Source organism: Hoskinsella mucinilytica (assembly GCF_045223415.1).
Lineage (GTDB): Bacteria > Bacillota_I > Bacilli_A > Erysipelotrichales > Erysipelotrichaceae > Hoskinsella > Hoskinsella mucinilytica.
Genome location: NZ_JBEQZJ010000029.1, coordinates 1 through 52,126 on the forward strand (window position 1 = coordinate 1; position 52,126 = coordinate 52,126).

Annotated in this window: 53 protein-coding genes, 1 tRNA gene and 1 other annotated feature; of the genes, 47 read left to right on the plus strand and 7 right to left on the minus strand. The window is 37.2% G+C overall.

The window, feature by feature from the left end:
* On the minus strand, positions 1-243 hold a 243-nt coding region (locus UGRO018_RS11395), incomplete at its 3' end, for a multidrug transporter (RefSeq protein ID WP_416326611.1).
* Positions 244-512: 269 nt separating this feature from the next.
* On the opposite strand from UGRO018_RS11395, the gene UGRO018_RS11400 reads away from it, so the two are divergent.
* The 4 genes from UGRO018_RS11400 to UGRO018_RS11415 are packed head-to-tail and all read left to right on the plus strand — an operon-like array spanning position 513 to position 3,339.
* A complete protein-coding gene (locus tag UGRO018_RS11400; RefSeq protein ID WP_416326612.1) occupies positions 513-725 on the plus strand; it encodes a FeoA family protein in 213 nt (70 codons plus the stop codon).
* Positions 726-740: 15 nt separating this feature from the next.
* Complete coding sequence (locus UGRO018_RS11405) at positions 741-962, plus strand: FeoA family protein (RefSeq protein ID WP_463667561.1); 222 nt, start codon at positions 741-743, stop codon at positions 960-962.
* A gap of 43 nt (positions 963-1,005) precedes the next feature.
* On the plus strand, positions 1,006-3,153 hold the full coding sequence (gene feoB, locus UGRO018_RS11410) for a ferrous iron transport protein B (RefSeq protein WP_416326613.1): 2,148 nt from the start codon (positions 1,006-1,008) through the stop codon (positions 3,151-3,153).
* An 18-nt stretch (positions 3,154-3,171) separates the two neighbouring features.
* A complete protein-coding gene (locus UGRO018_RS11415) occupies positions 3,172-3,339 on the plus strand; it encodes a FeoB-associated Cys-rich membrane protein (protein ID WP_416326614.1) in 168 nt (55 codons plus the stop codon).
* A 39-nt stretch (positions 3,340-3,378) separates the two neighbouring features.
* Here the strand turns inward: UGRO018_RS11415 and UGRO018_RS11420 are convergent, their stop codons facing one another.
* Positions 3,379-4,056, minus strand: coding sequence for a TIGR00266 family protein (locus UGRO018_RS11420; protein ID WP_416326615.1), 678 nt, complete (start codon positions 4,054-4,056; stop codon positions 3,379-3,381).
* 153 nt (positions 4,057-4,209) lie between these two features.
* Between UGRO018_RS11420 and UGRO018_RS11425 the strand changes: the two genes are divergently transcribed.
* From UGRO018_RS11425 to UGRO018_RS11475, 11 genes are all read left to right on the plus strand, one after another.
* On the plus strand, positions 4,210-5,172 hold the full coding sequence (locus UGRO018_RS11425) for a Gfo/Idh/MocA family protein (protein WP_416326616.1): 963 nt from the start codon (positions 4,210-4,212) through the stop codon (positions 5,170-5,172).
* A 61-nt stretch (positions 5,173-5,233) separates the two neighbouring features.
* Positions 5,234-6,499: an O-acetylhomoserine aminocarboxypropyltransferase/cysteine synthase family protein gene (locus tag UGRO018_RS11430; RefSeq protein WP_416326617.1), complete on the plus strand. Its 1,266-nt coding sequence runs from the start codon at positions 5,234-5,236 to the stop codon at positions 6,497-6,499.
* A gap of 12 nt (positions 6,500-6,511) precedes the next feature.
* On the plus strand, positions 6,512-7,444 hold the full coding sequence (gene metA, locus UGRO018_RS11435) for a homoserine O-acetyltransferase MetA (protein ID WP_416326618.1): 933 nt from the start codon (positions 6,512-6,514) through the stop codon (positions 7,442-7,444).
* 54 nt (positions 7,445-7,498) lie between these two features.
* The gene (locus UGRO018_RS11440) at positions 7,499-8,623 is read left to right on the plus strand and encodes an aldo/keto reductase (RefSeq protein ID WP_463667562.1); all 1,125 of its coding nucleotides are present in this window, start codon (positions 7,499-7,501) and stop codon (positions 8,621-8,623) included.
* 106 nt (positions 8,624-8,729) lie between these two features.
* A complete protein-coding gene (locus tag UGRO018_RS11445; RefSeq protein WP_416326620.1) occupies positions 8,730-9,758 on the plus strand; it encodes a GGDEF domain-containing protein in 1,029 nt (342 codons plus the stop codon).
* 96 nt (positions 9,759-9,854) lie between these two features.
* Positions 9,855-10,079: a FeoA family protein gene (locus UGRO018_RS11450; RefSeq protein WP_416326621.1), complete on the plus strand. Its 225-nt coding sequence runs from the start codon at positions 9,855-9,857 to the stop codon at positions 10,077-10,079.
* Between the two features lies 1 nt (position 10,080).
* Positions 10,081-12,186 (plus strand): ferrous iron transport protein B, encoded by a 2,106-nt coding sequence (gene feoB, locus UGRO018_RS11455; protein WP_416326622.1) that lies wholly within the window; start codon positions 10,081-10,083, stop codon positions 12,184-12,186.
* A gap of 252 nt (positions 12,187-12,438) precedes the next feature.
* A complete protein-coding gene (locus tag UGRO018_RS11460; RefSeq protein ID WP_416326623.1) occupies positions 12,439-13,125 on the plus strand; it encodes a DUF969 domain-containing protein in 687 nt (228 codons plus the stop codon).
* The gene (locus UGRO018_RS11465; protein ID WP_416326624.1) at positions 13,125-14,078 is read left to right on the plus strand and encodes a DUF979 domain-containing protein; all 954 of its coding nucleotides are present in this window, start codon (positions 13,125-13,127) and stop codon (positions 14,076-14,078) included. Before UGRO018_RS11460 ends, UGRO018_RS11465 begins: the two co-directional genes overlap by 1 nt.
* 20 nt (positions 14,079-14,098) lie before the next feature.
* Positions 14,099-14,743: a pyroglutamyl-peptidase I gene (pcp, locus tag UGRO018_RS11470; protein WP_416326625.1), complete on the plus strand. Its 645-nt coding sequence runs from the start codon at positions 14,099-14,101 to the stop codon at positions 14,741-14,743.
* Complete coding sequence (locus tag UGRO018_RS11475) at positions 14,743-15,276, plus strand: hypothetical protein (RefSeq protein ID WP_416326626.1); 534 nt, start codon at positions 14,743-14,745, stop codon at positions 15,274-15,276. The genes pcp and UGRO018_RS11475 overlap by 1 nt, the downstream gene beginning before the upstream one ends.
* A gap of 59 nt (positions 15,277-15,335) precedes the next feature.
* Here UGRO018_RS11475 and UGRO018_RS11480 read toward each other — a convergent pair whose 3' ends face one another.
* Together UGRO018_RS11480 and UGRO018_RS11485 are read right to left on the minus strand one after the other, a co-directional pair.
* Positions 15,336-16,541 (minus strand): acetyl-CoA C-acetyltransferase, encoded by a 1,206-nt coding sequence (locus UGRO018_RS11480; protein ID WP_416326627.1) that lies wholly within the window; start codon positions 16,539-16,541, stop codon positions 15,336-15,338.
* Positions 16,542-16,731: 190 nt separating this feature from the next.
* A complete protein-coding gene (locus UGRO018_RS11485; protein WP_416326628.1) occupies positions 16,732-17,940 on the minus strand; it encodes an acetyl-CoA C-acetyltransferase in 1,209 nt (402 codons plus the stop codon).
* Positions 17,941-18,236: 296 nt separating this feature from the next.
* Between UGRO018_RS11485 and UGRO018_RS11490 the strand changes: the two genes are divergently transcribed.
* The 11 genes from UGRO018_RS11490 to UGRO018_RS11540 all read left to right on the plus strand — a co-directional run bounded on the left by UGRO018_RS11490 (position 18,237) and on the right by UGRO018_RS11540 (position 29,867).
* A complete protein-coding gene (locus tag UGRO018_RS11490; protein ID WP_416326629.1) occupies positions 18,237-19,376 on the plus strand; it encodes an acyl-CoA dehydrogenase in 1,140 nt (379 codons plus the stop codon).
* A 20-nt stretch (positions 19,377-19,396) separates the two neighbouring features.
* Positions 19,397-20,188, plus strand: a complete 792-nt coding sequence (locus tag UGRO018_RS11495) for an electron transfer flavoprotein subunit beta (RefSeq protein WP_416326630.1) — start codon at positions 19,397-19,399, stop codon at positions 20,186-20,188.
* 12 nt (positions 20,189-20,200) lie between these two features.
* Positions 20,201-21,223 (plus strand): electron transfer flavoprotein subunit alpha/FixB family protein, encoded by a 1,023-nt coding sequence (locus UGRO018_RS11500; protein ID WP_416326631.1) that lies wholly within the window; start codon positions 20,201-20,203, stop codon positions 21,221-21,223.
* Between the two features lie 73 nt (positions 21,224-21,296).
* Complete coding sequence (locus tag UGRO018_RS11505; protein WP_416326632.1) at positions 21,297-22,136, plus strand: 3-hydroxyacyl-CoA dehydrogenase family protein; 840 nt, start codon at positions 21,297-21,299, stop codon at positions 22,134-22,136.
* A gap of 103 nt (positions 22,137-22,239) precedes the next feature.
* The gene (locus UGRO018_RS11510; protein ID WP_416326633.1) at positions 22,240-23,019 is read left to right on the plus strand and encodes a short-chain-enoyl-CoA hydratase; all 780 of its coding nucleotides are present in this window, start codon (positions 22,240-22,242) and stop codon (positions 23,017-23,019) included.
* A gap of 91 nt (positions 23,020-23,110) precedes the next feature.
* Positions 23,111-24,661: an acyl CoA:acetate/3-ketoacid CoA transferase gene (locus UGRO018_RS11515; RefSeq protein WP_416326634.1), complete on the plus strand. Its 1,551-nt coding sequence runs from the start codon at positions 23,111-23,113 to the stop codon at positions 24,659-24,661.
* A gap of 408 nt (positions 24,662-25,069) precedes the next feature.
* On the plus strand, positions 25,070-26,104 hold the full coding sequence (locus UGRO018_RS11520) for a threonine aldolase family protein (RefSeq protein ID WP_416326635.1): 1,035 nt from the start codon (positions 25,070-25,072) through the stop codon (positions 26,102-26,104).
* Between the two features lies 1 nt (position 26,105).
* On the plus strand, positions 26,106-26,885 hold the full coding sequence (locus UGRO018_RS11525; protein WP_416326636.1) for an HAD family hydrolase: 780 nt from the start codon (positions 26,106-26,108) through the stop codon (positions 26,883-26,885).
* 1 nt (position 26,886) lies between these two features.
* A complete protein-coding gene (locus UGRO018_RS11530; RefSeq protein ID WP_416326637.1) occupies positions 26,887-28,101 on the plus strand; it encodes a helix-turn-helix domain-containing protein in 1,215 nt (404 codons plus the stop codon).
* 101 nt (positions 28,102-28,202) lie between these two features.
* Positions 28,203-29,429, plus strand: coding sequence for an MFS transporter (locus UGRO018_RS11535; protein WP_416326638.1), 1,227 nt, complete (start codon positions 28,203-28,205; stop codon positions 29,427-29,429).
* A gap of 24 nt (positions 29,430-29,453) precedes the next feature.
* A complete protein-coding gene (locus UGRO018_RS11540) occupies positions 29,454-29,867 on the plus strand; it encodes an NUDIX hydrolase (protein ID WP_416326639.1) in 414 nt (137 codons plus the stop codon).
* A 41-nt stretch (positions 29,868-29,908) separates the two neighbouring features.
* Here the strand turns inward: UGRO018_RS11540 and UGRO018_RS11545 are convergent, their stop codons facing one another.
* A complete protein-coding gene (locus tag UGRO018_RS11545; protein WP_416326640.1) occupies positions 29,909-30,664 on the minus strand; it encodes an alpha/beta hydrolase in 756 nt (251 codons plus the stop codon).
* Positions 30,665-30,748: 84 nt separating this feature from the next.
* On the opposite strand from UGRO018_RS11545, the gene UGRO018_RS11550 reads away from it, so the two are divergent.
* Positions 30,749-31,423, plus strand: a complete 675-nt coding sequence (locus tag UGRO018_RS11550) for a lysoplasmalogenase (RefSeq protein ID WP_416326641.1) — start codon at positions 30,749-30,751, stop codon at positions 31,421-31,423.
* A gap of 52 nt (positions 31,424-31,475) precedes the next feature.
* The gene (locus UGRO018_RS11555; protein WP_416326642.1) at positions 31,476-31,736 is read left to right on the plus strand and encodes a thioredoxin family protein; all 261 of its coding nucleotides are present in this window, start codon (positions 31,476-31,478) and stop codon (positions 31,734-31,736) included.
* Positions 31,737-31,766: 30 nt separating this feature from the next.
* Here the strand turns inward: UGRO018_RS11555 and UGRO018_RS11560 are convergent, their stop codons facing one another.
* Complete coding sequence (locus tag UGRO018_RS11560; RefSeq protein ID WP_416326643.1) at positions 31,767-32,948, minus strand: ATP-grasp domain-containing protein; 1,182 nt, start codon at positions 32,946-32,948, stop codon at positions 31,767-31,769.
* Between the two features lie 159 nt (positions 32,949-33,107).
* Positions 33,108-33,330, plus strand: a binding site (T-box leader).
* A 79-nt stretch (positions 33,331-33,409) separates the two neighbouring features.
* Between UGRO018_RS11560 and UGRO018_RS11565 the strand changes: the two genes are divergently transcribed.
* The 9 genes from UGRO018_RS11565 (at position 33,410) to UGRO018_RS11605 (ending at position 42,504) form a co-directional block, all read left to right on the plus strand.
* Positions 33,410-34,630, plus strand: coding sequence for an argininosuccinate synthase (locus tag UGRO018_RS11565; RefSeq protein ID WP_416326644.1), 1,221 nt, complete (start codon positions 33,410-33,412; stop codon positions 34,628-34,630).
* Positions 34,631-34,640: 10 nt separating this feature from the next.
* The gene (locus tag UGRO018_RS11570; protein WP_416326645.1) at positions 34,641-35,081 is read left to right on the plus strand and encodes a GNAT family N-acetyltransferase; all 441 of its coding nucleotides are present in this window, start codon (positions 34,641-34,643) and stop codon (positions 35,079-35,081) included.
* Positions 35,082-35,096: 15 nt separating this feature from the next.
* Positions 35,097-36,470, plus strand: coding sequence for an argininosuccinate lyase (argH, locus tag UGRO018_RS11575; RefSeq protein ID WP_416326646.1), 1,374 nt, complete (start codon positions 35,097-35,099; stop codon positions 36,468-36,470).
* A 4-nt stretch (positions 36,471-36,474) separates the two neighbouring features.
* Positions 36,475-37,515 carry an N-acetyl-gamma-glutamyl-phosphate reductase gene (argC, locus tag UGRO018_RS11580; protein ID WP_416326647.1) on the plus strand — a complete coding sequence of 347 codons (1,041 nt, stop codon included), beginning with the start codon at positions 36,475-36,477 and terminating at the stop codon, positions 37,513-37,515.
* A 15-nt stretch (positions 37,516-37,530) separates the two neighbouring features.
* Entirely contained in the window at positions 37,531-38,748 is a 1,218-nt protein-coding gene (gene argJ, locus UGRO018_RS11585; RefSeq protein WP_416326648.1) for a bifunctional ornithine acetyltransferase/N-acetylglutamate synthase, read from the plus strand.
* An 18-nt stretch (positions 38,749-38,766) separates the two neighbouring features.
* Entirely contained in the window at positions 38,767-39,633 is an 867-nt protein-coding gene (gene argB, locus UGRO018_RS11590) for an acetylglutamate kinase (RefSeq protein WP_416326649.1), read from the plus strand.
* A gap of 3 nt (positions 39,634-39,636) precedes the next feature.
* The gene (locus UGRO018_RS11595; protein ID WP_416326650.1) at positions 39,637-40,806 is read left to right on the plus strand and encodes an aspartate aminotransferase family protein; all 1,170 of its coding nucleotides are present in this window, start codon (positions 39,637-39,639) and stop codon (positions 40,804-40,806) included.
* 52 nt (positions 40,807-40,858) lie between these two features.
* A complete protein-coding gene (gene argF, locus UGRO018_RS11600; RefSeq protein ID WP_416326651.1) occupies positions 40,859-41,767 on the plus strand; it encodes an ornithine carbamoyltransferase in 909 nt (302 codons plus the stop codon).
* Positions 41,768-41,886: 119 nt separating this feature from the next.
* Positions 41,887-42,504: a transporter accessory protein gene (locus UGRO018_RS11605; RefSeq protein ID WP_416326652.1), complete on the plus strand. Its 618-nt coding sequence runs from the start codon at positions 41,887-41,889 to the stop codon at positions 42,502-42,504.
* Between the two features lie 20 nt (positions 42,505-42,524).
* On the opposite strand, the gene UGRO018_RS11610 is transcribed toward UGRO018_RS11605, so the two are convergent.
* Positions 42,525-43,100 (minus strand): xanthine phosphoribosyltransferase, encoded by a 576-nt coding sequence (locus tag UGRO018_RS11610; RefSeq protein ID WP_416326653.1) that lies wholly within the window; start codon positions 43,098-43,100, stop codon positions 42,525-42,527.
* A gap of 178 nt (positions 43,101-43,278) precedes the next feature.
* Here UGRO018_RS11610 and UGRO018_RS11615 point away from each other — a divergent pair, with 178 nt between their 5' ends.
* The 10 genes from UGRO018_RS11615 (at position 43,279) to UGRO018_RS11660 (ending at position 51,958) form a co-directional block, all read left to right on the plus strand.
* Positions 43,279-44,160 carry a DMT family transporter gene (locus tag UGRO018_RS11615; RefSeq protein WP_416326654.1) on the plus strand — a complete coding sequence of 294 codons (882 nt, stop codon included), beginning with the start codon at positions 43,279-43,281 and terminating at the stop codon, positions 44,158-44,160.
* An 88-nt stretch (positions 44,161-44,248) separates the two neighbouring features.
* On the plus strand, positions 44,249-45,700 hold the full coding sequence (locus UGRO018_RS11620) for a 4Fe-4S dicluster domain-containing protein (protein ID WP_416326655.1): 1,452 nt from the start codon (positions 44,249-44,251) through the stop codon (positions 45,698-45,700).
* Between the two features lie 79 nt (positions 45,701-45,779).
* Positions 45,780-46,109 (plus strand): hypothetical protein, encoded by a 330-nt coding sequence (locus UGRO018_RS11625; RefSeq protein WP_416326656.1) that lies wholly within the window; start codon positions 45,780-45,782, stop codon positions 46,107-46,109.
* 91 nt (positions 46,110-46,200) lie between these two features.
* The gene (locus UGRO018_RS11630) at positions 46,201-46,395 is read left to right on the plus strand and encodes a YneF family protein (protein WP_416326663.1); all 195 of its coding nucleotides are present in this window, start codon (positions 46,201-46,203) and stop codon (positions 46,393-46,395) included.
* A 138-nt stretch (positions 46,396-46,533) separates the two neighbouring features.
* Positions 46,534-47,226 (plus strand): transglycosylase domain-containing protein, encoded by a 693-nt coding sequence (locus tag UGRO018_RS11635; protein WP_416326657.1) that lies wholly within the window; start codon positions 46,534-46,536, stop codon positions 47,224-47,226.
* Positions 47,227-47,291: 65 nt separating this feature from the next.
* On the plus strand, positions 47,292-48,668 hold the full coding sequence (locus UGRO018_RS11640) for a sodium-dependent transporter (protein WP_416326658.1): 1,377 nt from the start codon (positions 47,292-47,294) through the stop codon (positions 48,666-48,668).
* Between the two features lie 79 nt (positions 48,669-48,747).
* Positions 48,748-48,834: transfer RNA gene (locus UGRO018_RS11645), tRNA-Leu, on the plus strand.
* 101 nt (positions 48,835-48,935) lie between these two features.
* Entirely contained in the window at positions 48,936-49,916 is a 981-nt protein-coding gene (locus UGRO018_RS11650; protein WP_416326659.1) for a D-isomer specific 2-hydroxyacid dehydrogenase family protein, read from the plus strand.
* A 205-nt stretch (positions 49,917-50,121) separates the two neighbouring features.
* Positions 50,122-50,583: a MarR family winged helix-turn-helix transcriptional regulator gene (locus tag UGRO018_RS11655; protein ID WP_416326660.1), complete on the plus strand. Its 462-nt coding sequence runs from the start codon at positions 50,122-50,124 to the stop codon at positions 50,581-50,583.
* The gene (locus UGRO018_RS11660; protein WP_416326661.1) at positions 50,567-51,958 is read left to right on the plus strand and encodes an MATE family efflux transporter; all 1,392 of its coding nucleotides are present in this window, start codon (positions 50,567-50,569) and stop codon (positions 51,956-51,958) included. The genes UGRO018_RS11655 and UGRO018_RS11660 overlap by 17 nt, the downstream gene beginning before the upstream one ends.
* Positions 51,959-52,126: the final 168 nt, after the last annotated feature.

Sequence of the window (52,126 nt, forward strand, 5' to 3'; positions counted from 1 at the left end):
TTTATCATACAAAAATTCTAAAATGTTTTCTATCATTCTAGATCTTCGCATATCAATAATTACCCCAATACTTTTTTTATCTTTATAGATCCTTTTTTCTAAATCCCAAAAATTTTGTGAAGCAGGGTGTTCTCTTTGTAGTATTTCGATATATTCCTTATTTAATTTCTCCATGTAATTTTCCTGCCATACGGGCACTTTTTTTCTTAGTATTTTCCAATCTTTTTCATTCACATCATACATATTTTTTCTCCTAACCCACATAGTTATCAGCTAAGTGTATGCTCTTTTTCTATCAACTCTTAAGATATACTTTCCTTGGGATTATGATATCATATAAACAATTTTTTTTCATTTAGTTTATGAGGAATGATATCTCAATATCTTAAGATTGAGTTTTCATCTCATTGATAAACGAAGAACGGCGTTGGAAAATTATGGTTGACACAAAAGTTAGCTTATGCTAATATATTGTCGTAAGTTAGATTAATCTAACAACAGGAGGCGTTCAAATGACATTAACGATGGCACCGAAAGGTGAGCAGGTCTTGATTCATAAAGTGACAGGAAGAGATGATGTACGGAATCATTTAGCTGATTTAGGATTTGTAGAGGGTACGAGTGTTTGCATGATCAACGAATTACAAGGAAATGTGATCGTCAATGTAAAGAATACAAGAATTGCATTAGATAAAGCCTTATCGAATCGTATTATTGTGAAATAAAGAAAGAAGGATAGAATGATGACGTTAAATGAAATCAAACCAGGTAAAAGTGTAGTAATTAAGAAAATGATGGCAACGGGTGCTATGAAAAAGAAACTTATGGATATGGGACTTACAAAGCATACAGAATTATTTGTTAAAAAGGTGGCACCTTTGGGCGATCCTATCGAATTAACGGTTCGTGGATATGAGCTATCTATACGAAAAGCAGATGCAGCAACCATTGAAGTTGAGTAAAAAATGAAACAAAGCTTCAATTAATATAACGAGGAGGATGAGTATGAAAAGAATTGCATTGGCAGGTAATCCAAACTGCGGTAAAACAACCATGTTTAATACGTTTACAGGTAGTAATCAATATGTGGGGAATTGGCCAGGGGTAACGGTTGAGAAAAAAGAAGGAAAATTGAAAGAGCAAAAGGATATCATTATTGTAGATTTACCTGGGATTTACTCTTTATCACCATATTCTTTGGATGAGGTGGTCGCAAGAAATTATTTAATTGAAGAAAAGCCGGATGCTATGATCAATATCATTGATGCGACCAATTTGGAGCGTAATTTATATTTAACAACACAACTTTTAGAATTAGGAATACCTGTGGTTGTGGCATTGAATATGATGGATTTGGTTAAGGATCGAGGTGACCATATCGATATCGCAAAATTGAGCAAAGAACTAGGTTGTGTGATTGTCGAAGTATCTGCTTTGAAAAATCAAGGGTTAACTCAGTTGATTGAAGAAGCTATGAAGGCGACAAAGCAAAAACAGCAGAAAGATCCGGCTATATTTGAAGAACCTTTGGCTGGGGCAATAAAGGCAATAGAAAAAATTATTGTGAAAGATCATGATGCGTCAAATCTGCATTGGTATGCGATCAAATATTTAGAACAAGATGAGAAACTTATGAAGCAAACAACGTTAAACAAAGCAAAGCTACAAGAAATTGATCAGATTCGCAAACAATTGGAAGATCGATTGGATGATGATGCGGAAAGTATTGTGACCAATGCACGTTACGAATATATTACTGGTATTTTAAAACGTAATTATAAAAAAGCTCATATCGGGCTAAGCGTTTCTGATAAAATCGATCAGATCGTGACAAATCGCTGGTTAGCATTGCCTATATTTGCGTTGATCATGATCTTTGTATATTATATCTCGGTCTCTACCATTGGAACCATTATAACGGATTGGGTAAATGATTCTTTAGTCGCAGAAATGATTCAACCGGCTGTAGGGAATTTCCTTGTAGGAATCGGTGTTGACGAATGGGTCAATTCTCTGGTTGTAGATGGCATTATCGGTGGCTTAGGTGCACCTCTTGGGTTTATTCCTCAAATGGCCATTTTATTCTTGTTTTTATCAATATTAGAAGATTGTGGATATATGGCACGTGTGGCATTTATCATGGATCGTGCATTTCGTCGTTTTGGATTATCAGGAAAAAGCTTTATTCCTTTGATGATTTCTTCAGGTTGCGGAGTACCGGGAATCATGGCGACGAAAACAATAGAAAACGATTTAGACCGTCGTATGACGATCATGACTACCACCTTTATTCCATGTGGTGCTAAGCTTCCTGTCATTGCGTTGATTGCAGGTGCTTTGATGGGAGGAAGTTGGTGGATGACTCCGATGATGTATTTCATTGGTATTGCAGCTGTAGTATTATCAGCAATCATTTTGAAAAAAACAGCAATGTTTGCTGGTGATCCATCTCCGTTTGTGATGGAACTTCCTGCATATCATTTTCCAAGTGTTAAGGGTGTTTTGCTTCATGTATGGGAACGTATTTTAAGTTTTATCAAAAAAGCGGGAACGATTTTGTTCTTGTGTTGTGCCGTAATGTGGTTTTTAGGCAGTTTCGGTTTTGAAAACGGAAGTTTTGGATTGGTAGGAGAAGAATCCAGTCTGTTGGCAACCATTGGTGGTTTCATTGCTCCGATCTTTGCGCCACTTGGATTCGGTAACTGGCAAGCGGTTGCAGCATCATTATCAGGATTTGTTGCGAAAGAAGGTATTGTCTCAACCATTGGTGTTGTGCTGGGTCTTGGAGAAGCAGGAGAAACAGATCCGGGATTATGGTCAGCGGTCATGACGATGTTTCCGACAGGTATGGCAGCTTTCTCATTCTTATTATTTAATTTGTTAGACTCTCCATGTCTTGCGGCAATAAGTACGGTTGCGAAAGAGATGAATTCAAAGAAATGGACATGGTTCACAATTGGCTTTCAAACGGTCTTTGCTTATACCATTACGTTGATGGTATATCAAATAGGTAGTTGGATTGCTTATGGAAGTTTTGGGGTAGGTACTGTGATTGCTTTATTTATCTTGGTAATATATTTATATTTGTTATTTCGTCCTACGTCTGAAAAAAGAGCGTTCAAAAATTCTATGCGAGCTATGAATCAAGCATAAAAGAAAGGTGGAAATGTGATGGCAACCATTGTGATTTTAATGATTTTGATCTTATGTGCGGCTTTGGCTATTTCATCTATCAGAAAAAAGCATAAGCAAGGATGTGGATGCGGCTGTGAAGGCTGTGGAGGTAATTGTTCCCATACAAATCTATATCAGAGTTATAAAACCGATCATATAGGATAAGAAAAGCATGGAGGATGAGTGATCATCTATTCCATGCTTTTATTTGTGTGGAACAACATCAATGATGCGATCAGCCAAAACAGAGAATGGCATTGTTTGTAACCAAACTTTACCAGGGCCTTTTAAAGTTGCTAAGAAAAATCCTTCTCCACTTAAAAATTTGTTTTTTAGACCTTTTACAGTAGTGATATCGAAAGTTACGCTTTCTTCAAATGCTGCAATATATCCTTGATCGACTTTGATCATTTCTCCTGGCGCAAGTTCTTTTTCAACAACATCACCATCGATTTCCAAAAAGGCAGTTCCTGGACCGGTCATTTTCTGTAAGATAAATCCTTCTCCACCAAAAAATCCTGTGCCTAGTTTTTTACGAAAATGTAATTCTAGTTTCACACTGTCTTCTGCAGCAAGAAAGGCTGTTTTTTGAATGATCTTGGTTTCTCCATCACGTAAGGTTAGAGGAACGATCTTACCTGGAAAACTAGAGCCGAATGCAATTTCTGCATCATCATGATCGCTCATATAGGTTGTCATAAAAATGGATTCACCACTCATAGCACGACCTAACCCTTTTAATAAACCGCCTCGGGTATTGCTGTCCATATCAAACCCATCATCCATCCAGCACATTCCTCCGGATTCAGTATAAATCTTTTCTCCCTTATCTACTTTACAAACTACAACGGGTAATTGCCCGCCAACGATTTCATATCTCATATGATCGCCTCCTTACCTTCATTATACAAAATAATAGGAAGAAAACAATTGTATTTCAAGAAAAAAAGAAATACACTTAACATATGGAACCAATAGGATCAGATAAATCTATCGTATCTGTAAGTTTCTTGTATGGTTCATAGGAGGTTAAGCATGGTGATGAAAACTTTGAGAGTTGCTGTAATCGGATTAGGAAAGATATCTAAAAGAGTCATAGAAGGGATACAATATGCAGAACATGCGACATTGTATGCAGTAGCATCAAGAGATTTCAATAAAGCGAAAGAGGTCAAAGAGCGATATCAATGTGATGTATGTTATGGAAGTTATGAAGCATTATGTCAGGATCCTTTGGTTGATCTTATTTATATATGTACACCCAATCCTTTACATAAACAACATATCTTATTATGCTTAAGTTATCATAAGCATGTGATTTGTGAAAAACCGATGGTAGCGAATCGAAAAGATTTAAAGGAATGTTTTTCCTATGCGAAAGAACAAGGGTGTTTCCTCATGGAAGCACATAAAACCTTATTTACTCCTCTGAATCAAAAAATCAAACAGATGGTGATGGATGGGGTCATAGGTAAATTACAATATATAGAAGCAGGATATTGTAGTCGCTTAGATATTGAACATTCTGGAATAGCTTCTTGGTGTTTTCGTGAAGAGGATGGTGGATGTTTTTATGATATCGGTGTTTATGCGATATGTTACGCTAATTTTTTCGCAGGTCAAAATCTTTCTGAAATCAAGCTTATGTTAGAACATGCCAAAGAAGGGTATTGTGTACAGGCACAAGGGATGCTTAGATATGAGAATAATGTCATGGCACTTGTAAGAAGTAGTTGGAAGACAGCGATAGAAAATAAAGGATATTTGTATGGTGAAAAGGGAAGGATCGTGTGCGAAAATTTTTGGAAAAGTAAGGAAGCAGTGTTGATACAAGGTGATGTAAACAAGAAAATAACGGTATCCATGCAAAGTGATTTTACAGGAGAAATAGAACATGCGATTTCTTGTATTCAAAAGGGTCTCATACAAAGCCCGATTTTGGGATATGAACAGAGTGATCAGATTTTGATGGTATTGGAAGAAAGTCACCTGGTCTGATTGAATTATGAAGGAAAAAAGTGTAAAATAAAATCACTATGAAAACGGAGGATGAAATTTTATGAAAACAGAGACAAAGTGTTTACATGCAGGATATGAACCAAAGAATGGAGAACCAAGAGTCTTACCAATCTATCAAAGTACGACCTATAAATATGATTCAACAGAATTCGTCGGGCAGTTATTTGATTTAACAGCAGAGGGACATATGTATTCACGTATATCTAATCCTACAGTGGATGCCGTAGAAAAGAAGATTGCCGCTTTAGAAGGCGGTGTTGGTGCGTTATGTACAACAAGTGGACAAAGTGCAAGTTTTATTGCGTTAATGAATCTTTTGGAAAGCGGAGATCATGTCGTATCTTCTTCTACTATTTATGGTGGAACTGTGAATCTATTCGCAATCACGTTTGAAAAATTTGGGATAGAGGTTACTTTTGTCGATCCTGATGCTTCTAAGGAAGAAATCGAAGCGGCAATTCGACCAAATACGAAAGCTGTTTTTGGAGAAATCATGGCAAATCCGGCAATGAATGTATTAGATATTGAAAAGTTTGCGCAAATCGCACATGCACATGATATTCCATTGTTGATCGATAATACGTTTGCGACACCGATCCTATGTCGTCCATTTGAGTGGGGTGCGGATATCGTCATTCATTCTACGACAAAATATATGGATGGACATGCGTTACAGGTTGGTGGTGTCATCGTTGATAGTGGTAACTTTAATTGGGCAAATGGTAAATTCCTGGGCTTAAGTACACCGGATGCTTCTTATCATGGCATCGTTTATACGGATACTTTCGGTAATGCTGCTTATATCACAAAAGCAAGAGTACAGCTTATGAGAGATTTGGGGTGTTATCCTGCTGCTCATTCTGCATTCTTGTTGAATATTGGTTTGGAAACCTTAGCAGTACGTATGAAACAGCATTGTGCCAATGCATTAAGCATCGCAGAGTTCTTAAAAGATCAACCGGATGTAGAGTTTATCAATTATCCGGGCTTAAAGGATGATAAATATCATGCATTGGCTGAAAAATATCTTCCTGATGGATGTTGTGGTGTCATCAGTTTTTCCATCAAAGGAGGAAGAGAGCGTGCCGCAAGCTTCATCGATCATTTAAAGCTAGTTTCTTTAGAGGTACATGTTGCGGATATTCGTACTTGTGTATTGCATCCAGCTAGCTCTACTCATCGCCAATTAACAGATGAACAGTTGGTAAATTGCGGTATTACTCCAGGTCTGATTCGCTTATCCTGTGGAATTGAAAATGTAGAAGATATCCTGGATGATTTGAAACAGGCATTTGCGGCAATTTAGAAAGGCAATATCATGCCGATTAATATACCGAATGGACTTCCTGCAAAAACGATTCTAGAGAGTGAGAAAATATTTGCACTGGAAGAGGAAATTGCACAAAAACAGGATATTCGTCCCCTAAGAGTTGTGATTTTAAATTTAATGCCAAAAAAAATCGAAACAGAAACACAGATCCTTCGTTTGATCAGTAAATCACCCCTTCAGGTTGATATTGATTTTATGATGGTGAAGGGACATGTGTCAAAAAATACGAGTGTAGATCATTTAGTGAAATTTTATGATACATTTGATGAAATCAAGCAACATAATTATGATGGTTTGATCATCACCGGTGCGCCGGTAGAACATTTACCATTCGAGGATGTAGATTATTGGAATGAACTTTGTGAAATCATGGAGTGGAGCAAGACACACGTATTCTCTACCATTCATATTTGTTGGGGAGCGCAAGCGGGTTTGTATTATCATTATGGTATTGCAAAAAAATTGTTAGATCATAAGGTGTTTGGTATCTTTCCACAAAGACTATGTGATGAATATAACTTTTTGACCAATGGATTTGATGAAATTCATTTGACACCGCATTCTCGTCATACTGCAATTGATGAAGAGGCGCTTTCTAAAATAGAAACGTTGGAGATCTTAAGTAGATCCAAAGCAACAGGAAGTAACATCATAGCGACGAAAGATTTTCATCAAATCTTTATATTGGGACATTTGGAATATGGAAAAGAAACATTATCACAGGAATATTTTCGTGATTTAGAACAGGGAAAACCAATTCAAATCCCTTATAATTATTTTCCTGAGGATGATCCAGCCAATGGACCGGTGTTTTCATGGAGAAGCCATGCAAACCTCTTGTATCGAAATTGGTTGAATTATGTATATCAAATGACACCATTTGATTTAAATGAGATAGAGGACATATTTCAAGAAAAATAAGCAGGAATGCAGGACAACTCCTGCATTTTCTTGCTATAATAGAATTCAGAGGTGATGAGAGTGGAATATAGAGAGATGAAACATGGAGAACGAGTATCCTTGTTAGGTTTTGGATGTATGCGGTTTCCTATGAAGCAGGATGGTAGTATCGATGAGGAAGAAGCGGAAAAAATGATTGCTTTGGCAATGAAACAAGGTGTGAATTATATCGATACCGCCTTTCCTTATCATAATGGAGAAAGTGAACCGTTTTTAGGAAGAGTCTTGAAACAATATGAACGAAGTTCTTTTTATTTAGCAACCAAGCTTCCTATGTTTAAGATCAAGACCTTACAGGAAGCAAAGGAAATGTTTGAAAATCAATTACAACGTCTGGATACGGAATATTTTGATTTTTATTTATTACATGCAATGAGTAAGGAACGCTTTGATATCGTGAAAGAGCAACATATCATAGATTATTTGGAAGAACAGCAAAAAGCTGGTAGAATCAAAAATCTTGGTTTTTCCTTCCATGATGAATATGAAGTGTTTGAAAGTATGATTCGTTATCGTGATTGGGATTTCTGTCAGATTCAATATAATTATATTGATCGTAATATTCAAGCTGGAGATCGAGGTTATGCTTTATGTAAAGAAAAAGGCGTGCCAATGGTTGTGATGGAACCGATTAAGGGAGGCAATCTTGCATTTTTGCCTAAGGATATCGCTTTAGATTTTAAACAGGTAGACCCAAATGCCAGCGTTTCGTCTTGGGCACTTCGTTGGGTAGGAAGTCATGATAACGTTAAGGTTATTTTAAGTGGAATGTCTACCATGGAGCAGGTGGAAGATAATCTTCATACGTTTGCTTCTTTTAAACCATTGACTGAAAAAGAAGAAATGATAGTGGAAACTGTCGCAGAGAAGATTTTATCTAGAACAAGAAATGGTTGTACCGCTTGTCAATATTGTATGCCTTGTCCTTTTGGAGTCAATATTCCGGGAAACTTCAAGCTATGGAATGAATACGCAAGATATGGTAATCCAGTATCTATCAAACAAAAAAAGGCATCGATGAAGGAAGAGGAAATGGCACAAAATTGTAAAGAATGTGGGCGTTGTGAAACACTTTGTCCTCAACATATCGCAATTAGAGAAGATTTGAAAAAGGTACATGAAGAATTAGGGAATCTATGAAAGAGCAGAAATGCTCTTTTCTTTTCAAAATTGAAGAAGGAACTTATTTTTCGTATTTCAAGAAAAGAAATATGATGGTATAATAAAACAAAGGGGGATATGCATCATGGAACTTAAGAAAAGTCATCACACCTATCTATATGATGTTTATCGAAAAATCATATTATTAGCGATACTAGCACATAGTGGCTATGCCATGTTGTGCTTTATGATTTCGCAACCTTTTTTAGGCGTATATAATATAGGAAGTATGATATTTTACATCATTATGTTGCAATTCGCAAAAAAGCAATTTTTTAAATTGATTGTATCAACCATCCATTTAGAGGTCACCATTTTTGTTGTGGTATCTGTGTTGATTCTAGGATGGGATTCGGGATTTTCAATGCTTTTGATTGCAATGGCATCGCTTGTATATTTTTGTCCTTTTGATCACCCTTGGATCACTTACTTTATAAGTTTATGTGAAGTGTTGGTGTTTATTGTCTTTAAACAAATCACGGATCTGATGCCTTTACCAGAGCCACAATTAGAAGAAACGATGTTGCGTTGGTTTTACTTGTTGAATGCTTTGGCAAGTTTTGCAATCATATTATACGGAGCTTTTATTACGAATATCAATTCTCATATGAGAGAAGAACAATTATGCAAGGAAAATGAAGATTTACAGGCAATTGCTTATTATGATCAATTGACTGGATGTTGGACAAGACATCGCATGTATCATAGCTTAGAGGATGGGTCCATACATCCTAAGTTTATAGCATTAGGAGATGTGGATGATTTTAAAAATATCAATGATCGTTTTGGTCATATGTGTGGAGATGCGATCTTGCTTCAGATTGCCACGATCATAAAGGAACAACTTTTTCAAAAAACAGCCATCATTCGCTGGGGAGGAGAAGAATTTGTTTTCTTATTTGAAGAGGAAGATGAGGTAGATGTATCTTATCAGATCGAATCCATTAGAAAAAGTATCGAAACATATCACTTTCATTATGAAGAGGAAGAGATTCATGTGACAATGACCTTTGGTATTAGCAAAATCGAAAATGATTTAGAATCAGCAATCTATTGCGCTGATCAGAAAATGTATAAAGGAAAAAGGAGCGGAAAGAATCAGCTCCAGTTGTAAAAAGGACAGATGTCCTTTTCTTTTTGTGCGTTTTTAGGTATTTGCCTTACCCGTTTTTTACCCTGTGGATAGACTGATACTAGGGAGTGAATATCTATGACATTACAGGAATGCAAACTGAAAGAAACCGTTGTTGTGTCCTATATAGAAGATTGTGAAATGAAACGAAGATTGCTTGATTTAGGCTTTGTCAAAGGGGCTAGTGTAACGCCGGTATTAAACAGTCCCAGCAAAGGGATGCGAGCTTATTTGATCAAGGGTTGCAAGATAGGTATCAGAAATTCAGAAAGTAGGTATATTCAAGTCATAAAGGAGGAGTGACATGCTGTTCGAAAAAATGATGGAAGTAAATGATGAAATCAATGCATCTTATCAAAAAGAAAAGGAAGGCTATACGATTGCTTTGGTAGGTAATCCTAATGTTGGTAAAAGTACCGTATTCAATGCATTGACAGGAATGCATCAGCATACAGGAAATTGGCCGGGAAAAACGGTAGAGCTTGCGAAAGGAAGCTATGTGCATCATGATATGACACATCATCTGATAGATTTACCAGGGACTTATTCCTTATTGGCTCATTCCAGTGAAGAGGAAGTCACAAGAGATTATATCTGTTTTGAAAAGTGCGATATATGTATGGTGATTTGTGATGCGACATGCTTGCAGCGAAATCTAAATTTAGTATTACAAACGATGGAGATTACGCCTCATGTGATCATGGTTGTCAACTTAATGGATGAAGCAAGAAAAAAACACATTGAAATCGACATCAAAACATTGAAAAAACGATTGGGTATTGAAGTTGTAGCCATGAGTGCGAGAAGTGAGGAAGGCTTCGAGGACTTGAAAAAAGCAGTAGAAATCACTGCTCGTCAGCAAACCCAACAACGTATCGTCTTTCGATATGATCAAGAAATCGAAGACAGTCTGACTGCAATTAGTGATGTGATGATTACAAAAGCAGAAAATAAACGCTTTTTGGCATTAAAGCTTTTAGAACCAAACAAAGAGAAAACACGATTTTATGGACAGATAGAAAATAAGGAAAGCTGTAAAGCTATGGTAATTGAACAAATAAAACGATTAACAGAAAAAGGAATCTATACATCCTTTGAAGATCACATCGTAGAAGCGTTGCATCAAAAGGCAAAGGAAATCAGTGAAGAAAGTATGATCTTCCATAATGCTGCTTATTTACAAAAAGATGAAAAGCTAGATCGTATGTTTACAGATAAACGATGGGGCTTTTTATGGATGATCGTATTGCTATCAGTGATATTCTGGATTACGATATCTGGCGCAAATGTACCAAGTGAGTTTTTAAGTGCCCAGTTTACCTCATTTGAAGCTTGGCTACATCAGCTGTTTCAATCGTGGGGAGTTCATGTTGTCTTAGAAAACTTTGTGATAGATGGCATGGTCAAAACTGCAGGTTGGGTCATTAGTGTAATGTTACCACCTATGGCAATTTTCTTTCCATTGTTCACGATATTAGAAGATTATGGATATCTACCAAGAATTGCGTTTAATTTAGATGGCTTTTTTCAAAAAGCATGTACGTGTGGAAAACAAGCTTTGACCATCTGTATGGGCTTTGGATGTAATGCGGTAGGAGTCAGCGGAGCAAGGATCATAGACTCGCAAAGAGAGCGTTTAATTGCTATCATCACAAATGTTTTCATCCCTTGTAATGGAAGATTTCCCACGCTGATCGCACTCATCACTATGTTTTTTGCCGGTGCATGGCTTGCTCCTTGGGATGGGGTATTATCTACACTTCTGCTTACCGGTGTTATCTTGTTTGGTATCATGCTTACGTTTTTGGTATCCAAGATGTTAAGCAAGACACTATTAAAAGGAATACCAAGCAGTTTTACCTTAGAACTGCCACCGTATCGTAGGCCACAGTTTGGAAAAGTGATTGTCCGTTCTATTTTTGATCGAACCTTATTTGTACTCGGACGTGCGATTTCAGTTGCAATTCCTGCAGGGGCGATCATATGGTTATTGGCAAATGTTACGATACAGGATGTAACGTTGCTTGCAATGATTTCAAATTTTCTAGATCCATTCGCAAGACTGATGGGATTGGATGGTGTCATTTTATTGGCTTTCTTACTTGGCTTTCCGGCAAATGAGATCGTTGTTCCGATCATGATCATGGCTTATATGGCCAGTGGCTCCATGAATGATATCAGTGATTTAAGTGTTTTGAAAACACTCTTTATAGACAACGGTTGGACTTGGGTAACGGCGATATGTACTATGCTATTTTGTCTTGTACACTTTCCATGTGCTACTACGTTATTGACGATCAAAAAAGAAACAAAAAGTTTCAAATGGACAATGCTATCCTTCTTGATTCCGACAGTCTTGGGTGTCATACTTTGTATGAGTGTTCATTTCATAGCACAATTCTTTCTGTGATTAGGTTATCGTGAAAACGATAGCCTTTTTTCTGAGTGCAAATGATATAAATTGAAACGCTGATCAAATTCTAGTATAATGATACATATTTTAGCATTCATTTCTGATTTTTATCATGCAAAATAGAAATGTGATTCATAGAAAAGAATGGTATGATTTATCAATTATGGTGCATGCTTTAAGATAAAGAATACGTAAGGGATGCATTTCAGATGGATGCTGAGATGATAAATAAAAGGAAGGATGGATGTTATGGAGTATATCAAATTATTGGGAATCCTGATCGTTATCATTGGCTTTGCCATGAAATTGGATTCCATTTTGATTATTATGGTTGCGGCAATCGTGACTGCATTGGTTGGTGGTATGGATATCACAATGTTTCTTGAAACGTTAGGAAATAGCTTTGTATCAAATCGAAGTATGTGTATTTTCATTATCGTAATGGTCGTAACTGGAACGTTGGAACGTAATGGATTAAAGCAGGCAGCTGCGGCCTTAATGGGAAAATTCAAAAATGCATCTGCAGGGTTGGTATTGGGCATCTATGGTGTTTTCCGTGTTATCTTTGCGGCATTTAATGTCGGTTTTGGTGGCGTTGCTGGATTTGTGAGGCCAATTGTAATGCCAATGGCAAGTGCTGCTGTAGAAAAAGAAGGGATCAAAATCAGTGAGGATCATTTGGAACAGGTCAAAGGTATGGCAGCTGGTATGGAAAATGTAACTTGGTTTTTCGGTCAAGTGTTGTTTGTCGGAGGAAGCGGAATGCTTTTGGTACAAGGAACGTTGAAGGATCTTGGCTATGCAGTAGAGTTGATCGATTTGGCAAAAGTACAAATTCCTGTCGCCATAGTCGCAACACTGGTGGCGATGATTTATTATTATGTAACCAATAAAAAACTAATGAAACAATATGATAAAAAACAGGAGGAACTATAATGAATGTTTTAGAGTTCTTCCAAAGCGCAGATGTAACGCTAAGCAATAAGTTATTAGAAATGTTATATATCATCATCGGTTTGGTTGCGTTTTATACAGGAATAAAAAATCTAATGGATAAAGAGAATGAAAAAAATATAGGAAGTGCCATCTTTTGGTGTACTTTAGGACTATTGTTTATTCTGGGGAAATGGATTGCGCCATTATGGACAGGTATTCTTGTAATCGTGATGGTACTTCCAGCGATATTAAAACAGGTAGGTACAGGAATCATGGATGTACCGAAACTAGAAGAGATGGAACAAAACTTCCAAAAAATAGGTATGAAAATATTCATCCCAGCTTTATGTATTGGGGTATTTGCTTTGATATTTGCCTTATGGACAGATATCAATTCTTTGGTTGGAATTGGTGTCGGTGTTTTATTGGCTGTTCTTATTTTGATGGGATACTCCCGTAAAAATAAACCGAAGGTTTTTATGAATGATGCGAGAAGAATGTTGGATATCGTAGGTCCATTGTCAATGCTTCCGATACTTTTAGCTGCATTAGGTGCGATATTTACAGCAGCAGGTGTTGGAGAAGTTATCAGTAGCATGGTATCTAATGTCATTCCTGAAGGGAATGTGACCGTTGGAATCATTGTGTATGCCGTTGGCATGGCATTGTTTACCATGATCATGGGCAATGCTTTTGCGGCAATTACGGTAATGACCGTTGGAATCGGTGCTCCGTTTGTTTTGGCTTTGGGAGCTGATCCTGTATTGATAGGAAGTCTTGCGTTAACATGTGGATTCTGTGGAACCTTATGTACGCCGATGGCAGCAAACTTCAATATCGTGCCTGTAGCTATTTTAGAAATGAAGGATAAAAACCTAGTAATCAAAAAACAGGTATTGATTGCTTTGATCATGTTGGTATTTCAAATCTGTTATATGATCATGATGAGTTAATTAGAAAGTGAGGATTATTTATGAAAGTATTGGTAACCGGATTTGATCCATTTGGTGGTGAGAGCATCAATCCTGCTTATGAAGCGGTGAAGGCATTACCAGATGAAATTCTAGGTGCTCAAGTTATTAAAATCGAGATTCCTACAGTGTTTGATGATGCGCCAAAAGCAGTTGAAACGGCAATTGAAGTATATCATCCTGACATTGTATTATGTGTTGGGCAAGCAGGTGGAAGAACACATATCACTCCTGAATTTGTCGGAATCAACTTTAAAGATGCAAGAATTCCGGATAATTTAGGAAAACAACCATTGAATGAAAAAATTGCGGAAGATGGAGATACTGCGTATTTTAGTAAACATCCCGTGAAAGCAATGGTACAGAAATTAAAGGATCATGGTATTCCTGCGGCGGTTTCTTATAGTGCTGGTACATATGTTTGTAATGATGTAATGTATTCCTTGTTATATATGATCGATAAGAAATACCTAAATATCCGTGGTGGTTTTGTTCATGTGCCTTATGATACCAGTCAAGCTGCTATGTTAAGTGCAAGTACACCAAGTATGCCAATCACGATGATCGCTGAAGGATTGAAACTTGCAATTGAAGCGATTATTGAAAACGATGAGGATATCGTGATACAGGGTGGTACAACGCACTAATGTCAAAGCAATTGAATTGTGAAGTCATAGAACTGAAAGAAGATCGTATATTTCTTGGTTTGAAAAAAACGGTGTGTGAAACAACCATGTTCAAGGATGCACAAAAGCTTGCGAAAGACTATGCAACCATGAAAACAAGGATAACGCATTTATGTCATCCGGTACACACAGCACTTATCACATTTTCGAAAAAAGACAATGGGGAATTTGATTGTTTTATGGGGGATGAGGTTCATTTCATAGATAAATCAGAAGATCCAATGCAATATATCGTTCTTTCAAAAGGTACTTGTATGGCAAAGGTCAAGGTGCGTGTAGGGTCACAAATGACATTATCTTATAGGGTTGCTGGAATTCGAAAACAGTTTTATACCAAATGGTTAAAGTTGCATGGATATGTCAGCGCATCACCGTTTGAGGATATGGAATTGTATCATTATCGAAGAAGAAAATTCCGAAAATCAACAAAAATGGTTATGGAATTATATTTCTTTATACAAAAGAAAGAAACAAAGAAAAACTCACAAGGATGATGTGAGTTTATCTTTATAGAAATAAAAAAAGCTGCAGGTAATCCGGCAGCTTTTCAAGATTAAGGACGTTTAACGATAACAGCTGTTCCTTGTCCTCCACCAATACATAGAGAAGCAAGACCTGTTTTTGCATCACGTTTGATCATTTCGTGAATCAATGTAACTAAAATACGGTTACCAGAAGCACCTACAGGGTGACCAAGAGCGATAGCTCCACCATTTACGTTTGTTTTTGCTAAGAATGCTTCACGATCGATACCATGTTCTTCTACCAATTCGTGGATAACACCTAATGACTGAGCAGCGAATGCTTCGTTTAATTCAACCAATTCAATTTCATCTAATTTCAAACCTGCATAGTTCAATGCATTGCGAATTGCAGGAGTAGGACCAAGACCCATAGTCAATGGATCAACACCACCTTGACCGATACCGACAACTTCACAGATTGGAGTAAGGTTGTATTTTGCAACTGCATCTTCACTTGCTAATAACACAAAGCTTGCACCATCATTGATTCCTGAAGCATTGGCTGCTGTAACAGTACCATCTTTGATAAATGCTGGACGTAATTTAGCCATTTTTTCTGGAGTTGATTTACGGTTAGGGTGTTCATCTGTATCAAATGTGATCGTTTCTTTACGTAATTTTACTTCAACAGGAACGATTTCATCTTTGAAGCGTCCGCTGTCAACTGCAGCGATTGCTTTCTGCTGAGAAGCATATCCGAATTCATCTTGCATTTCACGAGTGATACCATATTTAGCTGCAATATTTTCAGCAGTAACACCCATGTGAATTCCGTTCATTGCATCAGTCAAAGCATCATAGATCATGTGGTCTACTACTTTGAAGTCTCCCATTTTATTTCCTGTACGAGTATTTGCAGGGATTAAATAAGGAGCACCGGACATAGATTCTACACCACCAGCAACAACGATGTCGTTGAATCCGGTCTGGATAGACATAACGCCTTCCATTACAGTTCTTAAACCAGAACCACAAACCATGTTCACGGAGTGAGCACATACAGATTCAGGAATACCAGCAGCTAAGCTGACCTGACGACCGATATTCTGCCCCAATCCAGCACTTAATACATTACCGCAAAGTAATTCATCAACGTTTTCTGGAGCTACATGAGCATCTTCCAACAACGCTTTTACAACTGTGGCACCTAAGTCAACTGCTTTTACAGTTGTCAAAGATCCAAGAAAACTACCGATTGCGCTACGTTTTGCGCTGACTACATACGTTTTTTTCATTTTCTCTACCTGTCTTTCTTTCTTTTTTTGATGGTCAGGGATCGCCTGACCCATACAGAAACATGATAAAGGAAAGTAGGCCTTTTGTCAACCACTTGTGAAAAAATTATTAAGTGCAAAAAGTTTAATATTTCCCATTTTTCACGAAAGAAAAGGGAATTGGAGCATTCCATTCCCTTGTTGTTTTCGGTTAAGGTCGTTTGATGATGACAGCCGCTCCTTGTCCTCCACCGATACATAGAGAAGCAAGACCGACCTTGAGATCACGTTTTTGCATTTCATGCAATAGGGTAACTAAAATACGATTGCCTGAAGCACCGACAGGATGACCCAAAGCAATGGCCCCACCATTGACATTTGTTTTTTCCAGGAAAGCTTGGCGATCCATACCAGTAGCTTCTTCTAATTCGTGAATGACACCAAGAGATTGAGCTGCAAAGGCTTCATTTAATTCTACCAATTGCATGTCTTCAATGCTCATGTTCGCATAACGAAGGGCATTTAAAATAGCAGGTGTTGGACCTAATCCCATCACACGTGGATCAACGCCACCTTGACCAAAGCCGATGACTTCAGCAAGTGGAGTTAAATTGTACTTTTCTATTGCATCTTCACTGGCGATGATTGTGAAACTTGCACCATCATTGATTCCGGATGCATTGGCTGCAGTAACAGTTCCATCAGGTGTAAAGGCAGGGCGAAGTTTTGCCATTTTCTCAGGTGTAGAAGTACGATTCGGATGTTCATCGGTATCAAAGATCGTAACACTTCCTTTTTTGCCAGGAACCTCTACAGGAACGATTTCGTCTTTGAAACGTCCACTATCGATGGCTGCGATTGCTTTTTGTTGAGATGCAAATGCGAATGCATCTTGTTCCTCTCTTGTAATGCCGTATTTTTTCGCAATATTATCGGCAGTGACTCCCATATGAATATCATACATACCATCGGTCAAACCATCATGTAGCATCGCATCAACCATAGTAAGATCTCCCATCTTTACACCGTTACGAACTTTGCTAGGAACAAGATAAGGAGCGTTGGTCATGGATTCTACACCACCAGCGACAAAGATATCACCAAATCCACATTGGATCCTCATGGTTGCTTCCATAACGGCTTTTAAACCAGAGCCACATAACATATTAATGCTTTGTGCACAAACTTCGACCGGGACACCTGCGGCAATACTGACTTGACGTCCGATGTTTTGACCAAGACCTGCGGCGATGACATTTCCTACGATGACTTCATCGATGGTTTCAGGAGCGATGCCTGCTTGTGAAATGGCTTCTTTTAATACGGTTGCACCTAAATTCACAAGGTTGACATTGGTCAAACCTCCCATAAAACTGCCGATGGCACTACGCTTAGCGGCAACGATATATGCTTTTTTCATAAAATATTCCTCACTTTCTTTTGTTTCAGTGTAAGGGGTAATCGAAGGAATGTCAACCCACTAAATAAAAAATTCACAAGCAAGAATTACTCGTGAAGAAACAAGAAAAATGAACTTGTGAAAAAATCCTCAAATAATTGTTAAAAAAATAACAAAGTTATTGACGTGAAGAAAAAATAGTTCTAAAATTAAAGGTAGGATTGCGCTTATCTGTCAAGGATAACGCCCGATATGCCAAAAATTGGCTGAAAAAGGAAATCCTATTGTTCAAGAAAATTAAGGAGAGGAGAACACTTATGGACTTCATGTTAACAGAACAACAACAAATGATGAAGAAGCTATTCGCTGAGTTTGCTGAAAAAGATGTAAAACCTCTTGCAGCAGAAGTCGACGAAGACGAACGTTTCCCACGTGAAAACGTTGAAAAGATGAGAGAATGCAAGATGCTTGGTATTCCATTCCCAAGAGAATACGGCGGAGCAGGTGCTGATTACCTGTGCTACATCCTTGCAGTAGAAGAATTGAGTAAGAAATGTGCAACAACTGGTGTAGTATTATCTGCTCATACATCTTTAGGAACATGGCCAATCTTCGCATATGGTACAGAAGAACAGAAAAACAGATATCTGCCTGATTTATGCAGTGGAAAAAAATTGGCAGCATTCGGTTTGACAGAACCTAATGCAGGTACTGATGCTGCTGGTCAGCAGACAACTGCAGTAAAAGATGGGGATGATTATATCTTAAATGGTACAAAAATCTTTATCACAAATGCTGGTGAAGCAGATGTATATGTCATCTTCGCTATGACAGACAAGACAAAGGGAACACATGGTATCTCTGCATTTATCGTAGATAAAGGTACACCTGGATTTACTGTTGGACAGCACGAAAAGAAATTAGGTATTCGTGGTAGTGCAACAAGTGAATTGATCTTCAATAATGTACGTCTTTCTAAAGATCAGTTATTAGGTCAGGAAGGTAAAGGCTTTAAGGTTGCCATGACTACACTAGATGGTGGACGTATTGGTATTGCTGCTCAAGCTCTTGGTATTGCACAGGGTGCAATCGATGAAGTTGTTCCTTATGTGAAATCACGTAAACAGTTCGGTCGTCCTATTGCAAAATTCCAGAATACACAGTTCCAACTTGCTGATATGCAGGTAAAAACTGATGCTGCAAGACTATTGGTTTACCAAGCTGCAATGGCAAAAGAAAAAGGTCAGCCTTATACTTATTTAGCTGCAGAAGCAAAATTATTCGCTGCAGAAGTTGCTATGGAAGTAACAACAAAAGCTATCCAATTGATGGGTGGATATGGTTATACTCGTGATTACCCAGTAGAAAGAATGTTCCGTGATGCTAAGATCACAGAAATCTATGAAGGTACTTCTGAAGTACAGCGTATGGTTGTTTCTGGCCAGATGTTGAAATAATAAAGGAAAGGAAGAAGAACATGAAAATTATCGCTCTTGTGAAACAGGTACCGGATTCAACAGAAATCCGTGTAGATAAAGTAACTGGTACATTGATTCGTGCCGGTGTTCCAAGTATCATCAATCCAGACGACTTGGCTGGTGTAGAAGAAGCTTTAAAAATCAAAGAAACAAAAGATGATGTAACTGTTACAGTTATTTCTATGGGACCTCCACAGGCTAGTGGAATGTTAAAAGAATTGCTAGCTCGTGGTGTTGATGAAGTTGTATTGATTACAGATCGTGCTTTTGCTGGTGCAGATACTTGTGCTACTTCAAGCACTTTAGCTGCTGCTATTGAAAAAGTAGGTTATGATTTGATCATCGCTGGACGTCAGGCAATCGATGGAGATACTGCTCAGGTAGGACCTCAGACTGCAGAACGTCTTGATATTCCACAGGTAACTTATGTCGATAAAATTATTGATATCAATGATAAGACGATCACAGTAAGAAAATCATTGGAAGAAAGTGAAGAAATCATCGAAGCAAAACTTCCATGTCTGTTAACTACATTAAGTGGTATGAACACTCCTCGTTACATGAACTGTAATGATATCGTTGACTCTTTCAATAAAGAAGTTAAGATCATGACTTTCAACGATTTGGGCATCGATGCAAGCAAAGTTGGTCTTGCAGGTTCTCCAACAAAAGTACATCACACATTTACAAAAGATGTTACTGCTGAAACAGAAACTTACGAACTGCCAGCTGCTGAAGCTGCAAAATTGATTGCTAAGACATTAAAAGAAAAGCAGATCATTACGAAATAGGAGGAGAATACAATGGCTAAATTTGAAGGATACAAAGATATTTACGTATTCGTTGAACAAAGAAACGGCGTGATCGCCAATGTTGGATACGAATTGATTTCTGAAGCTAGAAAATTGGTTGCATCCATTCCTCACATGGGATTCCAGGTTGTTGGTGTATTATTAGGACATAACATCAAGGATCAGGCTCAGGATGTTATTGCACATGGTGCTGATAAAGTAATCGTTGCTGATGACGCTATGTTGGAAGGATACTCTACTCAGTTTTATGCTGATACATTAACTCAGATCATCAATACATTTAAACCAGATAGCTTCTTAACTGGAGCTACTGTACTTGGACGTGATTTAGCACCACGTGTTGCTGCACGTTTGAATGCTGGTTTAACTGCCGATGCTACAAAAATCGAAATGGACCCTGAAAAGGAAGATGAAGCATTATTGCTAGTAACTCGTCCTACTTTCGGTGGTAACTTATTTGGTACTATCATTTGTCCGGACACTCGTCCACAGATGGCTACGATTCGTCCAAACGTATTCAGTATGGATCCAGTAGATGCTTCAAGAACTGGTGAAGTAATCGAATTTACACCTGAATTCGCTGACAAAGACGCTAAAGTTATCGTGAAAGAAACGATTGCTAAAGTCGTAGAAGGTATTGATATTACAAAATGTGATATTCTTGTTGGCGCAGGACGTGGTGCTGAAGATTGCTTAGACATGGTACAGGCTGTTGCTGAAGAATTAGGTGGAGCAATGTGTGCTAGTCGTGCAGTTGTTGATGATGGATTTGTAAACAAAGACATCCAGGTTGGTCAGACTGGTAAAACAGTTCGTCCAAGTTTGTATATTGCATGTGGTATCTCTGGTGCTTGTCAGCACGTAGCAGGTATGGAAAAATCAGATATGATCATTGCTATCAATCGTGACCCACAAGCTGAAATCTTCAGTATTTCAAACATGGGCTTTGTTGGTGATGTAAAAGAAATTCTTCCATTATTAAAAGAAGAAATCATCGCTGCGAAAAAAGCGTAGTAGTTATGTAAAAGGCAGCGCAGGTATTACGCTGTCCTTTTGTTACAATAAAATAGAAAAGGAGATCTGAAACATGAAAAAAGTTGGAGTAATCGGCGCAGGAACAATGGGCCAGGGTATCGCTAATGCATTCGCTACAAATGGTTATGATGTAACAGTTTGTGACATCAAACTAGAATGGGCACAGGGCGGTATCGACAAAATCGCTAAAAAATTAGACAAGCTAGTTTCAAGAGAAAAAATGACTGCAGAAGCTGCTGCAGAAATCAAAGGAAACTTAAAAGCAGGAGAATACAAGGATTTAGCAGACTGTGATTTGGTAGTAGAGGCTGTTCTAGAAATCATGGAAACGAAAAAAGAATTGTTCTCAACCTTAGATGAAATCTGTAAAGATAGCTGTATCTTCGGTACAAACACATCTTCTTTATCAGTAACTGAAATCGCAAAAGGTATCAAACACAATGTAATCGGTATGCATTTCTTCAACCCAGCAGATCGTATGAAGTTGGTTGAAGTTATCTCTGGTATCAACACACCAGCAGAAACAAAAGATGCTATCATCGAAATCAGCAAGTCTTTAGGAAAAACTCCTGTAGAAGTCGCAGAAGGTCCAGGATTTGTTGTTAACAGAATCTTAGTTCCAATGATCAATGAAGCTGCATTCATTCTTCAAGAAGGTATTGCTTCTGTAGAAGATATTGATACTGCTATGAAACTTGGCGCAAACCATCCTATGGGACCTCTTGCATTAGGTGACTTAATTGGTCTTGATATCGTTGTCGCAATCATGGATGTATTATTCAATGAAACTCATGATTCTAAATATCGTTGCTGTACATTGCTAAGAAAAATGGTTCGTGGCGGTAAATTAGGACAGAAAACTGGTATCGGATTCTACGATTACAACAAATAAGCTTTTATCAAACATGTATAAGTGAATCTATAATTTCACATGAATTCCATTGAAATTGTGGATTCACTTTTTTAAAAAATAACAATAGAAAGGACTATATAAAATGGAAACAATTTTATTAACTGTAGAAGGTCATGTCGCAACAATTACGATCAATAGACCAAAAGCATTGAATGCATTAAGTACTGCTGTTTTAACAGAATTAAACGAAGCTTTAAATGAAGTTGATGCAAATAAAGATGTCTATGCATTGGTCATCACAGGTGCTGGTGAAAAATCATTCGTAGCCGGTGCGGATATTGCTGAAATGAAAGATAAATCAGTAGAAGAAGCTGCTGTTTATGGTAAATTCGGAAATGAAGTATTCCGTAAAATTGAAACTTTCCGTTGTCCGGTCATCGCCGCTGTAAATGGTTTTGCACTTGGCGGTGGTTGTGAATTGGCTATGAGCTGTGATATTCGTATCGCTAGTGAAAATGCTGTATTCGGGCAGCCTGAAGTTGGTTTGGGAATCACTCCGGGATTTGGTGGAACACAGCGTCTTGCTAGAACTGTCGGAGTAGGAATTGCGAAAGAAATGATCTATACTGCACGTAATATCAAAGCTGATCGTGCATTGGCAATTGGTTTGGTAAACAATGTGGTAGCTGCAGAAGAATTGATGCCAACTGTTATGAAAATGGCAAATGGCATTGCTAAAAATGCTCCAATTGCAGTTGCATACTCTAAAAAAGCAATTAACAATGGTCTTCAGACAGATATCGATGGTGGTATTGCAATCGAGGTAGAAGAATTCTCTAACTGTTTTGCTACAGAAGATCAGACTTATGGTATGACTTGCTTCTTAGAAAAAACAAAAGAAAAAACATTCTCTAATAAATAAGTCGTTACTTACATCAAGGCTTATCATTTCCTTTTCTTCGGTGCATATGATACACTGAGTTTAGAAAATGATGAAAAGGAGGTAAAGGAATTTGAGTAAAGTAATTAGCCTAGAACAGGCAGTTTCTATGATTCCAGATGGCGCTGCAATCGGAATCGGTGGTTTTATCGGATGTGGACATCCACAAGAGTTTTCTGTAGGTATTGAGGAATCCTTTTTAAAGACTGGTCATCCAAATAATCTAACGATCATGTTCTCCGCTGGAATCGGTGATGGAACAGATAAACTTGGATTAAACAAGTTAGGACATGAAGGATTGTTGAAACGTATCATCGGTGGACATTGGGGATTGATTCCAAAGCTACAAAAAATGGTATTTGAAAATAAAGTGGAAGGATATAATCTTCCATTAGGTACCATTTCCTTAATGTTCCGTGATATCGCAGGTCATCGTCCTGGTACTTTTACAAAAATCGGTTTAAAGACTTTTGTAGATCCTCGTATTGAAGGGGCTAAAATGAATGAACGTTCAAAAGAGGACCTTGTAGAGGTAGTGGATCTTCATGGTGAAGAATGGCTACTTTATAAGTCTTTCCCATTAAACGTTGCTTTGATTCGTGCTACTTATTGTGATGAGGATGGAAATGCTACCATGGAAAAAGAAGCGGCTACTTTAGATTCTTTATCTATTGCACAGGCTGCGAAAAATTCCGGTGGTATCGTATTGTTACAGGTGGAGAAGGTTGTAAAAAACGGAACGCTTGATCCTCGTAAGGTTAAGATTCCTGGTATTTACGTGGATGGTATCGTCGTATCTCGTCCAGAGAACCACATGCAGACTTATGCGGAACAATATAATCCTGCTTTGAGTGGTGAAGTTAAGGTTCCGGTGGATTCTATTGCACCTATGGCATTGAATGAACGTAAGGTCATTTGTCGTCGTGCTGCTATGGATCTGGATCCAGCATCTATTATCAATCTTGGAATCGGTATGCCAGAAGGTATTGCCAATGTTGCCAATGAAGAAGGTTTACCTGGATTGAAGTTAACAGTAGAAGCTGGTGGTATCGGTGGAGTTCCGAATGCTGGAACTGCTTTTGGTACATGTACCAATCCTGATGCAATCATTGATCAGCCTTATCAGTTTGATTTCTATGATGGTGGTGGACTAGGTCAGGCATTTTTAGGTTTGGCTGAATGTGACCGCTATGGAAACATCAATGTTTCTCGTTTTGGACCAAAGATCGCAGGTTGTGGTGGATTTATTAATATTACGCAAACCTCACCGATCGTTGTATATTGTGGAACATTTACTGCCGGTGGATTAAAGGTTGAAGTCAAAGATGGTAAATTGAATATTCTTCAAGAAGGTCGTGTAAAGAAATTCAAACAAGATGTGGAACAAATCACATTCTCAGCTGAATATGCGAAAGAAACAGGACAGAAGGTTTTATATATCACAGAACGTGCTGTATTTGAATTGTTGGATGGTGTATTGACCTTAACAGAAATTGCTCCGGGTGTTGATCTTGAAAAAGATGTACTTGGACAAATGGAATTTAAGCCTGCAATCGCAGATGATCTGAAGTTGATGGATGAGCGTCTATTCAAACCTGAAATCATGGGATTGTTAGAAAAATAAGGGTCAGAAATGATCCTTTTTTCAATTATGCCATGAAGATAGCCAACTTTTCCGAAACGATTTACAAATGAAGGGTATTTGATATAATAAAACTGTAAAGAGGCGTATCACACTTGATGAGAGTGTTGATATAGATCATTTTGGGAAGAGCTGGTGGAGATTCCCCTTATCTTAGAGATCAGCTTGTAAGAAATGATCAGTTGGTCATCGTTTCGTGGAAGCATGTTGGTAGTGGAATAGGTAATATTGTAGTAGTAGCATAGCAGGTAGTAAATATAATGGAGAAACGTTGATCAGCGAAAGAGATGCAATTGGCAAATGAGTCGATTGTGTCTTTTTTTTCTATCTGATATGGTTGTTTTTTCATTGTTGCGGTATAATGGATGAAAAAGAATAGGAGTGAAAGAAATGATAAGTTTTAGAAATGATTATAGTGAGGGCGCTTGTCCTGAAATATTAGAAGCAATGGTGAAGTCCAATGAGGTACAACATGTAGGCTATGGTGAAGATGAGTGTTGTGAAGCAGCAAAAAAAGCGATAAAAAAGGTATTACAATATGATGCTTGTGATATTCATTTTCTTGTAGGAGGGACACAAGCCAATTTAACTGTGATTTCCTCTATTCTTCGTCCTTATGAAGCCGTGATTGCAGTAGATAGCGGACATATCAATGTACATGAAACAGGATCGATCGAAGCAACTGGACATAAGGTCGTGATTGCCGAAGGGAAAGATGGTTTATTAACGGTTGAAGGAATACGAAAAGCAGTAGAACAACATGAAGATGAGCATATGGTCAAACCGGCAATGATCTATATCTCTAATGCGACGGAAATTGGCACCATCTATCATAAAAAAGAGCTACAAGCATTACGTGAGGTTTGTGATGAGCTTGGATTGTATTTGTTTATGGATGGTGCACGTCTTGGTGCGGCATTAAGTGCAGAAGACAATGATGTAGAATTTGACGATTTATGTAAGTATTGTGATGTGTTTTATATCGGTGGAACCAAGAATGGAGCGTTGTTCGGTGAAGCAGTGGTCATCGTTCATGATGAATTAAAAAAGAATTTTCGTTATATGATCAAACAACGTGGAGGTATGCTTGCGAAAGGATGGCTATTAGGTACTCAGTTTCAGGTGTTATTTGAACAGGGCTTATACTTGTCCAGTGCACTTCATGCCAATCGATTAGCACAAAAAATGCAAAAAGCTATGTTAGATTTAAAGATTCCTATGTTTATTCAAACAACGACGAATCAGATTTTTCCGATCTTAAAGCAAAATATCATTGAAAAACTTCAAACATCATATGCATTTCAAGTATGGGAGAAATTGGATGATGCAACTACCGCAATGCGTTTTGTGACCTCTTGGGCAACCAAAGAGGAGGATGTTGATGCATTCATTGAGGATTTACGTATGTTGATGAGGGAAGAGTAGGATGGAGAAAAAATATTTTTTCTTTGATATCGATGGTACACTAACCGGTATTCAACATCATGGTCTTGTATTGGAAAGTACCAAACAAGCCGTAAGCATAGCGAAAGAAAAAGGACATTTTTTAGCGATTGCGACAGGAAGACCATATTATTTTGCGAAAGAAATAGCGAAAGAGGTGGGAATAGAGCATTTGGTTTGTAATGGTGGAAATGATTTATATATCCAACATCGCTGTATCAAGCATGAGCCATTAGACCATACACTATGTATGGAAGTAATCAAAGAATGTATGGATAAGGGAATCAGTTTTTGTGTTTCGATCGATGACTCTACGAAACGTTTTACCCATACAAAACAATTTGTAAAAGATCTTCATGGAGATCATTTTATTGGGGAGCTTCAAGTGATGCAACATCTGGATTATCAACAATTTGATCAAATTGAACGTATCATCATTGCATTACCAAAAGGTATGGAAGAAACAATGAGCGCATTTCAGAAATATGGAATGCCAATGAGATATCATGAGAATTCTTGTATTCTTGAGCCGGATCATAAAGATGAGGGAATCGTGGCAATGATGGATATCCTGCAACAGCCAATGGATCATGTCGTTGTGTTTGGTGATAGTAGAAATGATATTGGTATGTTTCAAAAAGCACCATTTTCCATCGCAATGGGAAATGCCATAGAGGATATAAAACAACTTTCCGATTATGTGACCTTGGATTGTGATCATGATGGTATTTATCATGCCATGAAGCATTTTCATTGGATTTGATATGGAAACGATCACAGGCTATTTGATTCGTTATCATCGATTGAAACAGAATCTTTCTCAAGAAGGGCTTTGTAAAGGGATTTGTGTGGTTTCCTACCTCAGTAAGATCGAACAAGGAAAAGTATGTGCAGATCCAGAAATTATACATGCACTTTGGAAACGTCTACAAATAACATATGAAGATGATCCCACATTCTTACATCAATATCGTCAAATGTTTCATATCTATTTTGAAAATTGGCTACTTAGAATTCCACAAGATAGTAATGTGCAACAAATTCGTAGGCAACATGATAAGCTGATATCATCCCCATTATGTTTATATGTTTCTCTATTTGAACTTTATGAAACAAAAGAGCTAGACAAACGAAAAAAGATCTTACAGGAGCTGTCTGAATTTGAAACATATATGGAGGAAGCTCAATCCTTTTTATATCATTTGGCTTATTTTGATCATGATGTTTTTGAGGAACAAATCGATCATTTAAAGAAAGCAAGTAGAATACAAGCTTGTAGTATTTCCTATTTATATCTTGGAAATTGTTGCTTTGTGAAAGGGTCCTATAGCGAATCCTTGGAATATTTTCAAAAGGCGTTATTATTGGGTAATGAGGAAGGAATGTTTCAAATTAGTACCAATGCGTTGTTGATGATAGGAAATTGTTATTCTAACTTAGGTGTAGAACAATTGATGCTACGCTATTATAAAAAGGCAATGTTGGCAGCACGTGCCATACAAGATGAACATACGTTAAAAGCGGTATATTATAATTTAGGAGCGACCTATCAATGTTGGAGAAAAAATGAAGAAGCGATTTTGTATTTAGAAAAAGCAATGGATGAAGATGATCCTTATCAATGCTTTATGATCTATCACAAATTGGCACTTGCCTATGAAGAACTTGGAAGAATTCAAGAGGGTAGAGAAATACTTCATAAAATGGAGAAAATCTATCAGCCTGATTTTTCTAAAGAAACAAGACTTTTGTATGAGTTTGTATGCCTTCGTTATGAAAAGGATCCGATCACAAATCCACATTACCAAGAAGTATTAGAAGATATTTGTTTCAAATATTATCCTTTTATTCATCATGGCATCATGCTACAACACAGTCAATATTTGATAGAAGTATATGTACATCAAAGAAGATATAAAGATGCGATGCAGTTGATGAAATTGAGTAATAAAAAGGATTTTCCTTTAGATGGCATATAAAATAACACTAAGCTCTATATTTGAGTGTATATTTTCTCAAATATAGGGTGTTTTTATTTACTAAAATCTTCTGTATACTATATACGACAGGAGTGATGTAAATGAAACAAACATTATGGAGCCACGATTTCAGTATCATAACCATAGGGACATTGATCAGTGCCATAGGTGGAGTCGCCATGAATTTTGCTTTTTCTATTGTAGTCTTTGATCAAACAAGTAGTACGATGTTAACAGGTATCTTTTCAGCTATCTCTTTTATTCCTTCGATCATACTTCCGATCATTGCCGCACCCTATGTGGATCGTTGTTCCAGAAAAAAACTAATCGTAAGGATTGATGCAGGAAACGGTGGTTTATTCCTACTGTTCGCTTTATTTTTGATGAATCACGATTTTTCTTACCTTTCTTATCTTTTGTTTTCCTTTGTGACAGGTTGTAGTAATGCTGTTTATTCTCTCGCATATCAAGCATTATATCCAGATTTGATACCAAAAGGTTTTGCGCAAAAAGGATATGCGATTTCATCCATGATTTATCCAAGTGTTTCTGCTCTTTTTACACCAATTGCATCTATGATCTATATCCATTATGGGGTCGCTATGATTTGTGTTTTACAAGGGGTGCTGTTGTTAGGGGCATCATTTTTTGAAAAGATGATTCGTTTTAAAGAAATCAAATCACAAAAATTGAGCCACTTTTCTTTTAAAGAATATCGCAATGATTTCATTCAAGGATTTCAGTATTTGAAAAAAGAGAAAGGTATTCGTAATATTTATACTTATATGGCGATTACCAATGCCACAGGTAATGGTGTCAATATGATGACAATGGCGATGTTTCAATCCTCACATGTGTTAACGACAACGATGTATGCGTTATTGACAACAGCGGAAACCCTAGGTAGAATGATAGGAGGAATCGTTCATTATTTTATCAAAATACCTTACCAAAAACGCTATACCGTTGCATTGCGTGTATATGAAATCTATCAATTATTGGATTGTTCCTTGTTGTTGATTGCTTATCCATTGATGATGATCAATCGATTTCTTGCAGGTTTTCTTGGTGTGAATTCATTGAATATCAGAGAATCTAGTACACAAAGCTATTTACCGACTGAGATGAGAGCAAGAGTATCAGCATTTTTCAATGTATTTGTAAGCCTTGGTGTCATGTTGGTACAATTATTGACTGGGGCACTAGGGGAATTGTTTTCCTATCAAACAGTAGCGGTCGGCTTATCTGTTAGTTGTATGGTATTCATTTATGTGATTGTGATTCGAAATCAAAAAGAAATCAAAATGATATTTAATCGTGAAGTATGATGTCATAAGGAAGAAGGATATAAGATGAGAGTAAATCAATATGCGATAGGACAGATAGAAGATGAAAAATTAAAATTTGCGGTCATGATTTGTACGTATCAAAAGAAGCTAGTTTTTGTTCAACATAAGCTTAGAAGTACATTAGAATTTCCCGGTGGGCATAGAGAGCAACAAGAGTTGATACAGCATTGTGCCAAAAGGGAGTTATGGGAAGAAACAGGAGCTTTAAACTTTGTGTTAACACCACAATGTATTTATGGTGTGAAACAAGAACATGAAGAAGAAAGTTATGGGATGTTATATACTGGAGAAATCTTTGAATTTGAAGATATCCCGAGTGTTAGTGAGATCAAAGCACGATTTTTATTGGATACACTGCCAACTCATTGGACCTATCCTCAAATACAACCCTATCTTTATGAATTTATAAAAAAATAGAAAAAAGCAATGAGTACAAGAGATTGTCTTAACTCATTGCTTTATTTCTGTAGTAGGAAGGGAATAGCGTAAGGTAATTCCTGTTCCCAACTTGCTTCGTTATGCTTACCTTTGACATGTTGAAAAGGAAACACAGTCACATCTTTTTGTATCAAGGCATTGGTGATATATAAATTTCTTTGGGTACCATAAGACAATGCCGTTTTTGATCGAAATTCGTCGCTTCCCCAGGAAATGAATACTCTACTTTCTGCTAGCTTGCATTCCTTAAGATCCTGTTTGATATCCTCCATAACAGGATAAAGAAAACTAGAGAAGCATCCGGCCATAGAAAAGGTGCTGTTATGACGAAGGATAGTGTATAGTGCCATTAATCCACCCATGCTGCTTCCTGCAATGCCTGTATGCAAACGTGTTTTCTTTGTTCGATAATGTTTATCGATCCATGGCTTCAGCTCTTCCACTACCCAATCCATGAGCATAGCACCTCTTCCTTCGATGTGTCCGATATATGCATCCTCAAAGTCATATGGTGAGAATTCCTCTAATCGTTTATTTCCTTCATGGTTGCATTCGATACCGACAACAATGAGTTGCGTATCTGTTTGATCCAGGTAGTCCTTTAAGCCCCAACTTTTTCCATAGGTGGCATCTTCATTAGAAAACAAATTATGTCCATCGTACATATAAAAGACCGGGTATTTCTTACGTCCCTTTTCATATCCCTTTGGTGTATAAATATGAAGGGTACGCATTGTATCAAAACATGACATGTAGATTTCCTTTTTTTCTACCATTTCGATCACCTCAAATTTCTGTTTGGTAGTAATTATATCATAAAAATTAGCATCGTGTTATAATGAAATCAGGAGATGGTGAAAATGATGATCGTAGGGTATGTGTTTGCTTTGTTTATCATGATATATTACATCTATAGACCTCATCTGAATGCATTTACGACTCTTGGATGGAAGACATGTTCTTCTCTATGTTTTTTAACCATTGGCATCTTGTGGATGCTTATGAATCATCATACGTTTGGAACATGGATGGTAGTAGGACTTTTTATGGGTCTTATGGGAGATGTCTTTTTAAATCTTACCCCTTGTTATCCAAAGAAAGAAACGCTATGGTTTCTAATGGGATTGGGAAGCTTTTTGATAGGCCATCTGGCATATGTATATGCGCTATATCGTACTTCTATTCTTTATAGTGTGCTTTTGATCATCGGATGTGCCTTTGTTTCCTTTATTCTTTTGTTGTTTCTTCAAAGAAAGAACTTTATTTCACTTCAGGAAATGTTTTTACCGGCATTTGTGTATGCGACAGTGATTTTGTTTTTTGAAATGCAATGCTTAGTTTGGTTATTTGATCAAATACAGGTGTTTACGATCGTATTGAATATCGGTTCCATGCTTTTTGTGCTAAGTGATTTGATATTATTGTTTATATTGTTTGGCGATAAAGATACTAAGACTATGACAAGAATGAATTTAACTACCTATTATCTTGCGCAAATGTGTCTTGCGACAACCATTTTATTATACAAAGCATAGGAATTGTAGGATACACCATACTATGGTATAGTGAATACAAGAGGTGATTCCTATGAAAAAGATAACAATGATGTATTTGAAAAATTGTCCTTATTGTAAAAAAGCGCAAGCATGGATGGAAGAATTATTTGAAGAACATCCAGCATATCGCAACATTGAATTAGAAAGAATTGAAGAAAGTGAACAACCTGAGATTGCAGATACCTTGGATTATTGGTATGTGCCAAGCTACTTTGTAGATGGCATCAAGGTTCATGAAGGGGTTGCCACAAAGGAAAAGATTCAAGACGTATTTGAAAAAGCTATGAAGTAAATAAAAACAGACCAGATTGTCTGTTTTTATTTATTCTTGTGAATAGGCTAAAAATTGAAGTACCTCTTTTTCACTAGGAAAGCGAGCTACGATAACTTCATCACCCATGGCGGTTGCCAATGCTTTTGGTAGTCTTCGTATCATCAAAATAGAAGCGTTATATTTTGTTTTGATATCATCTATGCTATGTTGATAGGTGATTGCATCTCTTCGTCCGATAAAGCAACTAGAATATGTTCGTGCTTGTTGATAATGAATGGTATCATGTACGATCATGTCTGCCCATAATTGATATACATTGGAGTCATTGGCATAATTGATCATATCAGGTAGAAAGCCTCCGGGAGGACGCATATTGACCTCTAGACCAAGAATGTCTCCTTTTAAACCTACACCCGGTTGATCTTGTATGAGCCTGAAAAATTCAAAATGGAAGAAACGATTTCTCGTATCGAAGGCATTGACAGCACGTTGCCCTACATCCATTACATCCTGTGGAATATCTTTATAAGAATAACAACCAATACTTTTTTGTTCATTTACAGCATCCATGATACTATCGGTATATTGATGACTGGTCACGAATAGAATTTCCTTCTTGCTGTTGGTAATGCCATCAAAGGAAAAACAGCTACCTTGGATGAATTCCTCCATCAGATAAGGTTCACTTAATGGTTGACTGAAAAAAGAGCGAACCTCTTCTTCGTTTTTCAACTTATAGGTGTGATTTGCGCCAACACCAACATTTGGTTTTACGATGATTGGATATCCTACTGTTTCAATAAAACAAAGCGCATGCTCTAGATCAGTTACTAATTCATAACGAGCGGTTTGAATGCCTGCCTTTTGATAAAATTCCTTCATTTTATACTTACTTTGATATTCATCGATATGGTCAATGGTGATGCCATGTTTGATGTTGAAGTCTTTGCGAAGCTTAGCGTCTAAAGAAAGCCAATACTCATTGTTGGATTCGATCCAATCGATTCGACCGTGCTTATGGATGAAAAAGGCGACAGCTCGCATGACTTCATCATAGTTTTCTAAAGAAGTCACTTGATAATAATCATTGATGGAATTTTTCAGATTGCTCGTCAGATTAGAATAGGGTGTATCCGCAATTGCAAGAACATTGACACCATTGTTTTTCAAGCCTTGACAAAATAGCCAGTAGCTTTCTGGGAAATTAGGTGAGATAAAGATAAAATTCATAAGACACCTCCTTATTTTTCCATTGTAAGTCATTCGATTTTGAATGTCAAAAGCTTTCTTTTGAAAACACTCATTCATTGGAATGAAATAATTTACATAAATATTGAAAATAATGTAATTTTGTGTTGACAAGTAATTTTCAAAGGAGTATCATGTAAGTACAAATCGAAGAAAGAGAGAGTATTTCTATCCGGAAAGCAAAGCGAGTCAGGGTTTGGTGAAAGCCTGAAGGGAAGGAAAGAAAGAAACGCACTCTGGAGAGCCTGTGGGAAAACAGTATCACAGGACGCATGTTTCAGCGTTATGAAAAAGGGGTCTTATCTAATTGATAGGATAACTGGAGTGGTACCGCGTAAGGTCATTGAAAACTAGCGTCTCTGGATTTAGTATCCAGAGGCGTTTTTGTATTTTACACTCATAAACCTGAAAGATGAAGACATGAAAAGAAAGAGGTAAGGGACATGAACAAAGAAAACATCAAAAAAGTAGTATTAGCGTATTCCGGGGGTTTGGATACTTCCATCATCATTCCTTGGTTAAAGGAAAATTACAACAATTGTGAGGTCGTCGCAGTATCCGCAGATGTTGGACAGGAATCTGAATTAGAAGGTTTAGAAGAAAAAGCTTTGGCAACAGGAGCCAGCAAACTCTATATATTAGATTTGAAGGATGCCTTTGTAGAAGATTATATTTATCCTTGCATGAAAGCGAATGCCGTTTATGAAGGTGTATATTTGTTAGGAACAGCATTTGCCAGACCATTGATCGGACAGAAATTGGTTGAGATTGCATTAAAAGAAGGCGCAGATGCAATCTGTCATGGATGTACCGGTAAAGGGAATGATCAGGTGCGTTTTGAACTAGCTATCAAGGCGTTTGCTCCGGATATGCCAATCATTGCGCCATGGCGTGAATGGGACATCAAATCAAGAGATGAGGAAATCGATTATGCACAAGCACATAACATTCCATTGAAAATCAAAAGAGAAACAAGTTATTCCAAAGATAAAAACTTATGGCATTTAAGTCATGAAGGATTGGATCTTGAAGATCCGATGAATGAGCCAATGTACGATGAGATTTTGGAAATGGGTGTTACTCCTGAAAAAGCACCTGATACACCTACCTATATCACTTTGAGCTTTGAAAAGGGAATCCCAGTTGCATTGAATGGAGAAAAACTAGGTGGTCAGGATATGATCAAAAAGCTAAATGAAATTGGTGGCGCAAATGGAATCGGTATCATTGATATGGTAGAAAATAGATTGGTTGGTATGAAATCTCGTGGTGTGTATGAAACACCAGGTGGAACCATTTTATATAAAGCTCATGATATGTTAGAAACCATTTGTTTGGATAAGCAGACTCAACACTATAAACAAGGTGTTGGACAGAAATTCGGTGAATTGTTATATGATGGACAATGGTTTACACCATTAAGAGAGGCATTAAGTGCTTTTGTAGATAAAGTAAGTGAAACGGTTACAGGTGAAGTGAAATTAAAACTATATAAAGGAAATATCATCCCAGCAGGAATGAATAGCCCTTATACTTTATATTCTGAACAAATCGCCAGCTTTGGAGAAGATGATTCTTATGATCAAAATGATTCTGCAGGTTTCATTAACTTATATGGTCTGCCTATTAAGGTAAAGGCTCAGATGGACGCCAAAAAGAAATAGGAGCATTTGTATGGAAATTACACAAATGCAAATGAACGATTATCAGGGTGTTTATGATCTATGGATATCGACACCTGGTATGGGATTGAATGATATCGATGATTCTTTTGAAGGCATACAAGCGTATTTAAAACGAAATCCTACCACATGCTTTGTAGCTAAAGAGAATGATTGCATTTATGGTGTGATTTTAAGTGGACATGATGGAAGGCGTGGTTATATCCATCATACTGCGGTTGCAATATCGAAACGTAAACAGGGCATTGGCAAGGCGTTGGTCGAACATGCCCTGTATGCTTTAAAAGAGGAAGGTATCAGTAAAGTAGCACTGGTAGCATTTAAAAGAAATGAGATAGGAAATGCGTTTTGGGAAAACTTGGGATTTAACGTGCGAGAAGATCTGAATTATCGTAATTTGGCACTGGTTTCTTTAAAACGAATAGATACTTAATAGGAGGAGAACTGGATGAGTTTATGGGACGCAAGATTTAAAAAGGCAGCAGATCAAAGGCTAAATGATTTTAATTCAAGTATTTCTGTGGATCATCGTATGTATGCACAGGATATCAAAGGTAGCATTGCACATGCGCATATGTTAGGAAAACAAGGTATTATCCCTATGGAAGACAGTGAAGCAATCGAGCAAGGTCTTTTATCTATCAAACAGGATATTGAACAGGGGCATTTAGAAATTGATCCAATGGCTGAAGATATCCATATGTTTATGGAAACAGAATTGACAAAACGAATCAATGATGCAGGGAAAAGACTTCATACAGCCCGTTCTCGTAATGATCAGGTAGCACTTGATACAAGAATGTATACCAATGATGCAGTATTGGAAGTAATGGAACATGTAAAAGCGTTGATTCATGTGATTTGTGATAAGGCTCAGGAACATACGGAGACCATAATGCCTGGGTATACGCATTTACAAAGAGCTCAACCGATTACCTTCGGACACCATTTGATGGCATATGCGGAAATGTTTCTTCGTGATTTACAACGTTTGAAGGAATCACAAAAGCGTACATTGGTATTACCGCTTGGCAGTGGTGCTTTGGCAACGACAACATATCCGATCGATCGAGAAATGGTTTGTGAGGAATTGGGCTTTGAGCGTGTTTCCATGAATTCTTTGGATGGTGTGAGCGATCGAGATTTCTGTATTGAAGTCGCAAGTGATTTGTCTATGGTCATGATGCATTTATCTAGATTCAGTGAAGAAATCATTCTATGGTGTTCTTGGGAATATAAATTCATGGAATTGGATGATGCTTTTGCGACCGGTAGTTCGATCATGCCTCAGAAAAAAAATCCTGATGTAGCGGAATTGATCAGAGGAAAGACAGGACGTGTCTATGGTGATCTGACTACATTATTGACGATGATGAAGGGTCTTCCTTTGGCTTATAATAAGGATATGCAAGAAGATAAAGAAGCCTTGTTTGATGCCATTGATACTGTAAATTTATGTCTTACGACCTTTACACCAATGCTACAAACTGCAAATGTCAATAAAGAACATATGCGAAATGCTGCCGGAAAAGGATTTATCAATGCAACAGATTGTGCCGATTATCTTACGAAAAAGGGAATGCCATTTCGTGATGCCTATCGCACCATCGGAGCCTTGGTCAGCTATTGCCAAGATCATGATAAAACCTTAGAAACTTTAAGTTTGGAAGAATATCAAGCGGTTGATTCATTATTTGAAGCCGATGTCTTTGATGCGATTCGTTTGGAAACTTGTGTGATGATGCGTAATGTGATCGGCGGGCCTGCACCTGAAAGTGTCAAAGCTCATATTCAGAAAGTAAAACAGCAGTTGGGAGAATGATATGATGAAGAAAATACAAGCAGGAATCATAGGGGCTAGTGGTTATGCGGGAGCAGAGCTTGTCCGTCTTCTTTTCAACCATCCAATGGTAGAAATTAGTGGCATAAGCTCAAAATCGTATACAGGAAAAAAAATCAGTGATTTATATCCGGGATTTTATCAAGTAATTGACATGGAATTTACAGATGAAGATTCTGTCATAGCAAAAAGTGATGTCGTCTTTGCTTCACTTCCACATGGATTAAGTGAACCATTAGCTAGAAAATGCTTTGATGCTAAAAAACGATTCATTGATTTAGGAGCTGATTTTCGCTTAAAACAAGAAGAAGATTATCAAACATGGTATCAATTATCTTATCAAGAGCCACAGCTTCATAAGGAAAGTGTATATGGTTTACCGGAGTTGTTTCGTAAGGAAATCAAAGGGAAGAAGATCATTGGAAATCCAGGTTGTTATCCAACAAGCATAGCGTTAGGATTGGCGCCTCTTATGAAAGCAAATTTGGCTGAGAATGAACCTATCATCATAGATTCGAAAAGCGGAACGACAGGAGCCGGGAAAAGTTTGAGTGAAAACACACATTTTCCTAGATGTAATGAATCCTTTGCTCCATATAAAATTGCAACACATCGTCATACACCGGAAATTGAGCAAACGTTATCGATTCTTTCTAATCAAGATACCAAAGTGAGCTTTACACCGCATTTATTGCCAATCAATCGTGGTATCATTTCAACAATGTATGTAAAGCTGAAAGAACAACAAACAGTGGAACAGCTTCATGCGCAATACGTAGCATTTTATCAAGCAGAGCCTTTCGTTCGTGTACTTCCGTTAGGAAAGACAGCCGATCTGAAATATGTAAAATATTCTAATTACTGTGATATTTCTGTACATTTTGATGAGCGATGTCAATGTGCGATCATTGTAAGTTGTATCGATAATATGGTAAAAGGTGCTGCCGGTCAAGCAATTCAAAATATGAATATTTTATTTGATTTAGAAGAAAGTATGGGATTGACCATGGTCGCACCATCGTTCTAGGAAGGAAAGCAGGATATGAGTCAATATATGAACAACGGAATTTGTTATCCAAAAGGCTTTGTGGCCAATGGAATTCATTGTGGAATCCGTAAAAATAAAACAAAAAAAGATTTAAGCGTGATTTATAGTGAAGTTGTTGCAACCGCAGCAGCAACCTATACACAAAACAAGGTGAAAGGTGCACCGATTTTTGTAACCAAGGAACATTTAAAAAATGGTTTGGCACAAGCGATGATTTGTAATAGTGGAAATGCCAATACATGCAATGCCAATGGAATTGAAATTGCTAATGGAATGAGTGCATTATGTGCAAAAGAACTTGGCATCAAGGAAGAAGATATCATTGTTGCAAGTACCGGAGTGATCGGTGAGCCAATGAGCATGGAACCTTTTGAAACACATATGAAAGAATTGTGTGAAGGAATCAGTGCACAAAAGGGAAGCGATGCTTGTGAAGGCATCATGACGACCGATACCTTTAAGAAGGAATTCTGTATTAGTTTTATGTTACAAGGAAAAGAATGTCGTATCGGAGGCATGGCAAAGGGTAGTGGTATGATTCATCCTAATATGGCTACCATGTTGGCTTTTCTTACCAGTGATGTTGCCATTGATAGTGAATTATTGAATGAGGCGGTTCATGAAGTGGTCAACGATACCTTTAATATGGTCAGCGTTGATGGAGATACCTCAACCAATGATATGCTATGTATGATGGCAAATGGTTTGGCAGGTAATCAGATCATTACAGAAAAAAATGAGGATTATGAAGTGTTTAAAGCGGCTTTGATGGATATTTGCGTGGATATCAGTAGACAGATCGCTAAAGATGGTGAAGGAGCTACCAAACTATTGACATGCATTGTCAGCTCAGCGCCGGATGAACAAACAGCAAAGGCAATCGCAAAAAGTGTCATAACCAGCTCATTGTTTAAGGCAGCGATGTTTGGCAAAGATGCCAATTGGGGTAGGATCTTATGTGCAATTGGATATACAGACGCCGACTTTGATGTAACCAAAATAGATGTAACATTAAAAAGCAATCAAGGAAGCCTTCCTGTATGTATGAACGGAAGTGGATGTGGCTTCGATGAGGAAAAAGCAGAAGTCATCTTAAGTGAGGATGAAATTGATATTTTGATCATGATGCATCAAGGTGAAGCAGAAGCAACTGCTTGGGGCTGTGACTTGACTTACGATTATGTAAAAATCAATGGGGATTATCGAACATAAACATGAAAGAGGGATTATATGATAACAGATGCAGTACAAAAAGCGGAAATTCTTAGTAAGGCACTTCCGTTCATCCAAAAATATAATGGTAAGATCGTTGTTGTGAAATATGGCGGGAATGCCATGAAAAATGAAGAATTAAAGCAAAATGTTATCACTGATATCGTCTTGCTTTCTGAAATCGGTATTCATGTAGTGCTTGTGCATGGTGGTGGTCCTGAAATCAATCGCATGTTACAAAAGGTTGGCAAAGAATCCAAATTTGTCAATGGACTTCGTTATACAGACGATGAAACAATGGATATCGTTCAAATGGTACTTGCAGGAAAAACCAATAAGGATCTTGTGTCTTTGATCAATCAAAAAGGAGCCAAAGCTGTAGGAATCTGCGGTATGGATGCAGGTGTCATCACAGCAAAAAAATTGCCTGGAGATGATTTAGGTTATGTGGGTGCTATTACAGGAGTAAATCCAACATTGATCTTGGATATGATAGAAAAAGGTTATATTCCGGTCGTCGCAAGCGTAGGCTGTGATAGCTTAGGACATGCCTATAATATCAATGCGGATACAGCAGCTGCTAGTGTTGCAGGATGTCTAAATGCAGAAAATATGATTTTGGTAAGCGATATTCCGGGGGTGTTACGTGATCCGAAAAACGAACATTCATTGATACCGAAAATATTTATTGAAGACATTCATTATTTAAAAGATGCTGGAATTATCAGTGGTGGTATGATTCCAAAGGTGGAATGTTGTGAAACAGCCATCAATCAATCAGTGAAAAAGGCGGTCATCATTGATGGTAGAGTGCCACATTCACTATTGATCGAAATTCTTTCAGAAGAGGGAATTGGTACTATGTTTGAAAAGAAAGAAGGCTAAGTAATGAGTCAGGTAAAAGAAAATGATTTAAAGTATATTGCGCCAACCTATGCACGATTTGATGTGGTATTATCTCATGGGTCCGGTGCTGTTGTATATGATGAAAACGAAAAAAGATATATTGATCTGACAGCAGGAATCGGAGTCAATTCTTTAGGATATGCCAATGAAGAATGGGCAGATGCTGTTTGTCATCAAGTGCAGACACTTCAACATGTTTCTAATCTGTACTACTCTAAACCTGATAGTGATGTTGCAAAATTTCTATGTGAAAAAACAGGATTTGCGAATATGATCTTTTCAAATAGCGGAGCTGAAGCTAATGAAGGAGCTATCAAGGTCGCAAGAAAATACGCAAGTGATAAGTATGATGCAAAGCGTCATGAAATCATCACCTTGGTCAATTCTTTTCATGGAAGAACGATCACAACTTTAGCCGCAACCGGACAAGATCATTTTCATCAGCATTTTGATCCGTTTACACCGGGTTTTGTTTATGCTATTGCCAATGACATTGAAGATATGAAGGTGAAAATGAACGATCAAACGTGTGCAGTCATGATGGAGCTGATCCAGGGAGAAGGTGGTGTGCTTCCACTAGAACAAGAATATGTAAAGAAAGTAGAAACACTGTGTAAAGAAAAGGATGTTCTTTTGATCATTGATGAAGTTCAAACAGGTGTGGGAAGAACTGGTTCATTGTATGCATACCAGCAATATGGAATCCAACCAGATATCATTACTACAGCCAAAGGGTTGGGGAATGGTCTTCCGATCGGAGGCGTTTTGTTAGGTGACAAAGTAAAGGATGTCTTTGGACCAGGAGATCATGGTACGACATTTGGCGGTAATCCTGTAGCATGTGCCGGAGCACAGGTGGTATTATCTCATATGAATGAAGCATTCTTTGAAGAAATTCAAGCAAAAGGCACCTATATCAAGCAACGGTTACAAGCGATGCCACATGTGGTTCAAATCAATGGGATGGGTTTGATGATCGGTGTAGCATTAGATGGTATTTCGGCAAAAGATGTTTTATTAAAATGTATGGATGAAGGATTGCTGTTACTAACTGCAAAGGATAAACTGAGAATGTTACCACCATTAATTATTGATATGGAACAATTGAAGGAAGCTATGGATATTCTTGAGGATGTTTTAACAAAATGGTGATGACATCAAGAAAATATGATATGATTGTGATAACAACAAAAGGAGGCAGACGATGAAACATTTATTAACGCTAGCAGATCTTACGAAGGAAGAATTATATGATTTGTTGGATCTAGCTGATAATTTGAAAAAAGAAGTAAAAAAAGGTATCTTTACACCATACTTAAGACATAAAACATTAGGTATGATCTTCACAAAATCCTCTACAAGAACTCGTGTTTCTTTTGAAGTCGGCATGAAACAATTAGGTGGTCAAGGTATTTATCTAAATGCTAATGATATGCAATTAGGTAGAGGAGAACCAATCAAAGATACTGCACGTGTTTTAAGCCGATATTTAGATGGTATCATGATTCGTACGTACAAACAAAGTGATTTGGAAGAACTTGCAGAATATGGAAGCATTCCGATCATCAATGGATTAACAGATTATGTTCATCCATGCCAAGTTTTAGCGGATTTAATGACGATTCGTGAACATAAAGGAACATTAGAAGGATTAAAGTTATGCTTCATTGGTGCCGGAAATAATATGGCCAATTCTTTGATCAATGGTGGTCTATTAGCAGGTATGGAAGTAGCTGCAGCATGTCCTTTAGAATATCTTCCAGATAGTGGTATCGTACATCGTGCAATGGAAACAGGAAGATTTACACTAACGCAAGATATTTTAGAAGCCGCAAAAGATGCGGATGTTCTTGTGACTGATGTATGGGCTAGTATGGGAGAAGAAGGAGAAGCTGATACAAGAAAACAGATCTTCGCAGGAAAATATCAGATCAATGATGCGCTCATGGCTGTCGCAAAGCCAGATGCAATGGTACAACATTGTTTACCGGCTCATCGTGAAGAAGAAATAACAGAAAAGGTATTTGAGGCACATGCAGACGAAATTTTTGATGAAGCAGAAAATCGTCTTCATGCTCAAAAAGCTGTGTTAGTACGTTTACTTGGTGAGTAAGTTTACTCACCTTTTTCCTGTTTCATCTGATAAAAAGAATCAACCAAGTTATTCCAGACATTTTTATATGGACAATATGATGGTAACCCTGTAAAATGAAAAAGAAAGCAGGTGGCGAAATGAAAAAAATATGGTTATGCATCCTTTTGATTGTATTATGTGGTTGCACTACAGCAAAAGATAATAAAAAAACAGAGTCAAATCAGACATCACAATCCTATTGTGATGACGATACCAGTACTTGCAGTTTTGGAAAAGAAGCTGATATGAGTGCATATGAAGGTTTTGATAGCAAAGACAGTAGGTTTGAAGAAAGCGATATGGAACATCTTTTGGCTACCTTTGATCAAAAGAAAAGTGGTATTTTTTACCTAGGCTATCCTTCTTGTCCATGGTGTATAGAGGCGCTTCCCGTATTGAATGAGGTTGCAAAAGAGAACGATGTTTATGTAGCTTATGTTAGAACCAGAGATGATCAAAAAGAATTGATCTATACAGAAGAACAAAAGCAAAAATTAATCTCTCTAACATCTGCGTATTTGGAAAAGAATGATGATGGAGAACCTCAGCTATTTGTTCCCTTTGTATTGGTCGTAAAAGATGGCAAAGCAATCAGCGGACATGTAGGAACAGTAGATGGACATGATGCGCATGAAAGAACGATGAAAGATGAAGAAAAAGAAGCGTTACATAAAATCTATATGGAAATGCTAAATGAAATGAAAAAACAAGGATGATTATGAACATCCTTGTTTTATTATGATTCAACAAATTCAATGATTCCATCATGTAGTGATTTGATTCTTGCTTGAGCATAGACCTCATATCCAAGCGCTTCCACTTTTGCTCTCCCATTTTGAAAAGCTTTCTCTATGACGATTCCGATCCCGGCAACTTGTGCTTGGGCCTGTTCGATCAGATTGATAGCACCAAGACAAGCTTCACCATTAGCCATGAAATCATCAATAAGCAGTACCTGATCTCCCTTGCATAAATATTTTTTCGCAACACTGATCTGATAATCGATATCCTTTGTGAAAGAATGGATCTTTGTCTGATATAACTCATCTTTTAAAATTTTGCTAGTACTTTTTTTGAAATAGACGACAGGAACCTGTAATAGATATCCTAGAAACACGGATGGTGCGATACCACTGGTTTCGATGGTCGCAATCTTATCAATCGAATGATTACTGAAATGATGCTTTAGATCTTGTGCCAGATCCATCATAAAGGCACAATCGATTTGATGATTTAAAAAAGAATCCACCTTTAAAATTTCAGTACCGATGGCTTCTCCATGCTCTTGTATGTAAAGCTCTAACTCTTTCATTTTGTTCACCTCATACTTCATATTTAACCCGTTTATTTTACCATACTTTTGAACAACGGCAAGTAGAAACTTAGCTGTAACCTAAAAAATAGGTAATATTTTACAATGATTGACATTGTTGTCTTGAAAAAAAACGAAAGATTCGGTATGATTAACACCATGCGAGGTGTTTTAAGGGATGAAAAAGATATATGCAAATCTCATGCTTGTATGCGTGACGGTAATATGGGGTGGCGGTTTTATAGCGACTTCCGGAGCTTTAGATAGTATGACGCCATTTTATGTGATGATGATTCGCTTTGTTGGTGCCAGTATATTGCCTTTGATCGTATGTTATCGAAAATTAAGAAAATTAGAAAGAGTTGATATCAAACATGGTATCATTGCCGGAGTGTTTTTGTTTTTGGCGTTTGCTTTTCAAACCTTTGGATTGCAATATTCTACACCAAGTAAGAATGCATTTCTAACTGCGACCAATGTTGTATTTGTGCCTTATTTACTTTGGATGCTTTTGAAACGAAGACCAAATCGAAAAGAAGTCATTGCTTCGCTGTTATGTATTATTGGAATTGCACTACTCACTTTGAAAAAAGATGCGTTTTATCTTACCGTAGGAGATGCGCTCTCAATCATTTGTGCCTTGTTTTTTGCGCTTCATATCATTGCATTAGAACGTTATAGTGCACATATGGATGCAATCTGCATGACAGCTTTGCAAATGGTGACAGCTGGTGTGTTATCAACAATATGCGCTTTACTTTTTGAAACACCACCAACACAATGGAATGCTAGTGCAATTGGAAATGTATCTTATCTGATTTTTGTGTCAACATTGCTTGCTTATCTGATTCAAACATATGCTCAAAAATTTACGAGTGCCAATACAGCAAGCTTGATTTTATCTATGGAAGCATTGTTTGCATCTGTTTTTTCCTTTTTGATATTCCATGAGGTTTTATCTATCCAAATGATATTTGGCGCAATCTTCATATTTGGTAGTGTCATTTATATCGAATATAAGCCAAAGAAAAAAGAAAACTATAAAAAAGCAACAAATTGATTGATGTTGCTTTTTTTGTAGAATTTTCTATGTTATAATCTACTTGTTAAAAAAAACACAAGTGGTTGTGTGTTAAGAGGAGGAACTTATGTCATTATTTGATCACGAAGCTAGACAATTTAAATTCGATGTTTTAAAAGAGGTCAGCAAACGTGCATTTGAAGGGAAATTAAATGAAGATGTATGCGATGAAGTTGCCAATCTTCTGATTCCAGGGAAGCGTGCAGATTTCCGTTGCTGTATTTATAAGGAAAAGGAAATTATTCGTGAACGTACTCGAATGGCAATGGGCAAGCCACCAGTACCTACGCAACACAATAACGAACGTCAAATCGTTCGTGTATTGGATGCGGCATGTGATGGATGTAGCATTCATAAGATTCAAGTAACGGATAACTGTCGTAAATGTATGGCAAAGGCGTGTTTATCAGCATGTAAATTTGATGCTATCAAGATGGGTAATGATCAGGCATTTATTGATTATGATAAATGTAAGGAATGTGGTGCATGTAAGAATGCATGTCCATTTAATGCTATCGTAGAAACACAGCGTCCATGTATGAAGAGCTGCCCGGTTGATGCAATCAGTATGGATGAAAATAACTATGCGTTGATTGATGAGGAAAAATGTATCAATTGTGGTGCGTGTCAAGCAAAATGTCCATTCGGAGCAATTGAAGACATTAGCTGGATGGTGCCGGTAATCGATGAATTAAATAAGGGAACAAAAATGTATGCAGTCTTTGCGCCAGCAATTCAAGGGCAATTCGATGAAGCAACGTTACCACAAATCATGGAAAGCATTCGTCAATTAGGATTTGAAGAAGTATATGAAGCTGCAATCGGGGCAGATGCAGTTGCATGGTATGAAAAACAAGATGCGATTGCACATAAAAAAGAAGGGAAAAAGATCACAACATCTTGTTGTCCTGCGTTTGTCAATATGGCAAAACAGCACTTCCCAACGGTATACGAAACCAATGTTTCACACATGGTAAGTCCTATGGTGGCGATTACTAGATATCTAAAACATCATCATCCTGATGCTAAAGTGGTATTTATTGGGCCATGTGTTGCTAAAAAGCAAGAAACCTTAGATTCAGAAGTGGATTATTGTTTGACATTTGAAGAATTGGGCGCAATGTTTGTATCTAAAAATATCTCTGTAGAAAATGTTACACCTAGAAGTGAAGATACCGCAAGCTGTTATGCTAGAAACTTTTCTATTGGAGGAGGCGTTAGTAAGGCGGTTGCTCAAGCTGCTGGAGAATGTGGTGATGAGGAAACTTTAGTGGCACAATATGCAGATGGTAGCCTTGAATGTAAAAAAGCATTATTAATGATGAAGGTAAATCGTTTTAATGCAGATATCTTAGAAGGTATGGCTTGTGCCGGAGGATGTATTTGTGGTCCTGCAACAATTGAAAGCGCACCAAAAGCAAAATCAAGAATGGCGAAAGAAAATGTGGTCTTAAAAGATAAGACAATTGCATCTACTTTAGAAACATTTGACTTTACAGATATTGATTTGCATAGATAACATAAGGGAAGGTAAAAATACCTTCCTTTTTCGACAGATTATGAATCCTTTATCACGTATGATAACCTCAGGTGATAACATGATGATATTTTATGCAATCCATCCCGGCTTTGCTCATACGATGCGTCAACATAGCGATGTATTAAGAGATGTCATGTTGATGCAAGATCAACAAAAAGACTATATTCTTCAAACAATAGAAATCAAAACGGTAAGAGAGAGTGCTTTGTCTTTTTTTGATGCTCCGATTTATGAAGAACAAGGAAAATTGATAATGGATGCAGAGGGTGTAGAAGCTTGTAGTATTGATATTCAAGATGGAATTGTACAAATGGACTGCCTAAAGAACCCTTTTTTGGAACTGTTAAAAAGGATATATCCTTGTTATATTATGGAAGTTGTCAAATAAATGAGCAAAAAGTATTGTAAATTAAGGATAAAAATAGTAAAATGGATACAGCGTTAGGAGGAGTCAGAAGATGAATTTTTTAACTTCCATTATGTATGTGGCATTAGGATTGGTTGTGGGTGGATTCCTTGGATTCTATTTCACTAGAAAGAAATTCGAAAAGGAACTAAAAGAGAACCCGCCAATCAACGAAAAGATGATTCGCGCGATGTTCTTGCAGATGGGTAGAAAACCAAGTGAGGCCCAGATTAAACAGATAATGAAATCTGTAAATTCAAACAGATAAAAAAGACACGAGAAACTTCGTGTTTTCTTTTTTTTCTTGCAATAATGTAAGAATACAAAAGAGAGGATAACAGTTGTGTAAGTTTACAGGGAATGAAAAAATATATGATATAATGGTTGCAAGGATTGGTGATAACATATGAAATTCATAAAAAGAATTTTAATTTTCTTTATCATTGCATTGATTAGTTTAAGTATTCTGTTTGTAGGCGTAGGCTATGTCAATTATCGAAAAGCAGTATCTGATGCTCCAATTGAAGAAAAAATAGCTGAAATCAGAGGACAGAAGCATTATGTAAAAATAGAGGATATTGCTCCCTCCTTACTTCAAGCAACGGTTTCCATAGAGGATCGACGTTTCTATGAACATAATGGTGTAGATTATCGTTCCTTAGGAAGAGCGTTGGTGGATAATCTCTTTGCCAAAGGTATTGTAGGAGGAGGTTCTACGATTACCCAACAATTGGGAAAAAATCTCTATTTTGATTATCAACCGTCTTATATTCGTAAAATGAGTGAAATCTTCCTTGCTTATGATTTAGAAAAGGAACTTTCCAAACAAGAAATTTTGGAACTATATGTAAATGTGATCAATTACGGGGATAATCATATGGGGATTTACGAAGCAAGCATGGGCTACTTTCACAAAGCACCAAAGGATCTTGATGTTGATGAAGCTACGTTGTTAGCGGGATTGCCACAATCACCAAGTAATTATCAGCTAAGTAATCATGAAGATGCTGCAAGGATCCGACAAAAGCAAGTGTTGCAGGCAATGGTTCGTGACCAACATATTTCAAATGATGAAATGTTGAAGATCATTCAAGAATAAGTTTTGTTTGACTTCCCATTCGGCTTCTTTTACAATAATAACTGCATGTTTGTAAAGGAGAAGTTATGGAACAAAAAAGAGAAAAACTATCATCACGCATTGGCTTTATCTTTTTATCGGCTGGATGCGCAATTGGATTAGGGAATATATGGCGCTTTCCTTATGTTGCAGGTAAATATGGAGGAGGCGCTTTTGTTCTAGTATATTTGTTTTTTCTGATTATCTTGGGTCTGCCGATTATGGTTATGGAGTTTTCGGTAGGTAGGGCTAGTAGACAAAGTATCGCAAAAAGCTTTCAAGTTCTAGAAAGAAAAGGTCAAAAATGGCATCTTTTCTCTTATGTTGCAATGCTTGGTAATTATCTTCTTGTTATGTTTTATACCACTATATCAGGCTGGATGCTTGCTTATTTTGTGAAAATGGCCAGTGGGGAATTTAATGGAATGAATGCACAGATGATCAATGAGACTTTCGTCAATCTACAAAAGGATCCGGTTGCATCCGTAGGTTGGATGATCGTAATCGTCTGTATCGGTTGTTTTATTTGCGTACTAGGGCTACAAAACGGTGTAGAAAAAATAACTAAAGTTATGATGGCAATCTTACTAGGCGTTATGATCATACTAGTGTTAAAGTCGCTTAGTCTTCCAAAAGCTATAGCAGGTGTTAAATTCTATTTGATTCCGGACTTTGATCAATTTATAAAAAATGGTGTTTTTAATGCTATTTATACTGCAATGGGACAAGCTTTTTTTACGCTCAGTATCGGCATGGGTGGAATGGCGATATTTGGAAGCTATATTGATAAGAAACGTTCTTTGAGCGGTGAATCCGTAAATATCATGGTATTAGATACCTTTGTTGCGATGATGGCAGGATTGATCATTTTTCCAGCATGTATGTCTTTTGGCGTGGATGCAGGAAGTGGACCTGGTTTGGTATTTGTGACTTTACCAAATATATTTAATGCTATGAGCAATGGACAGCTATGGGGTTCTTTGTTCTTTATCTTTATGAATTTTGCAGCTTTATCTACAATCATCGCTGTATTTGAAAATATCATTTCCTTTAGTATAGATATGTTTCAATGGAGTCGTAGAAAAAGTGTGGTCTTAAATCTTTTCATTATTATCATAGGATCTTTACCTTGTGCTTTGGGATTTAGTATCTTTGCTGGGTTCCAACCATTCAGTGAGGGAAGCGCAATGTTGGATTTGTTAGATTTTATGGTAAGTAATGTAATTATGCCTTTAGGATCTATCGTGTTCTTGTTGTTTTGTACTAGAACGTATGGATGGGGATGGAATAAGTTTGTGGCTGAAGCGAACGAAGGAACAGGGATTGGTTTTCCTAAGAAAGCAAGGGTATATGTTAGTTATATTTTACCCTTAATTGTTCTCTTTATTTTCCTGTTTGGGTTATGGGAAAAACTTTGTGCATAAATTTCTTGCAAAAAAATCAAAAAAATTTAAAAAAGGGATTGTATTTTTTGAAAAGATTGGTTATAATATCTAAGCACTTGCCCGAGTGGTGAAACTGGTAGACGCAACGGACTCAAAATCCGTCGGTAGTGATACTGTGCCGGTTCGAGTCCGGCCTCGGGCACCAAGTTGCTTAGAACATCGCATATTGCGATGTTTTTTTGTAAATGTGATTTGAAACTGGATAAATGATAAAGATATGACTATCATCAAAGGAGAAGAAGTTATATGAAAATTTTTGTTTATGGTTATCGTAATGAAGAAGCTTCTTATTTTCAACAATGTCAAAAGGACTTTGATTTGCAATTGGGTTATTGTTATGATAAAGCAACTTTAGAGAATGCTCACTTGGCACAAGGGTATTCATGTATTAGTATACTATCTACTCCTATGCCAAAGGAATTGATAGCACGATTTTATCAGTTAGGGGTGCGATACATATCGACTCGTACGGTTGGCTATGACCATATCGATATGGAGGCGTCGAAACAAATCGGTATGCATGTCGGTAATGCAACTTATGCTCCAGAGAGTGTTGCGGATTATACCATCATGCTTATATTAATGTCATTGAGAAAAATGAAATTGATCATGAAAAGTGCAGAAGTGCAAGATTATTCATTTGACGGTGTTCAAGGCCGAAATCTGAAAGGAAAAACACTTGGTGTTATCGGAACAGGGAATATTGGTCAAACCCTTATCCGACATATTGTAGGATTCGATTGTAAGATTCTAGCATATAATCGTCATATCAAAGAAGAAATTAGTGATTTGGTGACCTATGTCGATTTGGACACTTTATATAAAGAAAGTGATATCATAACCCTTCATCTCCCGCTGACAAAAGAAAATTGGCATATGATCGATCGTACTGCAATAAATAAAATGAAAGATGGTGTGTTGATCATCAATACCTCAAGAGGATCTTTGATAGATAATGAAGCTTTGATAGATGCAATTGAAACAGGTAAGGTAGCAGGTGCAGCACTCGATGTTGTAGAAGGAGAAACTGGAATATATTACAACGATAAAAAAGCGACAGTTTTACCACAAAGAAATATGGCGATTTTGAATGCATTTCCAAATGTTATCCTTTCTCCACATATGGCATTTTTAACAGATGATAGTAATAAAGATATGGTATATCACTCTATGGAAAGCTGTGTTGCTTTCATGAAGGGTGAAACTGACCCTTGGAGAATTATTTGATTATGTAAGAGATTGTGAAATATGCAATCTTTTTTTTAAGAAAATGAATATCACCAAACAATCCGATAGGTTAATTAAATTGATTTTTTATAACTACAAATAAAAGGTAAAAATCAAAGTCTCCTTTTTTTCTTGTTGATTTCATACAAACGCTATGTTACACTAAAAAAGGTTCACAAGTAAACTAATTGAAAGGGTGATGAAGATGATGAATGTGGAGGGGATGTTGAAGCAATATGCATCCATACGTAGAGCATATGCTAAATATTTGTGTCATTCATTTAAAAATGAGAATTTTTCGCCAAGTGAAATTGATATTTTGATTTTTTTATTCAACAATCCTTCTATCAATACAAGCAAAGATTTGAAGGTTTGTTTAGGTGTTTCTAAAAGTCTTGTGTGTCGAAGTGTAGAAACTCTGTTACAAAGGGGTTTACTTCATATGGAAGAAGATCAGAAAGATCGCCGTATGCAAAGATTGACCATTACTGAACAGGCGTATCCAATCATAATGGAAATCAAACAATGTCGTGATAGCTTTACAGAATATGTCATGAAAGATGTGAGTGATGATGAATTAGAGTTGATTGAAAAGATAATGAAAAAAATCAATCTAAATATTGATATGGTAGTGAGAGGAGAAATGAAAAATGAAAATGTCAAATGAGGTAGATTTAGGAAAGGAACCGATAGGAAAGCTTTTGTTTATGCTTGCAGTGCCAGCAATCGCTTCTCAAGTTGTCAATGCGCTATATAATATGGTTGATAGAATGTACATAGGACATATTGCAGATGTCGGTGCAACTGCACTTACCGGTGTAGGGGTTTGTTTTCCTATTATCATGATCGTATCAGCGTTTGCGGCATTGGTCAGTATGGGTGGTGCACCGAGAGCGAGTATTATGATGGGACAAAAAGATAATAAAGGTGCAGAAAAAATATTAGGGAACTGTTTTAGTGCCTTGGTCATTACCGCTATTGTATTGACTGTAGTAGTGCTTGTATTTCAACAACCATTGTTGATGATGTTTGGGGCAAGTGAAAATACATTGCCGTTTGCAGAACGCTATTTATTCATCTATGCAATCGGTACATTGTTTGTTCAGCTGACTTTGGGGATGAATGCGTTTGTATCAGCACAAGGGTTTTCTAAGATTAGTATGATGACGGTTGTTATAGGTGCCATTACAAATATTATTTTAGACCCTATTTTAATTTTTATGTTAGATATGGGGGTCCAAGGTGCGGCGCTTGCTACGGTGCTTTCACAAGCAGTTAGTGCTATTTGGGTGTTGAAGTTTTTAACTGGAAAGCAAACAATGATTCGATTGAAAAAAGAAAATTTCAAAATCGATACATCAATTTTATTACCGTCTATGGCGCTAGGCATAGCTCCCTTTATTATGCAGGCAACAGAAAGTTTACTCGTATTATGCTTCAATTCCTCTTTGTTGAATTATGGAGGCGATCTTGCTGTAGGAGCTATGACCATTTTATCAAGTGTAATGCAATTTGCGATGCTTCCATTACAAGGCTTTACACAAGGAGGGCAACCAATCATCAGTTATAACTATGGTGCCAATGATCCGCTACGTGTAAAAAAGGCATTTAAGTTATTATTGTGTTGTTGTTTAGCATATTCTGCTATTCTTTGGGCTTTGGCAGAATTTGTGCCACAAATGTTTATTGCAATTTTCACTAATGATCCGGCATTAGAAGAAATCACGATGTGGGCATTGAGAGTATATATGGGAGGCTGTTTGCTATTTGGGGCACAAATTGCATGTCAACAAACCTTTATTGCCTTAGGTAATGCAAAAACTTCAGCGTTTTTGGCGATGTTTCGTAAAATTATCGTTTTGATTCCTTTGATTTACATATTGCCTATGTTCATCGAAGATAAAGTGTTTGCAGTTTTTCTTGCAGAACCAATTGCCGATATTCTTGCGGTATGCACTACTGTGACACTGTTTATTCTTGAATTTAAAAAATTAATGAAGAAAATGTATCGTAAAAAAGATGTAATAGAACAAAGCAATTAGTAAACTATTAAGGTTGCGCAGAAAAAGCCGTTCCTAAGCTGTATTCTGCGCTTTTTTTGTATTTGTAAGAAACGTATGGTAAAAAAATAAAAAAAATTTAAAAAAGCGTTGACAGGAAGAAGTATGTTTGGTATTATATACGAGCGCTGAACGAGGCGCAAGAGAAAT

Coding starts and splice junctions, on each gene's coding strand:
- UGRO018_RS11625 (WP_416326656.1), top strand. CDS start 45,780: ATGATGATATTTTATGCAATCCATCCCGGCTTTGCTCATACGATGCGT.
- UGRO018_RS11480 (WP_416326627.1), bottom strand. CDS start 16,541: ATGAAAAAAACGTATGTAGTCAGCGCAAAACGTAGCGCAATCGGTAGT.
- UGRO018_RS11605 (WP_416326652.1), top strand. CDS start 41,887: ATGAAAAAAATATGGTTATGCATCCTTTTGATTGTATTATGTGGTTGC.
- UGRO018_RS11415 (WP_416326614.1), top strand. CDS start 3,172: ATGGCAACCATTGTGATTTTAATGATTTTGATCTTATGTGCGGCTTTG.
- UGRO018_RS11620 (WP_416326655.1), top strand. CDS start 44,249: ATGTCATTATTTGATCACGAAGCTAGACAATTTAAATTCGATGTTTTA.
- argF (WP_416326651.1), top strand. CDS start 40,859: ATGAAACATTTATTAACGCTAGCAGATCTTACGAAGGAAGAATTATAT.
- UGRO018_RS11500 (WP_416326631.1), top strand. CDS start 20,201: ATGGCTAAATTTGAAGGATACAAAGATATTTACGTATTCGTTGAACAA.
- UGRO018_RS11525 (WP_416326636.1), top strand. CDS start 26,106: ATGGAGAAAAAATATTTTTTCTTTGATATCGATGGTACACTAACCGGT.
- UGRO018_RS11430 (WP_416326617.1), top strand. CDS start 5,234: ATGAAAACAGAGACAAAGTGTTTACATGCAGGATATGAACCAAAGAAT.
- UGRO018_RS11465 (WP_416326624.1), top strand. CDS start 13,125: ATGAATGTTTTAGAGTTCTTCCAAAGCGCAGATGTAACGCTAAGCAAT.
- UGRO018_RS11425 (WP_416326616.1), top strand. CDS start 4,210: ATGGTGATGAAAACTTTGAGAGTTGCTGTAATCGGATTAGGAAAGATA.
- UGRO018_RS11440 (WP_463667562.1), top strand. CDS start 7,499: ATGAGAGTGGAATATAGAGAGATGAAACATGGAGAACGAGTATCCTTG.
- UGRO018_RS11560 (WP_416326643.1), bottom strand. CDS start 32,948: ATGAATTTTATCTTTATCTCACCTAATTTCCCAGAAAGCTACTGGCTA.
- pcp (WP_416326625.1), top strand. CDS start 14,099: ATGAAAGTATTGGTAACCGGATTTGATCCATTTGGTGGTGAGAGCATC.
- UGRO018_RS11400 (WP_416326612.1), top strand. CDS start 513: ATGACATTAACGATGGCACCGAAAGGTGAGCAGGTCTTGATTCATAAA.
- UGRO018_RS11505 (WP_416326632.1), top strand. CDS start 21,297: ATGAAAAAAGTTGGAGTAATCGGCGCAGGAACAATGGGCCAGGGTATC.
- UGRO018_RS11530 (WP_416326637.1), top strand. CDS start 26,887: ATGGAAACGATCACAGGCTATTTGATTCGTTATCATCGATTGAAACAG.
- UGRO018_RS11490 (WP_416326629.1), top strand. CDS start 18,237: ATGGACTTCATGTTAACAGAACAACAACAAATGATGAAGAAGCTATTC.
- UGRO018_RS11565 (WP_416326644.1), top strand. CDS start 33,410: ATGAACAAAGAAAACATCAAAAAAGTAGTATTAGCGTATTCCGGGGGT.
- UGRO018_RS11405 (WP_463667561.1), top strand. CDS start 741: ATGATGACGTTAAATGAAATCAAACCAGGTAAAAGTGTAGTAATTAAG.
- UGRO018_RS11520 (WP_416326635.1), top strand. CDS start 25,070: ATGATAAGTTTTAGAAATGATTATAGTGAGGGCGCTTGTCCTGAAATA.
- UGRO018_RS11615 (WP_416326654.1), top strand. CDS start 43,279: ATGAAAAAGATATATGCAAATCTCATGCTTGTATGCGTGACGGTAATA.
- UGRO018_RS11630 (WP_416326663.1), top strand. CDS start 46,201: ATGTATGTGGCATTAGGATTGGTTGTGGGTGGATTCCTTGGATTCTAT.
- argH (WP_416326646.1), top strand. CDS start 35,097: ATGAGTTTATGGGACGCAAGATTTAAAAAGGCAGCAGATCAAAGGCTA.
- UGRO018_RS11485 (WP_416326628.1), bottom strand. CDS start 17,940: ATGAAAAAAGCATATATCGTTGCCGCTAAGCGTAGTGCCATCGGCAGT.
- UGRO018_RS11555 (WP_416326642.1), top strand. CDS start 31,476: ATGAAAAAGATAACAATGATGTATTTGAAAAATTGTCCTTATTGTAAA.
- UGRO018_RS11535 (WP_416326638.1), top strand. CDS start 28,203: ATGAAACAAACATTATGGAGCCACGATTTCAGTATCATAACCATAGGG.
- UGRO018_RS11445 (WP_416326620.1), top strand. CDS start 8,730: ATGGAACTTAAGAAAAGTCATCACACCTATCTATATGATGTTTATCGA.
- UGRO018_RS11660 (WP_416326661.1), top strand. CDS start 50,567: ATGAAAATGTCAAATGAGGTAGATTTAGGAAAGGAACCGATAGGAAAG.
- UGRO018_RS11640 (WP_416326658.1), top strand. CDS start 47,292: ATGGAACAAAAAAGAGAAAAACTATCATCACGCATTGGCTTTATCTTT.
- UGRO018_RS11545 (WP_416326640.1), bottom strand. CDS start 30,664: ATGGTAGAAAAAAAGGAAATCTACATGTCATGTTTTGATACAATGCGT.
- UGRO018_RS11460 (WP_416326623.1), top strand. CDS start 12,439: ATGGAGTATATCAAATTATTGGGAATCCTGATCGTTATCATTGGCTTT.
- UGRO018_RS11550 (WP_416326641.1), top strand. CDS start 30,749: ATGATGATCGTAGGGTATGTGTTTGCTTTGTTTATCATGATATATTAC.
- UGRO018_RS11655 (WP_416326660.1), top strand. CDS start 50,122: ATGATGAATGTGGAGGGGATGTTGAAGCAATATGCATCCATACGTAGA.
- UGRO018_RS11635 (WP_416326657.1), top strand. CDS start 46,534: ATGAAATTCATAAAAAGAATTTTAATTTTCTTTATCATTGCATTGATT.
- UGRO018_RS11610 (WP_416326653.1), bottom strand. CDS start 43,100: ATGAAAGAGTTAGAGCTTTACATACAAGAGCATGGAGAAGCCATCGGT.
- argB (WP_416326649.1), top strand. CDS start 38,767: ATGATAACAGATGCAGTACAAAAAGCGGAAATTCTTAGTAAGGCACTT.
- feoB (WP_416326613.1), top strand. CDS start 1,006: ATGAAAAGAATTGCATTGGCAGGTAATCCAAACTGCGGTAAAACAACC.
- UGRO018_RS11570 (WP_416326645.1), top strand. CDS start 34,641: ATGGAAATTACACAAATGCAAATGAACGATTATCAGGGTGTTTATGAT.
- UGRO018_RS11495 (WP_416326630.1), top strand. CDS start 19,397: ATGAAAATTATCGCTCTTGTGAAACAGGTACCGGATTCAACAGAAATC.
- UGRO018_RS11540 (WP_416326639.1), top strand. CDS start 29,454: ATGAGAGTAAATCAATATGCGATAGGACAGATAGAAGATGAAAAATTA.
- UGRO018_RS11450 (WP_416326621.1), top strand. CDS start 9,855: ATGACATTACAGGAATGCAAACTGAAAGAAACCGTTGTTGTGTCCTAT.
- argJ (WP_416326648.1), top strand. CDS start 37,531: ATGAGTCAATATATGAACAACGGAATTTGTTATCCAAAAGGCTTTGTG.
- argC (WP_416326647.1), top strand. CDS start 36,475: ATGAAGAAAATACAAGCAGGAATCATAGGGGCTAGTGGTTATGCGGGA.
- UGRO018_RS11420 (WP_416326615.1), bottom strand. CDS start 4,056: ATGAGATATGAAATCGTTGGCGGGCAATTACCCGTTGTAGTTTGTAAA.
- UGRO018_RS11475 (WP_416326626.1), top strand. CDS start 14,743: ATGTCAAAGCAATTGAATTGTGAAGTCATAGAACTGAAAGAAGATCGT.
- UGRO018_RS11650 (WP_416326659.1), top strand. CDS start 48,936: ATGAAAATTTTTGTTTATGGTTATCGTAATGAAGAAGCTTCTTATTTT.
- UGRO018_RS11595 (WP_416326650.1), top strand. CDS start 39,637: ATGAGTCAGGTAAAAGAAAATGATTTAAAGTATATTGCGCCAACCTAT.
- feoB (WP_416326622.1), top strand. CDS start 10,081: ATGCTGTTCGAAAAAATGATGGAAGTAAATGATGAAATCAATGCATCT.
- UGRO018_RS11510 (WP_416326633.1), top strand. CDS start 22,240: ATGGAAACAATTTTATTAACTGTAGAAGGTCATGTCGCAACAATTACG.
- metA (WP_416326618.1), top strand. CDS start 6,512: ATGCCGATTAATATACCGAATGGACTTCCTGCAAAAACGATTCTAGAG.